General features: G+C 64.4%; 54 protein-coding genes and 2 tRNA genes (1 of these 56 only partly in view). 35 read left to right on the top strand and 21 right to left on the bottom strand.

What is annotated here, in order from left to right; all coding sequences use genetic code 11:
* On the top strand, positions 1-893 hold the 3' portion of the coding sequence (locus BLW40_RS09845) for a helix-turn-helix domain-containing protein (RefSeq protein WP_074768065.1). It extends 91 nt beyond the left edge of the window; only the last 893 of its 984 coding nucleotides appear in the window; its start codon lies off the left edge, out of view; the stop codon is at positions 891-893.
* On the opposite strand, the gene argE is transcribed toward BLW40_RS09845, so the two are convergent.
* A complete protein-coding gene (gene argE, locus BLW40_RS09840; protein WP_083386724.1) occupies positions 890-2,080 on the bottom strand; it encodes an acetylornithine deacetylase in 1,191 nt (396 codons plus the stop codon). The two genes, BLW40_RS09845 and argE, sit on opposite strands and share 4 nt — an antisense overlap.
* Positions 2,081-2,323: 243 nt before the next feature.
* On the opposite strand from argE, the gene BLW40_RS09835 reads away from it, so the two are divergent.
* Genes BLW40_RS09835 through BLW40_RS09825 form a run of 3 tightly spaced genes read left to right on the top strand, consistent with a single transcriptional unit; the run spans position 2,324 to position 5,587 of the window.
* Positions 2,324-3,040, top strand: a complete 717-nt coding sequence (locus BLW40_RS09835; RefSeq protein WP_139305555.1) for a DUF502 domain-containing protein — start codon at positions 2,324-2,326, stop codon at positions 3,038-3,040.
* Positions 3,041-3,080: 40 nt separating this feature from the next.
* On the top strand, positions 3,081-4,775 hold the full coding sequence (locus BLW40_RS09830; protein ID WP_074768063.1) for a glycoside hydrolase family 17 protein: 1,695 nt from the start codon (positions 3,081-3,083) through the stop codon (positions 4,773-4,775).
* Entirely contained in the window at positions 4,775-5,587 is an 813-nt protein-coding gene (locus BLW40_RS09825; protein WP_074768061.1) for an FkbM family methyltransferase, read from the top strand. The genes BLW40_RS09830 and BLW40_RS09825 overlap by 1 nt, the downstream gene beginning before the upstream one ends.
* A gap of 96 nt (positions 5,588-5,683) precedes the next feature.
* On the opposite strand, the gene hemB is transcribed toward BLW40_RS09825, so the two are convergent.
* The 3 genes from hemB to BLW40_RS09810 all read right to left on the bottom strand — a co-directional run bounded on the left by hemB (position 5,684) and on the right by BLW40_RS09810 (position 9,091).
* Complete coding sequence (gene hemB / locus BLW40_RS09820; protein WP_074768059.1) at positions 5,684-6,697, bottom strand: porphobilinogen synthase; 1,014 nt, start codon at positions 6,695-6,697, stop codon at positions 5,684-5,686.
* A 4-nt stretch (positions 6,698-6,701) separates the two neighbouring features.
* Positions 6,702-7,997, bottom strand: a complete 1,296-nt coding sequence (locus tag BLW40_RS09815) for an O-acetylhomoserine aminocarboxypropyltransferase/cysteine synthase family protein (protein WP_074768057.1) — start codon at positions 7,995-7,997, stop codon at positions 6,702-6,704.
* A gap of 104 nt (positions 7,998-8,101) precedes the next feature.
* Positions 8,102-9,091, bottom strand: a complete 990-nt coding sequence (locus BLW40_RS09810; RefSeq protein ID WP_074768055.1) for a dihydroorotate dehydrogenase-like protein — start codon at positions 9,089-9,091, stop codon at positions 8,102-8,104.
* Between the two features lie 307 nt (positions 9,092-9,398).
* On the opposite strand from BLW40_RS09810, the gene cutA reads away from it, so the two are divergent.
* Positions 9,399-9,728 carry a divalent-cation tolerance protein CutA gene (cutA, locus tag BLW40_RS09805; protein WP_074768053.1) on the top strand — a complete coding sequence of 110 codons (330 nt, stop codon included), beginning with the start codon at positions 9,399-9,401 and terminating at the stop codon, positions 9,726-9,728.
* Between the two features lie 19 nt (positions 9,729-9,747).
* On the opposite strand, the gene BLW40_RS09800 is transcribed toward cutA, so the two are convergent.
* Positions 9,748-10,377: a response regulator gene (locus BLW40_RS09800; protein ID WP_074768051.1), complete on the bottom strand. Its 630-nt coding sequence runs from the start codon at positions 10,375-10,377 to the stop codon at positions 9,748-9,750.
* A gap of 161 nt (positions 10,378-10,538) precedes the next feature.
* On the opposite strand from BLW40_RS09800, the gene BLW40_RS09795 reads away from it, so the two are divergent.
* Complete coding sequence (locus tag BLW40_RS09795) at positions 10,539-10,952, top strand: NifB/NifX family molybdenum-iron cluster-binding protein (RefSeq protein ID WP_074768049.1); 414 nt, start codon at positions 10,539-10,541, stop codon at positions 10,950-10,952.
* A gap of 6 nt (positions 10,953-10,958) precedes the next feature.
* Here BLW40_RS09795 and BLW40_RS09790 read toward each other — a convergent pair whose 3' ends face one another.
* Entirely contained in the window at positions 10,959-13,166 is a 2,208-nt protein-coding gene (locus BLW40_RS09790; protein WP_074768047.1) for an ABC transporter substrate-binding protein, read from the bottom strand.
* Positions 13,167-13,414: 248 nt separating this feature from the next.
* Here BLW40_RS09790 and BLW40_RS09785 point away from each other — a divergent pair, with 248 nt between their 5' ends.
* From BLW40_RS09785 to BLW40_RS09770, 4 genes are all read left to right on the top strand, one after another.
* Positions 13,415-14,206: an exodeoxyribonuclease III gene (locus BLW40_RS09785; protein ID WP_074768045.1), complete on the top strand. Its 792-nt coding sequence runs from the start codon at positions 13,415-13,417 to the stop codon at positions 14,204-14,206.
* A gap of 91 nt (positions 14,207-14,297) precedes the next feature.
* Positions 14,298-14,594: a methyl-accepting chemotaxis protein gene (locus BLW40_RS18065; RefSeq protein WP_002727593.1), complete on the top strand. Its 297-nt coding sequence runs from the start codon at positions 14,298-14,300 to the stop codon at positions 14,592-14,594.
* The gene (locus BLW40_RS09775) at positions 14,595-16,259 is read left to right on the top strand and encodes a trypsin-like peptidase domain-containing protein (RefSeq protein WP_074768043.1); all 1,665 of its coding nucleotides are present in this window, start codon (positions 14,595-14,597) and stop codon (positions 16,257-16,259) included.
* Positions 16,260-16,456: 197 nt separating this feature from the next.
* A complete protein-coding gene (locus BLW40_RS09770; RefSeq protein ID WP_074768292.1) occupies positions 16,457-18,190 on the top strand; it encodes a flagellar hook-basal body complex protein in 1,734 nt (577 codons plus the stop codon).
* An 8-nt stretch (positions 18,191-18,198) separates the two neighbouring features.
* On the opposite strand, the gene BLW40_RS09765 is transcribed toward BLW40_RS09770, so the two are convergent.
* Both BLW40_RS09765 and BLW40_RS09760 read right to left on the bottom strand, forming a co-directional pair.
* Positions 18,199-21,351 (bottom strand): efflux RND transporter permease subunit, encoded by a 3,153-nt coding sequence (locus BLW40_RS09765; RefSeq protein WP_074768041.1) that lies wholly within the window; start codon positions 21,349-21,351, stop codon positions 18,199-18,201.
* A complete protein-coding gene (locus BLW40_RS09760) occupies positions 21,351-22,535 on the bottom strand; it encodes an efflux RND transporter periplasmic adaptor subunit (RefSeq protein WP_074768039.1) in 1,185 nt (394 codons plus the stop codon). Before BLW40_RS09760 ends, BLW40_RS09765 begins: the two co-directional genes overlap by 1 nt.
* A 214-nt stretch (positions 22,536-22,749) precedes the next feature.
* Between BLW40_RS09760 and BLW40_RS09755 the strand changes: the two genes are divergently transcribed.
* The 3 genes from BLW40_RS09755 to BLW40_RS09745 all read left to right on the top strand — a co-directional run bounded on the left by BLW40_RS09755 (position 22,750) and on the right by BLW40_RS09745 (position 24,157).
* Entirely contained in the window at positions 22,750-23,058 is a 309-nt protein-coding gene (locus BLW40_RS09755) for an ETC complex I subunit (RefSeq protein WP_074768037.1), read from the top strand.
* Between the two features lie 11 nt (positions 23,059-23,069).
* Positions 23,070-23,146, top strand: a tRNA-Arg gene (locus BLW40_RS09750).
* Between the two features lie 153 nt (positions 23,147-23,299).
* Positions 23,300-24,157, top strand: coding sequence for an EamA family transporter (locus tag BLW40_RS09745; RefSeq protein WP_074768035.1), 858 nt, complete (start codon positions 23,300-23,302; stop codon positions 24,155-24,157).
* 2 nt (positions 24,158-24,159) lie between these two features.
* Here BLW40_RS09745 and BLW40_RS09740 read toward each other — a convergent pair whose 3' ends face one another.
* The 5 genes from BLW40_RS09740 to efp form a co-directional block, all read right to left on the bottom strand.
* Positions 24,160-25,203: a peptidoglycan -binding protein gene (locus tag BLW40_RS09740; protein ID WP_074768033.1), complete on the bottom strand. Its 1,044-nt coding sequence runs from the start codon at positions 25,201-25,203 to the stop codon at positions 24,160-24,162.
* A 6-nt stretch (positions 25,204-25,209) separates the two neighbouring features.
* Positions 25,210-26,334: a flagellar motor protein MotA gene (locus BLW40_RS09735; protein ID WP_083386722.1), complete on the bottom strand. Its 1,125-nt coding sequence runs from the start codon at positions 26,332-26,334 to the stop codon at positions 25,210-25,212.
* Positions 26,335-26,472: 138 nt separating this feature from the next.
* Complete coding sequence (locus tag BLW40_RS09730) at positions 26,473-27,627, bottom strand: OmpA family protein (protein ID WP_074768029.1); 1,155 nt, start codon at positions 27,625-27,627, stop codon at positions 26,473-26,475.
* A gap of 104 nt (positions 27,628-27,731) precedes the next feature.
* On the bottom strand, positions 27,732-28,529 hold the full coding sequence (locus tag BLW40_RS09725) for an inositol monophosphatase family protein (protein WP_074768027.1): 798 nt from the start codon (positions 28,527-28,529) through the stop codon (positions 27,732-27,734).
* Positions 28,530-28,696: 167 nt separating this feature from the next.
* Positions 28,697-29,263, bottom strand: coding sequence for an elongation factor P (gene efp, locus BLW40_RS09720; RefSeq protein ID WP_021132048.1), 567 nt, complete (start codon positions 29,261-29,263; stop codon positions 28,697-28,699).
* Positions 29,264-29,552: 289 nt separating this feature from the next.
* Between efp and BLW40_RS09715 the strand changes: the two genes are divergently transcribed.
* From BLW40_RS09715 to BLW40_RS09700, 4 genes are read left to right on the top strand one after another with little or no spacing between them, the layout of a single operon-like run.
* A complete protein-coding gene (locus BLW40_RS09715; protein ID WP_074768025.1) occupies positions 29,553-30,917 on the top strand; it encodes an isochorismate synthase in 1,365 nt (454 codons plus the stop codon).
* 4 nt (positions 30,918-30,921) lie between these two features.
* The gene (gene menD / locus BLW40_RS09710) at positions 30,922-32,592 is read left to right on the top strand and encodes a 2-succinyl-5-enolpyruvyl-6-hydroxy-3-cyclohexene-1-carboxylic-acid synthase (RefSeq protein WP_074768023.1); all 1,671 of its coding nucleotides are present in this window, start codon (positions 30,922-30,924) and stop codon (positions 32,590-32,592) included.
* The gene (gene menB, locus BLW40_RS09705) at positions 32,589-33,413 is read left to right on the top strand and encodes a 1,4-dihydroxy-2-naphthoyl-CoA synthase (RefSeq protein ID WP_074768021.1); all 825 of its coding nucleotides are present in this window, start codon (positions 32,589-32,591) and stop codon (positions 33,411-33,413) included. The genes menD and menB overlap by 4 nt, the downstream gene beginning before the upstream one ends.
* On the top strand, positions 33,410-34,423 hold the full coding sequence (locus BLW40_RS09700; protein ID WP_074768019.1) for a mandelate racemase/muconate lactonizing enzyme family protein: 1,014 nt from the start codon (positions 33,410-33,412) through the stop codon (positions 34,421-34,423). The genes menB and BLW40_RS09700 overlap by 4 nt, the downstream gene beginning before the upstream one ends.
* Here BLW40_RS09700 and BLW40_RS09695 read toward each other — a convergent pair.
* Positions 34,413-35,774: a class I adenylate-forming enzyme family protein gene (locus BLW40_RS09695; RefSeq protein ID WP_074768017.1), complete on the bottom strand. Its 1,362-nt coding sequence runs from the start codon at positions 35,772-35,774 to the stop codon at positions 34,413-34,415. The genes BLW40_RS09700 and BLW40_RS09695 overlap by 11 nt on opposite strands.
* Positions 35,771-36,496 carry a class I SAM-dependent methyltransferase gene (locus tag BLW40_RS09690; protein WP_083386734.1) on the bottom strand — a complete coding sequence of 242 codons (726 nt, stop codon included), beginning with the start codon at positions 36,494-36,496 and terminating at the stop codon, positions 35,771-35,773. Before BLW40_RS09690 ends, BLW40_RS09695 begins: the two co-directional genes overlap by 4 nt.
* A 139-nt stretch (positions 36,497-36,635) precedes the next feature.
* Here BLW40_RS09690 and BLW40_RS09685 point away from each other — a divergent pair, with 139 nt between their 5' ends.
* Positions 36,636-37,274, top strand: coding sequence for a LysE family translocator (locus tag BLW40_RS09685; RefSeq protein WP_074768015.1), 639 nt, complete (start codon positions 36,636-36,638; stop codon positions 37,272-37,274).
* A 65-nt stretch (positions 37,275-37,339) separates the two neighbouring features.
* On the opposite strand, the gene BLW40_RS09680 is transcribed toward BLW40_RS09685, so the two are convergent.
* Positions 37,340-37,415 (bottom strand) — tRNA-Thr (locus tag BLW40_RS09680).
* 137 nt (positions 37,416-37,552) lie between these two features.
* On the opposite strand from BLW40_RS09680, the gene erpA reads away from it, so the two are divergent.
* Positions 37,553-37,906, top strand: a complete 354-nt coding sequence (gene erpA / locus BLW40_RS09675) for an iron-sulfur cluster insertion protein ErpA (protein ID WP_074768013.1) — start codon at positions 37,553-37,555, stop codon at positions 37,904-37,906.
* Positions 37,907-37,927: 21 nt separating this feature from the next.
* On the top strand, positions 37,928-38,299 hold the full coding sequence (locus tag BLW40_RS09670) for a response regulator transcription factor (protein ID WP_074768011.1): 372 nt from the start codon (positions 37,928-37,930) through the stop codon (positions 38,297-38,299).
* A gap of 12 nt (positions 38,300-38,311) precedes the next feature.
* On the opposite strand, the gene BLW40_RS09665 is transcribed toward BLW40_RS09670, so the two are convergent.
* Positions 38,312-39,193: a hypothetical protein gene (locus BLW40_RS09665; protein WP_074768009.1), complete on the bottom strand. Its 882-nt coding sequence runs from the start codon at positions 39,191-39,193 to the stop codon at positions 38,312-38,314.
* 192 nt (positions 39,194-39,385) lie between these two features.
* Between BLW40_RS09665 and BLW40_RS09660 the strand changes: the two genes are divergently transcribed.
* The 7 genes from BLW40_RS09660 to BLW40_RS09630 all read left to right on the top strand — a co-directional run bounded on the left by BLW40_RS09660 (position 39,386) and on the right by BLW40_RS09630 (position 46,210).
* Complete coding sequence (locus BLW40_RS09660; RefSeq protein ID WP_074768007.1) at positions 39,386-40,300, top strand: ABC transporter permease subunit; 915 nt, start codon at positions 39,386-39,388, stop codon at positions 40,298-40,300.
* A 4-nt stretch (positions 40,301-40,304) separates the two neighbouring features.
* Positions 40,305-41,561: a high-affinity branched-chain amino acid ABC transporter permease LivM gene (gene livM, locus BLW40_RS09655; RefSeq protein ID WP_074768005.1), complete on the top strand. Its 1,257-nt coding sequence runs from the start codon at positions 40,305-40,307 to the stop codon at positions 41,559-41,561.
* Positions 41,558-42,388, top strand: a complete 831-nt coding sequence (locus tag BLW40_RS09650) for an ABC transporter ATP-binding protein (RefSeq protein ID WP_074768003.1) — start codon at positions 41,558-41,560, stop codon at positions 42,386-42,388. Before livM ends, BLW40_RS09650 begins: the two co-directional genes overlap by 4 nt.
* A 3-nt stretch (positions 42,389-42,391) precedes the next feature.
* Positions 42,392-43,126, top strand: coding sequence for an ABC transporter ATP-binding protein (locus BLW40_RS09645; RefSeq protein WP_074768001.1), 735 nt, complete (start codon positions 42,392-42,394; stop codon positions 43,124-43,126).
* Positions 43,123-45,222, top strand: a complete 2,100-nt coding sequence (locus BLW40_RS09640) for an ATP-binding protein (protein WP_074767999.1) — start codon at positions 43,123-43,125, stop codon at positions 45,220-45,222. The genes BLW40_RS09645 and BLW40_RS09640 overlap by 4 nt, the downstream gene beginning before the upstream one ends.
* Before the next feature lie 40 nt (positions 45,223-45,262).
* A complete protein-coding gene (rpoZ, locus tag BLW40_RS09635; protein WP_074767997.1) occupies positions 45,263-45,661 on the top strand; it encodes a DNA-directed RNA polymerase subunit omega in 399 nt (132 codons plus the stop codon).
* Between the two features lie 69 nt (positions 45,662-45,730).
* Positions 45,731-46,210 (top strand): flavin reductase family protein, encoded by a 480-nt coding sequence (locus BLW40_RS09630; RefSeq protein WP_074767995.1) that lies wholly within the window; start codon positions 45,731-45,733, stop codon positions 46,208-46,210.
* A 29-nt stretch (positions 46,211-46,239) separates the two neighbouring features.
* On the opposite strand, the gene BLW40_RS09625 is transcribed toward BLW40_RS09630, so the two are convergent.
* Positions 46,240-48,612 carry a penicillin acylase family protein gene (locus BLW40_RS09625; protein WP_074768288.1) on the bottom strand — a complete coding sequence of 791 codons (2,373 nt, stop codon included), beginning with the start codon at positions 48,610-48,612 and terminating at the stop codon, positions 46,240-46,242.
* Positions 48,613-48,783: 171 nt separating this feature from the next.
* Between BLW40_RS09625 and mce the strand changes: the two genes are divergently transcribed.
* Together mce and BLW40_RS09615 are read left to right on the top strand one after the other, a co-directional pair.
* On the top strand, positions 48,784-49,188 hold the full coding sequence (gene mce, locus BLW40_RS09620; protein WP_074767993.1) for a methylmalonyl-CoA epimerase: 405 nt from the start codon (positions 48,784-48,786) through the stop codon (positions 49,186-49,188).
* Positions 49,189-49,212: 24 nt separating this feature from the next.
* Positions 49,213-49,761 carry a DNA-3-methyladenine glycosylase I gene (locus BLW40_RS09615; protein WP_074767991.1) on the top strand — a complete coding sequence of 183 codons (549 nt, stop codon included), beginning with the start codon at positions 49,213-49,215 and terminating at the stop codon, positions 49,759-49,761.
* A 12-nt stretch (positions 49,762-49,773) separates the two neighbouring features.
* Here the strand turns inward: BLW40_RS09615 and BLW40_RS09610 are convergent, their stop codons facing one another.
* The 3 genes from BLW40_RS09610 to mazG are packed head-to-tail and all read right to left on the bottom strand — an operon-like array spanning position 49,774 to position 52,056.
* A complete protein-coding gene (locus BLW40_RS09610) occupies positions 49,774-50,556 on the bottom strand; it encodes an SDR family NAD(P)-dependent oxidoreductase (protein ID WP_074767990.1) in 783 nt (260 codons plus the stop codon).
* 26 nt (positions 50,557-50,582) lie between these two features.
* Positions 50,583-51,233 (bottom strand): hypothetical protein, encoded by a 651-nt coding sequence (locus BLW40_RS09605; protein WP_244511122.1) that lies wholly within the window; start codon positions 51,231-51,233, stop codon positions 50,583-50,585.
* Positions 51,223-52,056, bottom strand: a complete 834-nt coding sequence (gene mazG / locus BLW40_RS09600; protein ID WP_074767987.1) for a nucleoside triphosphate pyrophosphohydrolase — start codon at positions 52,054-52,056, stop codon at positions 51,223-51,225. The genes BLW40_RS09605 and mazG overlap by 11 nt, the downstream gene beginning before the upstream one ends.
* Positions 52,057-52,187: 131 nt before the next feature.
* Between mazG and BLW40_RS09595 the strand changes: the two genes are divergently transcribed.
* The 6 genes from BLW40_RS09595 to BLW40_RS09570 all read left to right on the top strand — a co-directional run.
* Positions 52,188-52,550 (top strand): thiol-disulfide oxidoreductase DCC family protein, encoded by a 363-nt coding sequence (locus tag BLW40_RS09595; protein ID WP_083386720.1) that lies wholly within the window; start codon positions 52,188-52,190, stop codon positions 52,548-52,550.
* Positions 52,551-52,646: 96 nt separating this feature from the next.
* Positions 52,647-54,065, top strand: a complete 1,419-nt coding sequence (locus BLW40_RS09590) for a circularly permuted type 2 ATP-grasp protein (protein ID WP_074767983.1) — start codon at positions 52,647-52,649, stop codon at positions 54,063-54,065.
* Positions 54,059-54,988 carry an alpha-E domain-containing protein gene (locus tag BLW40_RS09585; protein ID WP_074767981.1) on the top strand — a complete coding sequence of 310 codons (930 nt, stop codon included), beginning with the start codon at positions 54,059-54,061 and terminating at the stop codon, positions 54,986-54,988. The genes BLW40_RS09590 and BLW40_RS09585 overlap by 7 nt, the downstream gene beginning before the upstream one ends.
* A 20-nt stretch (positions 54,989-55,008) precedes the next feature.
* Entirely contained in the window at positions 55,009-55,467 is a 459-nt protein-coding gene (locus BLW40_RS09580; RefSeq protein WP_074767979.1) for a c-type cytochrome, read from the top strand.
* A 27-nt stretch (positions 55,468-55,494) separates the two neighbouring features.
* On the top strand, positions 55,495-55,908 hold the full coding sequence (locus BLW40_RS09575; RefSeq protein WP_244511121.1) for a hypothetical protein: 414 nt from the start codon (positions 55,495-55,497) through the stop codon (positions 55,906-55,908).
* 71 nt (positions 55,909-55,979) lie between these two features.
* Positions 55,980-56,193, top strand: a 214-nt coding sequence (locus BLW40_RS09570) for a DUF4372 domain-containing protein (protein ID WP_139305554.1), incomplete at its 3' end; no start/stop codon positions are given.

The following is a 56,193-nucleotide window of genomic DNA, read 5'->3' as shown; positions in this document are numbered from 1 at the left end:
CGGACGAGTCCGCTCAGGACACCGCGTTTGCGGCGGCCCAATCGCTGTGCCAAGCTGTTTGGGGCGGCTATCAGGCCGGATTCGCGGCGCTGGCCAGCAAAATAGAAACTACAGCTCCCGGCTCGGTCGAGTCCGCCGTGCGGTCGTTGCGTCTGCGCGACGAAGCCGCCGATCCCGGGGGGATGATCCGCGCCGCCCGTCTGCGCCGCCAGCGGAGCGGCAGCCGCGAGGCCGAGCGGGCGGCTTTGATCGCCCGTTATGGCAGTGAAGCGGCGGCTCTGGCTCCCACCGCCGCCGAAACGACGTTGATCGAAGCCGGTCGGACCTTGGCCGAGCCCGGTGCCGAGGAGGATTGCCACGCCCCCTTGAGCGGCTGGCATCTGCCCTGGCACGAACCGCCCGAGGCTCTGCGCGTCCTGGTCGCCGCTGCCCTGCCGCTGCCGTCTACGATTGCCGCTGCTCGCGACGAATGCCGGGCCTGGGAGCAGCGCAAGACCGAACTCGACCTGATCGGCGACGGTCCCGGCAGTGCCGGGCTTCCCACCGCCTGCGCCGCCCGCCATTGGCTGGTCGAGCGGATGTGGCGCGGCGATCTGCCTGCCACCGGTCCGGCCGACCTGATCGCGCGTCTCGAATATTGGGTCGAGCGGGGCGGCGATGACGGCAGCGGCTATCGGATTCTGCTCGACGACCTGACGGAGGCGGGAACAACGCCTCTGCTGCGTGATCCCGACAGCGGGAGCCATGCCCGCATCCTCCGCCTCAAGGCTGAACACCCCTCCTGGTCGCTGGCCCGGATCGGACAGGAATTGGGGATCAGCCGCCAAGCCGTCCACAAGCATTTGAAGCGAGGAGAGCGAACCCGCTCCGCCGCCCGTAATCCGAACGGCTAGAACCGGCCGGATTGCGGAGCGGTGACGTAATCGAGCAGGCGGCCGAGGAAGGATTCGCAGTGGGCGAGCTGGTCGAGGCTGACGAATTCGTCGGCCTTGTGGGCTTGTTCGATATTGCCCGGGCCGCAGACCACGGCAGGGATGCCGCTTTTCTGGAACAGACCGGCCTCGGTGGTATAGGCGAGATAGCCGGTATCGTTGCCGCCCGACAGCGACAAAGCCAAGCGCACCGCCGGATCGTCCGGGTCCATGTCGAGACCGGCGGTGGTGTTGTTTTCATTGAGGATGATCCCGGCATGGTCGGATACGGCCAGCATTTCGGGAATCAGATCCTGGGTCCAACTGCGGATTTCCGCCATCAGCAATTCGGGGTCGTGGCGGGGCAGGTTGCGGATTTCGAATTCGAAGCTGCATTCACCGGGGACGATGTTGAGCGCGGTGCCGCCTTTGATCGTTCCGGTATGGACGGTGGTGTAGGGAGGGCTATAGCCCGACTCGAACGGTCCGGTCTCGCGCAGGCGGCGCTGCATCGCCCGCAGCCGCGCCACGATCTCGGCGGCGATCTCGACCGCGTTGACGCCCTGATCGTTGAGGGCGGAATGACATTCGTGGCCGAGAATCTGACAGCGAACGCTCTTCTTGCCCTTGTGGCCGCTGACCAGGGTCATTTGGGTCGGTTCGCCGACGATGCACAGACGCGGACGCACCTCCAGCCCGGTAAGGTCGTCGATCAGCCGCCGCACTCCGATGCAGCCGACTTCCTCGTCGTAGGACAGGGCGAAATGAATCGGCATCGTCAGCGGGGCTGCGGCGAAATCGGGGGCGAAGGCGAGGGCGGCGGCGAGAAACCCCTTCATGTCGGCGGTGCCGCGACCGTACAGACGCCCGTCGCGGGCATCGAGCCGGAACGGATCGCTGCTCCAATCCTGGCCATCGACCGGGACGACGTCGCTATGGCCGGACAGAACAATGCCGGGCCGGTCGGCCGGGCCAAGTGTCGCAAACAGATTGGCCTTGGTCGCGCCGTCGTTCCAGGTCAGCCGGGTCGTGGCCCCCAGTCCGCTCAACAATTCCGCCGCCATCTCGATCAGGGCAAGGTTGCTGTTGCGGCTGGTGGTGTCGAACGCGACCAGACGGTCCAACATCGCAACGATGTCGGAGCGGGGAGCCGGGGGCAGGGCGGACAAGGCGGACCTTTCAGAGTAGACGGAAGGGGGGAGGGCCTCGGTCATCATAGAGCCGCCGCAATTTCTCGCCTATAGTTCTGCGGGCGCGCAAGGCTTATTCTGGCGGGGACGGGGGGGCCGTCCTTCGGTCGGAAAAGCGGATGGTCAGGGGGAATGGTACGTGAGAGTCAAGACGTCTGGCAAAGCCACGGCGGGTGGTCCCGGGATCGGGGCCGTGCCCCGCCTTCGGCGTGATTTCAAACGATGAGCCCTCAGCCCGATCCGGCGGTCTCCCGCCCAGACGAATCCTCCGCCGGACTGGTGGCCCGTCTGCGTGCCAACTTCCTGGCCGGGTTGCTGGTGGCCGCGCCGATCTCGCTCACCGTTTATATCGTCTGGGCGGTGATCAGCTTTATCGACACTCAGGTTTCATCGCTGTTCCCACCATCGTGGGGGCTGTCGCACTACCTGCCCGGGTTCGGGGTTCTGCTGGCGCTGGTCGGACTGACCGCGGTGGGGGCGCTGACCGCCAACATCGCCGGTCGGCTGGTGCTGGCGGTGTCGGAGTCCCTGCTGGGCCGGATGCCGGTGATCCGCAGCATCTATGCGGCGATCAAGCAGGTGGTGCATACCGTCCTGGCCCAGAAGGCCGAAGCCTTCCGCGAGGTCGTGCTGCTCGAATATCCCCGTCCGGGCCTGTGGACCCTGGCCTTCATCACCGGCACGACCAATGGCGAGGTGCGGGCTTGTTTCGACGAGGAAATGGTCAACGTCTTTGTTCCGACCACCCCCAATCCGACCTCGGGCTTTCTGCTGTTCGTGCCGCGCCGGTCGGTGCGGCTGCTGTCGATCAGTGTCGAGGACGCCCTGAAGATGGTCGTCTCGACCGGCATCCTGACCCCCGATGACGTGGTGGCGGGCGCCGGGACGACGCCTCCCCCCCTTGCCGCCGCAATTGACGGCGGCGGCGGCGGCGCTTAGAGAAAGACGGCCCGTCCACTCCCCCCCAACCGGGAATACCATGAATCGTATCCTTGCTGTCGTTGTCGTCGCCGTGCTGGCAGGCCTTCAGGTCGCCGGTTGGTGGTGGTTCAATCGTCCGGTTCCGGTCGAACTGTCGTTCGCCGAACCGTTTCCCTCGGTCTCGTTCGCGCCGTTTCGGCGCGGCCAAAGCCCGCTGACCCAGGATTATCCGCCGCCGGAACAGGTCGCCGAGGATCTGCGCAGTCTGGCCGGAGTGACCAAGGGCGTTCGCACCTACACCAGCCTCGAAGGGATGGAGGTGGTGCCGAAGCTGGCCGAGGAATTGGGGATGGAGGTGATCCATTCCGCCTGGCTGGGCGAGAAACCGATCGTCAACCGCCGCGAGGTCGAGGCGCTGATCGCCGCCGCCAACAAATATCCCAACAGCATCAAGCGGGTGATCGTCGGTAACGAGGTTCTGCTGCGCCAGGATCTGCCGGTCGAGGATCTGATCAACCACATCCGGACCGTCAAGTCGCGGGTGTCGCAGCCGGTCTCCTATGCCGACGTCTGGGCGTTCTGGCTGAAATACCCGCAATTGGCGAACGAGGTCGATTTCATTACGATCCACATCCTGCCCTATTGGGAGGATGAGCCGATCGGGGTCGAGGGCAGCGCCCGCCATATCGTCGATATCTATCGCCGCATGGCCGAAACCTTCCCCGGCAAGCCGATTCTGATCGGCGAGGCGGGGTGGCCGACGCGCGGCCGCTCGCGCGGTCCGGCGGTGGCCAGCATGGAGAACGGAGCCCGCTTCGTTCGCACCCTGGCTCAGGTGTCGAAGGAAAACGGCTTCGATTACAACGTCGTCGAGGCGTTTGATCAACCGTGGAAAGCGCGGATGGAAGGGACCGTCGGGGCCAATTGGGGCGTCGTCGATTCCGATCGCCGGGTCAAGTTCGCGATGTCCGGTCCGGTCGAGCCCAGTCCGTTCTGGCCGCGTCATGCCGCCGCCGCCGCTGCTTTGGGCACGATTGCCGCTCTGGGCTTCCTGCTGCGCGGCTCGGCCCGCTATCGTTTCGGAGCCGGTTTGACCGTTGCCGTTCTGGCTCAGATCATGGCCGGGCTGGTGGTGTGGCAGGCTGTCAACGCCCAGGCCGTCGCTTTTGATCTGACCGACGAAGTTTGGGCCTGGGTGCGAACCGGTTTGCAGGCCGCTCTGGCATTGTTGCTGGTCCGGGCGGCGGCGGTGGGCTTCGCCGAGGGGGCCGCTCCGGTCGCCGACCGCCGTGCCGAGCGTCTGGTGCCCTTTTACGCGATTGCCGCGATCGTCGCTTCGACGCTGTTGCTGGTCCATGGCCGCTATCGCGACATTCCCAACCTGGAATTCCTGGTGCCGTGCCTGGGCGTCACCGCCTATGGTCTGGCCCGGATGGCGGTGTTGCGGCTGGATTGGCGCAACGCTTTTGCCGTTGGGCGTCTGTTCGGCGGCGCCAGCGAAGGCGGCTTCGTTCCAGCGCGGGCGATGACGATCGGGCTGGCGCTGGCGGCGTTCGCCTCGCTGCTGTCCGAGGCGGTGGCGTTGGCGCGGGGCGACGATTTCGTCGTTTCGCATCCGGCCTTCAGCGATCAGCTTCCGCTGCTGCTGCGGGGGATGTGGATCAATCAGGAAATGGTGACCTGGGCGGCGATGGTGCTGCTGATGGCGCTGCCTTATCTCGCCGACTGGCGTTTGAACCGTAAGGTGGGGTGATGGACGCGCCGACCGGATTGGTTCTGCCGCCCTGGATCGGGGCCGCCTCCTGTCGGCATGGCCCGATGCTGTATCCGGCCAGGGACGTCTATGTCGGACGCTCCTTGGCCGTTTACGGCGAGTATTCTCCCGCCGAGGCGGTTCTGTTTCGCCAACTCGTCCAGCCGGGCGACGTCGTCGTCGAGGCCGGAGCCAATATCGGCGCCCTGACGATCCCGCTCGGGCGGATGGTCGGGCCAAGCGGGCGGGTGCTTGCCTTCGAACCCCAGCGCGGGATTTTCAATCTCCTGACCGCCAATGTGGTTCTCAACGGGCTGGACCAGATTTGGGCCGAACGGGTGGCGCTGGGGGCGGAGAGTGGCGAAATCGCTGTTCCCGCGTTGTCGCTGAGCCGTCAGGCCAATTTCGGCGGGGTGTCCCTCGGTGCCGCCGAGGGCGAGCCCTGTCCGGTGCGGACGCTGGATTCCTATGGCCTGACCGCGCTGAAGCTGCTGAAGATTGATGTCGAGGGTAGCGAGGCCGGGGTGATCGCCGGGGCCGAGCGGACGATCCAGACCCTGCGCCCGATTCTCTATGTCGAGAACGACCGACGGGAAAAGTCGGCGGCGCTGATCGCCGCGATCATCGCGCTCGATTATCGGCTGTGGTGGCATACGCCCCGGCTGTTCGTTTCGGACAATTACCGTCAGGTCGCCGAGAACGTCTTTGGCAATATCAGCTCGGTCAACATGCTGTGCCTGCCTCGGGAATCGACGATCACTGTCACCGGCCAGACCGAGATCACCTCGCCCGAGACCCCCTTGCCGTTTTGACGGTCGCCCTTGCGAGCCGCCGATCAATGATTGTCCGAAACGAAAATCCCCCCGACATCGCCGGGATGTCGGGGGGATCAATCGTTTGAACGGCGGTTAGTGCGACGATTTGGCCAGCAACCGAGCCACTTCCGGCGCGGTGTAGGTCAGGATCGCATCGGCACCGGCCCGCTTGAACCCGATCAGGCTTTCGACGATCACCTTGTCCCAATCGAGCCAGCCGTTGAGCGCGGCGGCCTTCAACATCGCGTACTCGCCCGACACCTGATAGGCGAGGGTGGGGACGCCGAACGTCTCCTTCACCCGGCGGATGATGTCGAGATAGGGCATGCCCGGCTTGACCATCACCATGTCGGCGCCTTCGGACAGATCGGTGGCGACTTCGCGCAACGCCTCGTCGGAATTGGCCGGGTCCATCTGATAGGTCTTCTTGTCGCCCTTCAGGGTCGATCCGGTGCCGACGGCGTCGCGGAACGGACCATAGAACGACGAGGCATATTTGGCGGCATAGGAGATGATCCGGACGTCAATCAGATCCCGCTCGTCCAGCACTTCGCGGATTGCCCCGATGCGGCCGTCCATCATGTCGGAGGGGGCCAGCGCGTCGCAGCCGGCCTCGGCCTGGACCAGCGACATCTTGCACAGGGCTTCGACAGTGTCATCGTTGACGACGTAATCATCGACGACCAATCCGTCCTGGCCGTTGCTGTTGAAGGGGTCGAGGGCGACGTCGCAGATCACGCCCAGCTTAGGCGTGGCGGCCTTGATGGCGCGGACGGCGCGACAGACGATGTTGTTGGGGTTGTAGGCCTCGGCGGCGTCGGGGGTCTTCAGCGACGCCTCGACCGAGGGGAACAGCGCGATCGCGGGGATGCCGAGGTCGGCGACGCGGCGGCATTCCTCGACCAGCAGGTCGATCGAAAACCGCGCGACGCCGGGCATCGACGCCACCTCCTGCCTCACGCCCGTTCCTTCGACCGCGAAAACCGGCCAGATCAGATCATCGACCGAGAGCTTGTTCTCGGAGATCAGCCGACGGGACCAATCGTCCCGGCGGTTACGGCGCATGCGAGTAAAGGGAAACTCGGCGTGGGGAAGGATGGTGGACACGATGTTAGATGGCCTCCAATGCCTGCTTCAGGTCGGCGAGGATATCGTCGATATGTTCAATGCCGACAGACAATCTCACATAGCCCGGAGTGACACCAGTTGCCAATTGTTCATCGTCCGACAGTTGGGAATGGGTGGTGCTCGCCGGATGAATAGCCAGCGACCGGGCGTCGCCGATGTTGGCGACGTGGTAAAACAGCTTCAGTTCGTCGATGAACTTGCGTCCGGCTAGAACGCCGTCCTTCAGTTCGAAGCCGAGCAGACCGCCATAGAAGCCGCCCTTCAGGATCGCGTCGGCGCGGCGGCGGGCTTCACCGGTCTGGAGGCTGGGGTGGATCACCCGGCTGACCTTGGGATGCGAGGCCAGATATTGGGCGACGGCGGTGGCGTTGCGGCTGTGCTCGCGGATCCGCAGCGGCAGCGTCTCCAACCCCTGGATGGTCTGGAAGGCGTTGAACGGGCTGGCGGCGGCACCGACGTCGCGCAACAGGATGACGCGAGCGCGCAGGATATAGGCGATCGGGCCGAGCGGCTTGACCGCCTGGGTCCACACCGCGCCGTGATAGCTGGGATCGGGCTGGTTCAGCAGCGGGAAGCGCTCGGCGTGCTTTTCCCAGTCGAAGCGACCGCTATCGACGATCGCGCCGCCGATCGAGGTACCGTGGCCGCCGATATATTTCGTCGTCGAATAGACCACGATGTGCGCGCCGTGATCGAGCGGACGGGCGATGACCGGCGCGGCGGTGTTATCGACGATCAGGGGAACGCCGATCTTGTCGGCCAGCGCGGCCACCTCGGGGATCGGGAAGACTTGCAGCTTCGGATTGGGCAGGGTTTCGGCGTACCAAGCCCGGGTCTTGGCATCGGTGGCGCGGGCGAACGCCTCGGGGTCGCTCGGATCAACGAAGCGAGCCTCGATCCCGAACTGCTTGAACGTATTGGCGAACAGATTCCAGGTGCCGCCATACAGATCGGTCGAGGTGACGAAATTGTCCCCGGCCTGGGCGACGTTCAGAATCGAGAAGGTGCTGGCCGCCTGCCCGGACGACACCGCCAGGGCGGCGACGCCGCCGTCCAACGCGGCCAGACGCTGTTCCAGCACGTCGGTGGTCGGATTCATGATCCGGGTATAGATATTCCCCAGTTCCTTCAGCCCAAACAGGTTAGCGGCATGGTCGGCGCTGTTGAACTGGTAGGACGTGGTCTGATGAATCGGGACCGCGACAGAACCGGTGGTGGGGTCGGCGCGATAGCCGGTATGAAGAACGATGGTTTCCGGGTTTTTGCTGGTGACGCTCATCGACCTCTGCTCCTTATCCGCACGGGATTGAGAGGGAATTTCACACCCTTGGCCGTAGCTGTCAAGGCTACTAATCCATAAATCCCGTAGATAATTGATTCGCGTCAGGCGGAGTGGAGACCTCCGCGCAGGATGCGAATGTAGTTTACCCGATCATAGGCGGTGACGTCGCCGACCGCGCCGCGGCTGAGGCGGCCCCGGATTTCGGCGACGGAAGTCGCTTCGCGGGCGGTGAGGTCGGCGACCAGTCCGTCCTTCAGCACCTTCAGATATTCGACGCCATGACGCATCAGGGCCGAGGTGGTCATCACCACATCGGCACCGGCAAACAGATATTTGATCACTTCGGCTGCGGTCTGAACCCCGGAACTGGCGGCGATTGAGCCCTTCAGCTTGCCCGACAGCGCGGCGATCCACAGCAGCGGCAGCCGGATTTCGCCCCGGTTGCTGAGCTTGAGATCGCGCAGCAGGGTCAGTTCGTCGAGGTCGATATCGGGCTGGTAAAAGCGGTTGAACAGAACGACGCCGTCGGCTCCGGCCTGATCGAGGGTCTGGATCATGTGGCCGGGCGAGCTGAAATAGGGGCTGAGCTTCATCGCCACCGGAATCGATACCGCTTTCTTGACCGCGCTCAAGATTTCGAGATAGCGGGCTTCGACCTCGGCTCCGCTGGAAACCAGATCGGTCGGCAGATAATAGACATTCAGTTCCAGCGCATGGGCTCCGGCCTGCTCGGTCTGGCGGGCATAGTCGATCCATCCGGCAGGCGTGGTGCCGTTCAGGCTGGCGATCACCGGAATATCGACGGCGGCGCGGGCGCGGCGGATCAGGTCGAGGTAATTCTTCGGCCCGACATTCTCGCTCAGGCCTGCCGGGAAATAGGTGAAGGCCTCGGAATTGCCTTCGGCTCCCAGACGTTCCATCTCGTCGATTTCGTTTTCGATATCTTCCTGAAAGATCGAGGGCAGCACCACGGCCCCGGCCCCGAAATCCTCCATCTTGCGGATGTTGCCGACGTCCAAAGCAAGCGGGGAGGCCGAAACCACCAGAGGACAGGTCAGGGTGAGGCCGAGATAGCGGGTGGACAGGTCCATGGGATGCTCCTTCTGCTCACCGGGTATAGTCCCGGCCCTCAACGGTCAGGCTATCGTCAGTTGGGGCTTCTGTCCACCCGTCGCCACCGATCCTTGTTGACACATTTGTGCGTTCCTCCCGTCAACCGCGACCGCAGTTGACGCCGATGTTTTTCATCACGCCGGGGTATCGAAATCCGTTTACCTGATTATTATATGTGTGACATGGGCGTCCCGTCCGATCTCCTCTTCCGGGAAACGCCGATACCGACTTTATACGGGGCAGGCCGAAGACCTGCCCCGTCTTTTTCCGTGAGGGCTGCCGCAAATGAGCGTCTGTCTGCTGTATGTTACCGCTGCCAGCCGTGACGAAGCCCTGGCTTTGGGCCGCGCGTTGGTCGAGGCGCGTCTGGCCGCCTGCGCCAACGTGTTGGACGGTATGACGTCCATCTATCGCTGGCAGGGCGAACTGCGCGAGGATGCCGAGGCGGTGCTGATCTTAAAAACCCGTTCCGAGCTGGCCGAGGCGGCGACGGCCCGCCTGTGCGAGCTGCATTCCTACGAATGCCCCTGCGTCGTCCGTCTGCCGATCGAGGGCGGCAATCCGGACTTCCTGGCCTGGATCGCCGCCGAAACCGGGCCTGTCAACCAGGGGTGACAGGTCGCCCCGGCGACCGCTACTCGATCATCCCGCGCCGGATCGCATAGGCGGCGAGTTCGGCCGAATTGTGCAGGTCGAGCTTTTGCATGATCTTGGTGCGGTGGGTTTCGACCGTCTTGACCGCGATGCCGAGATCGTTGGCGATCTCGCGATTTTTTAGTCCCCGCGCGATCAGGCGCAGCACTTCGCGTTCGCGCCCGGTCAGATTGATCCCGCCCGGTTCCGTTCCGGCTAGATGTTCGCGGACCAGATCCTCGGACAGGCCAGGACCAAGATAGGGGCGACCGGCGGCAACGGCGCTGATCGCTTCCATCAAGTCGCCGTGGCTCATCTTCTTAAGGGCATAACCGTCCGCCCCCGCCGCCAGCGCCTCGGCTACTCGCTTTTCGCAATTGGCGGCGCTGAGAACGAGAACCTTGACCCGAGGCGTCAACCGCTTGATTTGACGGGTCGCCTCGACTCCGTCCATTTCGGGCATCGACAAATCCATCAGCACGACGTCGGGAGCCAGGCTGCGGGCCATATCGATGGCGATCCGACCGTTTTGGGCTTCGCCGACGATGGCGACGTCGTTGGAGGCAAGCAGGGCGACCAGACCCTGGCGGACCAATTGCTGATCCTCGGCGATGACAATACGAACCGTCACGGACGAACTCCTCCATCGGGACCAAAACCGTCAACCGGATAAAGATTAAGTGTATAGCGAATTTAAGAAAAATTGTTTGTTCGTTGAGGGTTTTCTCCGAATCCGGACGACGCGTCTATGACAAGCTTCACACAGCCCGGTCGATCCCGTAAAGTGTCGCGATGAAGATCGCCGTCGCTGTCGATTCCCGTTTTTCCCGGATTTCCGGTCATGCCGGACGTGCCCGCTCGTGGTTGGTGTGGGAATGCGCCGGTGGCGCGGTATCGGCTTTGCCGTCCCGGGTTGTGCTTGATCCCCGGATGGTGTTCCACCATCACGAGGACGGCCAACCGCATCCATTGGACGGGGTCGATGCTCTGCTCGCGATTTCGGCGGGCGAGGGCTTCGTGACCAAGATGATGCGTCGCGGCCTTGATGTCCGGCTGACCGCCGAGACCGACCCGGCCAAGGCGGTGAGCGATTATCTGGCCGACCGTCTGTCGCCGCCGCGCCCGCGTCCGATTGGCGAGTTGCTGTGCAAGGCGCTCGACATGTTCTCGCCGCCCCACCATGGCGGCGGCGCCAAGAAAGACTGATCCTCTCTATCGTTCCGGTGCGGCAACCAGGGTGAACAAGAAGGTTGCGCCGACCTCAGGCGCGGATTCGACCCAGATATCGCCGCCAAAGCGGTGGACGATCCGTTGGCACAGCGCCAGACCGATGCCGGTTCCCGACGATTTGTGATCGGGATGAAGGCGCTGGAAGATCTCGAAGATCTTGGAAAAATACTGTTTATCAATGCCGATCCCGTTGTCGCGAACGGCAAAGCACCACATTCCGCCGGGATAAGGGGCTGCCTCGATGCAGATTTCGGGCGGTCGGGCCGGGTGACGGTATTTGAGACTGTTGCCGATCAGATTTTGCATCAGGCTGACCATCTGGGCTTCGTCGGCCATCACCCGGGGCATGTCGCCGATCGTGATCGAGGCCCGGAGCACAGTGATCTCGGGCTGGAGCAGCGCCAGGGCATGGTCGATCGGGCGGCGGACATCGACCTCGACCAACGGCAGGGACGGACGTCCGACCCGGGTGTAATCGAGCAGATCGTTGATCAATTCCGACATGTGGCGGGTGTTGTCGACGATAAAGCCGATGAACTCGTCGGCATCGGCGTCAAGCTTGCCGCGATAGCGCCGCTCCAGTAATTGGGCATAGCTGACGACGTTGCGCAGCGGTGTCTGGAGATCGTGCGACGAGACATAGGCGAAGCGTTCAAGATCACTGTTGGAGCTGACCAGATCATCAATGGTTTGGCGCAGCTTTTCCTCGACCTCCTTGCGGGCCGATATGTCGCGGGCGACCACCAGCAATCGGTCGGCTCCGCCGATGCTGGCCTGACAGAGGCTGACCTCGACCCAAAATCCCCGGCCGGTCTTGGCGCGAACCCTCCATTCGAACAGATGGGGGCGGTCGCTGCGGGCTTTGCTCAGCCAGTGAACGAGATCGGTGCGGCCGTCCATGCTGCCGTTGAGGCCAAGATCGCCGAGCGTCAGGCCCAGCAATTCCTCGCGCGGGTAGCCGAACAGTTCGCTCATCCGCTGATTGACAGACAGGATCGCCCCGGTCTCGGGCTCTAGTAGAAAGATCGCGTCGTTGATGTTGTCGAAGATGGTGCGAAATTGCTCTTCGCTCGCGGCGAGTTCGCCGGTGCGACGGCGGACCAGAATCCGCAACCGGGCGACGAAACCCGCCAGCAGTACGGCGAGCAGCAATCCGGCCAATCCGACGATGCCTCCGGTCTTGACCCAGCGGGAGGACCGCTCGGTCTGCCCCGTCTCGATCTCGGAGAACAAGAAACGGTCCAGTGTCCAGTCCGGCCCCATCAGCCCCAGCATCGCATAGGTCTCGCCGATATGGGTCCAGCGGCCCCGGTTCATGTGTCCGATCTCGACCAGATCGGGCAGGATCAATTCGCGCATCGCCGCTGCTTCGGCCAGAAGCCGGGCGCGGGACTTGTCCGGTGCATAGCGGGTATGGATCAACGCGGCGATTTCTTCGGGATGCTTAAGGGCGTAGTCCCATCCGCGCAGGCTTGCCCGTTGGAACCCTCGCACCCGCTCGGGCTGAGCGGTGGCAAGGGCGAGGCTGGTAACCAGAATGTCACCATAGAAATCGATCCCGTAATGACGGGGAAGAAACAGTTCGGTCGCGATGGGATGGTGCTGAGACCCGGTGTCGGTGATGTAAGACGACATCGCATCGACGCGGCCTTCGAACAGATCGGCGAAATTGCCACTGTGCGGCAGCAGCAGAACCGGCTGCTTCGTCATTCCTTCGGCCGCGAACATCGCCAGGATTTCGGAATCGTCGGTTCCGTCGCGCCCCCCCAGCATGACTCGCCGCCCCCCCAGCGATTGGGGACTTTGAAAGCCGCTGTTGCGCCGGACCATCAGGGCCAGCGGCGAATGCTGGAACACCGCCGCCACCGCCACCACCGGCAGTCCGCGATTGCGTTCGATCAGGACGCTGGGCGATCCGATCGCGAAGTCAGCCTTGCCGCTCGCGACGTCCTGGGCCGCGTTCGCTCCCACCTCACCGATGCCGAGTTCGACCTGGAGCCCTTCGTCGGCGTAATACCCTTTTTCGATCGCGGCGTAATATCCCGCGAACTGGAACTGGTGCTGCCATTTCAGTTGAAGGCGGACCCGATGCAGCGGTTTGGAGGGGGGCTCGGCGAAGGAGGGCAGGGCGAACATCACCAGGACGGCGATCACGAGGGCAACGATACCCCTCCCCAGGGCGTTCATCATGATGACAAGCCATTGAATGGGCAGCCTGTATTGTCCATCTTCCCAAGCGGGCACAACCGGATGTTCGGGGAGATCGTGCGGAGGTCCTGGCCGTGTTGAAACCGCACCCTCGGGTCCTTTCCGTCCGGTGTGTCGGGCGTGCGGCGACCGAAATGTCACCAACTGGTCCAAATTGTGCCGAATATCGCCTTGATATGGTGCGAATACAATGAATTTATCGGTGAATCAGTTCACATGAGGGGCCGTGAATGACCGTCAGAATTGCTACCTGGAATGTAAACTCAATTCGCGTCCGGTTGTCGTCCCTGATCTATTGGTTGAATATCTCTCGGCCGGATGTGCTTCTTCTCCAGGAGACGAAATGCCAGGATGTTGATTTCCCTCACACGGAAATCGAGGCGGCGGGCTACCATGCCGTTTGTCATGGGCAGAAGACCTTCAACGGTGTCGCTATCCTCTCGCTCCGCCCGGCCGAAGCGGTGATGATGGGGTTGCCGGGCGACGACAGCGACCAGCAGGCCCGCTATCTCGAAGCGACCATCGACGGAGTGCGGGTGGCGTCGCTCTATCTGCCCAATGGCAATCCGGTGCCGGGAGATAAATACGCCTACAAACTGGCTTGGATGCGCCGCCTGACCGCCCGCGCCCGTGTTTTGCTGGATGGGGATCTGCCGGTGGTGCTGGGGGGCGATTACAATGTCTGTCCCGCCGATCTCGACGTCTGCGATCCGGCAGCGTGGCGGGCCGATGCCCTGTGCCGTCCGGAAACGCGGCGTTCGTTCCGCGAACTGGTCCATCTTGGTTATCTCGATTCCGTGCGCGCCCTCCATCCCGAGGGAGGGTGCTACACTTGGTGGGATTACCAAGCCGGGGCGTGGAACCGCGACCAGGGCTTGCGGATCGACCATATCCTGCTGTCACCACGGGCCGCCGATCGCTTGATCGCAGCCGGGATCGACCGGGGTCCGCGTGGCGGCGAGCGGGCCAGCGATCACACCCCGGTTTGGATCGACCTCTCGGGGGAGAAAAGAAGTCGATGAAGTGAAACCGTGGCTGTCCACGCGAATACCGAATTGCCCACCGGCCCTGCCGACCGTACACTGCAATGAAACCCTCCGTGCGGAGACCATCATGTCCGACCAGGATCGTATTATCGAACTCACCGCCGCTCTTGCCGATGTGGTGTCGCGTAAGGTCGAGGAGATCAAGAAGGTCACCGGCACAACCCGCATTCTTGCGTTGAACGCCCTGATCGAAGCTGCCCGTGCTGGTGAGGCTGGCAAGGGCTTCGCCGTCGTCGCCGGAGAGGTCAAGCACGTTTCGGAAAGCATTGACGGCATCACCCAGACGCTTGAAGCGGAAATGGGTGCGGCGGTCGAGGAACTGAGCCGTCTTGCCCACAATATGCGGGCCGAGTCGCAACGCTAGATGGTTACGCCGAGATCCGCCCGGAGCGGTCTTGCCCTTCTGGCCGCGTTGCTGCCTGCCGGAGTCGCCTTCGCCGGATGGGAAGAGGGACAGGCGGCGTGGGCGCGTCGTGACTTTGCCGCCGCCGCCGCCGAATACCGTCCCTTGGCCGAAGAAGGCAATGCCGCCGCCAAGGCCCGATTGGGGCAGATTCTGTTTTTCGGGCTGGGAGGCGTTGCCCGCGACGATGCCGAGGCCCTGCGCCTGCTGACCGCCGCCGCCGAGGCGGACGACCCGCTGGGGCAGCACGGTCTGGGCACCGCTTATCTGACCGGCCGGGGCGTCCCCAAGGACGTTGCCAAGGCGCTGGACTGGCTGGGCCGCGCCGCCGAGCGCGGTTTCCCCGACAGCCTGAATACCTTGGGCGAGGTCTATTTCAACGGCGCGGGTGTGCCCCGTGACGAGGCTCGCGGTGTCGAATATTTCCGCCGTGCCGCCGAAAAAGGCTATCCCCCCAGCCTGGAGAAGATGGCGGAACTGCGCTGGAACGGTCGCGCCATGCCGATCGACCGGGCGCAGGCCGTTCGCGACGCCCGCGCCGCCGCCGAGGCGGGGCGCACCGTGGCGCAATTCATTCTGGGTGTCGCCCTGCTGACCGGCGAAGGCAGCGGGACGAAGAATCTGGCCGAGGCGGCAACATGGTTCCGCCGCGCCGCCGAACGGGGGCATCCCCAGGCCGCCCATAACCTGGGGGCGATGTTATCGACCGGGAACGGGGTTCCCGCCAATCCGTCCGAGGGATATTTCTGGCTGGCGGTTGGGGCCGACCGTGCTCCCGCTCCCCTCAAAGTCGCCTATCTGCGCGACCGCGATAATGTGGGGTCGCGGCTGTCGCCTGCCGAGATGGCGCAGGTCCGCGCCCGACTGGTGAGTTGGAAGCCGAGCCAGGGCGGATCGGGCAGTCCCGCTCTGGCCGGAGCGGCTCCATCCCCCGTTCCCGCCTCTCCGCCGAATTCCGCCAGCACTGCGCCTCCGGGCGGGGGCGGCCGGGGGCGGATGGCGACCGGGACCGGCTTTATCGTCGGCCGCGACGGTACCGTGCTGACCAATGCCCATGTCGTCGAATCCTGCCGTTCGATTTCCGTTACGCCCGCCGACGGTCAGGCGATTGCGGCCAGTGTCGTGGCCAAGACCGCAGGTGACGATCTGGCGGCGCTGAAGACGGACTTGCGTCCGGAAGAGGTGGCTCGTTTCCGCGCCGACCGACCGTTACGCTCGGGCGACGAAGTGGTGGTGATCGGCTTCCCGCTGTCGTCGTTGTTGTCGCGCGAGGCCAACATCACCGCCGGGGTGATCAGCGCGATGGCTGGTTTGCGGGGCGATGCCCGCCATTATCAGATCACCGCCCCGGTGCAGAAGGGCAATTCCGGCGGCCCTCTGGCCGACATGAGCGGTACCGTCGTCGGCGTGGTGTCGTCGAAGTTGAATGCGATGAAGATCGCCGGGCAAACCGGCGATCTGCCCCAGAACATCAATTTTGCGATCAAGGCCGAAATCGCCCGCCGTTTCCTCGACGACAATGCGATCCGCTATGAAACCGCTGTGGCGGGGCCGGTCGGTTCTGCTGCCGATGTCGGCGAGCGGATCAAGCGGGTTACCGTCTTCATTCAGTGTCGGATCGATTGATCCGTCCCGGCATTTCCTGCCGGGCGGGAATTTCCTGCCGGGTCTTGGGCCGGGATTTTTTTCGCCTCTGTCATTTTTCTTCGCCTGAAACCGCCACCCGATCCGTATAAGTCACTTTTCCGCGCCCACTCCTGCTGTGGCCCAGCCCTTGCATCTATCCCATCGGAATAAAGTGTCCGCCGAGGATGGAGGCGTCGATGTTGTGGGGTGCGCTAACGAATGCCAGCAGCGCGATGCAGGCGATGGACGGGGCGATGGGAGGCATTTCCCAGAACATCGCCAATATCAACACGACCGGCTACAAGCGGATCCAGACCGACTTCAAAACGGTGATGTCCGAATCCCATAGTGCGCCGACCAACACCAAGAACAGTACGAATAAGAACACCGCGACGACCGGAACTGATATTTTCGGCGTCCGCGCGGTCAACCGCTATGCCGTCACCCAGCAGGGCATGATGGCCCCGACCAACAACTGGACCGATCTTGCCATCAACGGGCGGGGCTTTTTCATCGTTTCCCAGCCCGGTTCCGATGGAAAGCCGCAGGCCGCCCTGGATTCGACTGACAGCCGGAACATTCTCTATACCCGCGCGGGGAGCTTCACCACCGCCAGTGACGGTCCGGCCGGGTCGGAAAAGACCTATTTCAAGACGACCGGTGGCCAGTATCTGATGGGCTGGATGGCCGACGGCCAGGGGCGGATCGCCGGAGTCGAAACCACCGAAACCGCGCCAGTCGCGGGGGGGGCTGGGGTCACGAGCGGAGTTGAGAAGACACTGGTTCCGATCTATACCACTCCAGGTCAAACTATCAGCGGGGTCGCCACCACCCGCTTCCAGCCGGTTGTCAACATCCCGGCCGATGCGACGACGACATCGACGAACCAGAGCTTCACCCAGACCGGCTGGGTCAACGATCCTTCCGGTACGCCCTTGGCCCTGACCGCCAGTTGGCAGCGGATCAGCGGCAACAATTGGTCGCTCAGCTATTCCCTGCCCGCGTCGGCTAACGCCACGTTGACGCCCGCGACAATTGCGAGCGTGACGCTGACCACCGACACCAACGGCAAGATTGTCGCCACCCCGTCCAGCCAAGCCGTCGATATCGCGTTCGGCGGCGTTTCCGCCGGGTCGAAGACGATATACATGGGCAGTACCGTCCCGGCGGGAGAACAGGCCCTGGTCTCGCCGACCGTCAACGAGATACCCCTGGCGCTCACGGTCTACGATCAGAATTACCAAGCGCGGACCGTCCCGGTTTATTTCGAAAAGGAAGGCAACAACCAGTGGAACATGCGGATCCGCTCGGGGTCGGACTTCACCGTGACCGCGGTCGGCCCCAATGGAAATGGCGATTCCGTCCCGGTGACCTTTGACGGCTCGGGCAAGATCGTGACTCCGACCGAACTGACCTTCTCGGTCAACTGGCTGACGACGGGCAGCACGACGATAACGACGCCTGCGGGCAGCAATTCGATCACGATCGACACCTCGAAGATGACCCAATATGTCGGGACCAAGCCCGGCAAGATCGACATCAAGAGTCTGGATCAGGACGGCTATGAATCCGGCATTCTGGATTCCGCCTCGTTCAATTCGAAAGGGGAATTGATCGGCCATTTCAATAATGGTCGGACCCGGACCCTGGCGATGGTGCCGTTGGCGACCTTTACCGCCGCCGATCAGCTCAACCCGATCTCGGGCACCGTGTTCGAGCGAACCGCCAATGCCGGAACGATGTCGATTGACGAAATCGCCAAGCAGGGCAGCGGCAATCAGTTCGTCTCCTCGGCGGTCGAAGCCTCGAACGTCGATCTCAGCGATGAATTCACCCGGATGATCGTTACCCAGAAGGCGTATTCGATGAATGCGACCGTGTTCAAGACCGCCGACGAGATGACGACGGTGGCCCGCGACCTGTACAAATAAAGTCCCCCTTAGCCTTGGGGCAGTGTCGCGTTGCGGGCGGTAACCAGCTTGCGGATTACGACATAGAAGATCGGGGTGAAGATCAGTCCGAACCCGGTCACCCCCAGCATGCCGAAGAACACGGCGGTCCCTAAGCTCTGGCGCATTTCCGCCCCGGCTCCGGTAGCGATCACCAGCGGCAGCACCCCCAGGACAAAGGCCAGCGAGGTCATCAGGATCGGACGCAGTCGGGTTCGCCCGGCATGAATCGCGGCCTCGACCCGGTTCATCCCTTCGGTTTCGGCCTGACGGGCGAATTCGACGATTAGAATCGCGTTTTTTGCCGCTAGACCAATCAGGACGATAAAGCCGATCTGGGCCAGGATGTTGATCGACATCCCGCGCACGATCAGTCCCGACACGGCTGCCAGCAGGCACATCGGCACGATCATCACCACGGCGGCGGGCAGCGACCAGCTTTCATACTGGGCGGCCAGCAGCAGGAACACGAACAACACCGAGGCCGCGAACACCAGCAGGCCGTTATTGCCCGCCAGCAATTCCTGAAGCGCCAGTTCGGTCCATTCGAAGCCGAAGCCGGGGGGCAGGCGTTCATTGGCCAGTTTCTTCATCTGCTCCAGAGCATAGAAGCTCGAATAACCGGGCGCGGCGACGCCCTGAATCTCGGCCGCCGGGAACAGATTGTAACGCGGCACCCGATAGGGGCCGGTATCGGTGCGGAAGCTGGCGACGGCACCGAGCGGCACCATCCGCCCGTCGCTGTTGCGGACACGGATATCGGCGATATCGCGCAGGTCGCGCCGGAACGGGGCGTCGGCCTGGGCGGTGACGCGGAAGGTGCGGCCAAGGAAGTTGAATTCGTTGACGAAGGCCGAGCCGAGATAGACCTGGAGCGCGTCGGTGATGCGCTCGTTGGGCACTCCCATCATCTGCGCCCGCACCCGGTCGATATCGACCTGGACGTTGGGGGTGCGGGTGTTGAACAGGGTGAACATCCCGGACAAGCCAGGCACCTTCGCCGCAGCGGCCACCATGTCCTGGGCAACCGCTTCCAGCGCGCGGGGACCATGACCGCCCTTGTCCTGGAGCATCATCTTGAACCCGCCCGCAGTGCCGATACCGCGCACGGGAGGCGGTGGAATGGTGATGACGAAGGCGTCCTGGATCGAAACCAGCCGCTTGCGCAGATCGGCGGTGATGACATTGGCCGACAGGCCCTGCTTGACCCGCTCCTCGAACGGCTTCAGCGGGGTGAAGATCGTCGCCGCGTTCGAGGCGTTGGTGAAGGTGCCGCCGTCGAGACCGGCGATGACGATGGTATGCCCGATGCCGGGAGTCTCGGTCATGATCCGGGAGACGTCGGTGACCACCGCCTCGGTCCGGGCCAGCGAAGCGCCGGGGGGCAACTGGACCACGGTGATCAGATAGCCCTGATCCATCTCGGGGATGAAGCCCTTGGGAGTCTTGTAGAACTCGATTCCGGCGAGCACGATCAGCCCGCCATAGATCACCAGCATCACCGTGGTCAGCCGTAGCACGCGGCGGGTCAACTCGCCATAGCCCCCGGCCAGACGCTCGAAGCCATGGTTGAAGGCGGTGAAGAAGCGGGTGACCGGGCGCATCAGACCAGTGGCGCCATGATGGTCGAGCGGACCGTGGCCGCGGAACAGCAAGGCGCACAACGCGGGCGACAGGGTCAGCGACACCAGCAGCGAGACCACCGTCGAGGCGGCGATGGTGACGGCGAACTGGCGGAAGAACTGGCCGGAAATGCCGGGGATGAAGGCGGCGGGGATGAACACCGCGCACAGGACCAGAGCGATCGAGATCAGGGCTCCACCGACTTCGTCCATCGTCCGGTGCGCCGCCTCCAGCGAATCGAGGCCCTGGCGCATGTTGCGCTCGACGTTCTCGACCACGACGATCGCGTCATCGACGACGATGCCGACAGCCAGCACCAGACCGAACAGCGACAAGGTGTTGAGCGAATAGCCGAGCGATTCCAGGACGAAAAAAGTACCGATCAGCGAGACCGGGATCGCCGCGACCGGGATCAGCGAAGCCCGCCAGGTCTGGAGGAACAAGACCACCACCAGCACCACCAGCAGCACCGCCTCGAAGATCGTCTTGATCACTTCATCGACCGACTGATCAATGAAGGTGGTCGGGTTATAGGCGATGGTGTAGCTGACCCCAGGCGGAAAGCCGGGGGCCAGCGCCTCGACCTTGGCGATCACCCGCTTGGCGGTGGCCAGCGCGTTCGAGCCGGGGCGCTGGAAGATGCCGATCGGCACCGCGTTCTTGCCGTTGAGGAAGGCGTTGACGCTGTAATCGAGCGCGGCCAGTTCGATCCGGGCCACTTCTTTCAGCCGCACGGTGCGGCCGTCGGCGTCGGCCTTGACCACTACGTTCTCGAACTCGGCCGGATTGGCCAATCGTCCCTGGGTCTGCACCGACAATTGGAACGCGCCCTGTCCCGGCATCGGCGGCTTGTCGAGCACACCGGCGGCGACCTGGATGTTCTGGGCCTGGAGCGCCGACACCACCTCTCCAGCGGTCAGATCGCGGGCCGCCGCCTTTTCCGGGTCGATCCACACCCGCATCGAATAATCGCGGGCACCGAAGATGCGGGCGTCGCCAACACCGTCCAAACGGGCAATGGCGTCGATCATCTGCAAGGTGGCGAAGTTCGACAGATAGACCTGATCGCGGGATCCGTCGGGCGAGTTGAGATGAACCACCATCAGCATGTCGGGTGAGTTCTTCGTCACCGTGATGCCCAACCGCTTGACCTCGTCGGGCAGGCGGGGGGTGGCGATGGCGACCCGGTTCTGCACCAGCACCTGGGCGGTGTCGAGATTGGTGCCGAGCGCAAAGGTCACCGTCAGCTTCAAATTGCCATCGCCGGTGGCCTGGCTGTTGATGTACAGCATGTTCTCGACGCCGTTGATCTGCTGTTCCAGCGGCGTCGCCACCGTGTCGCTGACCGTCTGCGCCGAGGCACCGGGATAGGAGGCGTTGACGACGACCGTCGGCGGGGAAATCTCGGGATATTGCGCCACCGGCAGGGCAAAGAAGCTGATTCCGCCGATGATGGTGATCAGCAGCGACACCACGGTGGCGAAGATCGGCCGGTCGATGAAGAAATGGGACAGCCGCATCACGGAATCGTCCCAGGCTGAGCGGTGACCTTGGCCCCGGGACGAGCCCGCATCAGGCCGTTGACGACGATCTGGTCGTCGGGCGACAGCCCCTCGCGCACTACCCGCAGCCCGTCCGGCTGAACCGGGCCAAGCTTGACCGGCTTGGGAACGACCGTGCCGTCCTTGACCGCCATCACCAGATGGCGCGACTGGTCGGTGGTCACCGCGGCGTCGGGCACCAGCAGGGCGTCGTAAGGATCGGACATCGCCAGCCGCACCCGCCCGAACGCGCCCGGCACCAGCCGCTGGCCGGGATTGTCCAACACGGCCCGGACCCGGATCGTTCCGGTCCTGCGGTCGATCTGGTTATCGACGAAATCGATTTTCCCTTCGCGTGGCCAGCCGGTCTCGTCCATCAGCCGGATCGGCGCCGCAGCCCCGACCATGGGCGTCTGGCCGTCCTTGGCGCGGCGGGCTTGGGCCAGGAAGTCGGCTTCGCTCAGTTCGAACGAGAAATAGATCGGGTCGAGCGAGACCAGCGTCGCCAGCAGGGTGGGCGCCGATACGGTCGGGCCGCTGGTGATCAGATTGCCGGGGGTGACCAGCCGGGCTCCGATTCGTCCCGAGACCGGGGCAAGCACGCGGGTGAATTGGAGATTGAGTTCGGCGTCGCGCAGGGCGGCGCGGGCCGCCTCGACGGTGGCGCTGGCACCGCGCGATTCCTCGGTCCGCTGATCGAGCGTGCTTTCCGGCACGAAATCCTTGCGCCGCAATTCACCGGCCCGGACCAACTGGCGACCGGCGAATTCCTTGGTTCCCGCCGCCTGATCGAGCTTGGCGCGGGCCTGGGCCACCGCGATCTCGTAGGGGCGGGAATCGATCACGAACAGAACGTCGCCCTTTGACACCATCTGCCCGTCGGTGAAACGAACTTCGGTCAGGTAGCCGCCGACCCTGGCCCGGATCTCGACGGAATCGATGGCGCGGAACTGTCCGGTGATCTCGGCCCAGTCGATAATGGTGCGGGCCAAGGGGGCGGCCACCGTCACCACCGGCCCGGTGGGCGTCGTCGCCGTCGCGGTGGGCGAGGCGGAGCGGGGGCCGTACACCGAGAATAAACCGGCACCGACACCCAAAACGACCAGGATGGCGAGGAAGAGGGCAGGCTTGGGGATGGAAAAGGCTTTGGGACTGATCGGCATGGCCCGATCCTGATCGCAAGGGGGAAGGGGAAGGGGCACCGCAGCCGCCGGAGCGGAAATCAGAGGTCACATCACGGCAATAGACCGGTCGGTCTAGTATTACCGTCCGGGCCGGGGCGCGGTCAACCCGTGAAAGTCGCGACGGCGCGGGCTTTCGTGGCGGGCGCAGGTCTGCTAGGGTGCCGGCTCTGACGGGAAAAGGAGTTTGACCGCCATGCAGGTTCGCATCTATCGGCCGGGCAAGTCGGCGATGCAATCGGGTCCGGGGGGACTGGCTCGTTCCTGGGTGTTGGAGGCCGAGCCGACCGAGGCGAAACTGCCCGATTCCCTGATGGGATGGGCGGGGTCGGGCGATACCAATAGCCAGATTCGTCTGACCTTTGCCAGTCGGGACGAGGCGATCGCCTTCGCCCGGCGCAAAGGACTCGACTATCGGGTTGACAACGAGCCGCCTCGCAGGCAGAAACCCAAATCCTACGCCGACAATTTCCGCAGCGATAAGCGGGAGTTCGGTCGGTTCTGATTTCTGAAAGGGCGCCCGTAGCTCAGTTGGATAGAGCACCCGCCTTCTAAGCGGGATGTCGCAGGTTCGAATCCTGCCGGGCGCGCCATTTCAGATCTTATCCTTGGCCTGTCGGCCCCTTAATGACCGACGGTCATGCCCCCTTCCCGATATCGTCCCACCTCCACAGCGTGAATCCCGGTTCATTGTCTGGCCCGGGCTGTCTGCCGAGCGCAGGCCATGAACAACAGGATTCATCGGTATGAGCAGAGCACCCGCAGCCTGGTTCGACGTGCCGCTGACGGCGTTGGCACCGCTGGCCTGGGGGACGACCTATTGGGTCACCACCGAACTGTTGCCGCCCGACCGGCCGTTGACCGCCGCCTTGCTGCGGGTGCTGCCGGTCGGTTTGATCCTGCTCGCCTTCTTCCGCCGCCTGCCGACCGGCCGGTGGCTATGGCGGATGATGGTGTTGGGGGCACTCAATATCGGGGTGTTCCAGGCCCTGCTGTTCGTCGCGGCCTATCGGCTGCCGGGCGGCGTCGCCGCCACCTTGGGCGCGGTGCAGCCGCTGCTGGTGATGCTGCTGGCCTGGCCGGTGCTGGCGATGAAGCCGGGAGCGCGCGGGCTGATCGCTGGAGCCGCCGGTCTGGTCGGCGTCGCGTTGCTGGTCCTCACTCCGGCGGCGCGGCTGGACGAACTCGGCATCGCCGCCGCCCTGGCCGGAGCCGTCTGCATGGCGGTCGGCACCGTGCTAACCCGCAAATGGGCTCCGCCGGTTCCGTTGATGCTGTTCACCGCCTGGCAATTGGTGGCGGGCGGTGTGTTGCTGCTGCCGCTTGCGTTGCTGGCCGAACCGGCCTTGCCGCCCTTGTCGGCCGCCAACATCGCGGGCTATCTCTATCTCGGGATCGTCGGGGCGGCGCTGTCTTATGCCCTGTGGTTTCGCGGCGTCGAGCGGCTTCACCCCGGCGCGCTATCGACGCTGGGCCTGCTTAGCCCGGTTTCGGCAACGGTGCTGGGCTGGCTGGCGCTGGGGCAGGCGCTGGGGCCGGTTCAGATCGTCGGGGCCATCGTGGTGCTGGCGGCGGTGACGCTGGGGCAGAGGCGGCCGAAATAAGCCTATCTCTGGTCGAAGCGGATTTCGATCCGGCGGTTGCGGGCATAGGCGGCGTCGGTGTCGGCGGGGTCGAGCGGCTGGAATTCACCGAAGCCCGCCGCCGCCAAGCGATCGTTGGGGACGCCGTTGGCGGCAAGGGTGCGCAGAACCGAAATCGCGCGCGCGGTCGATAATTCCCAGTTCGAAGGGAAGCGGCCCGAGGTGATCGGGCGGCGGTCGGTGTGGCCGTCGATCCGCAATACCCAATTGACCTCCTTCGGGATCTCTTTGGAAATGTCCTTCAGCGTCGCGGCAAGGCGGCGGACCTGTTCCAGCCCTTCGGGGCCAAGCTCGGCCGAGCCGGTCTGGAACAGCAATTCGGACTGGAAGACGAAGCGGTCGCCTTCGATCCGGATGCCGGGGCGGTCGCCCAGCACCTTACGCAGGCGGCCGAAGAAATCGGAGCGGAAGCGCTGCAATTCCTCGACCTTGCTGGCCAGGGCGACGTTCAGCCGCTTGCCGAGGTCGGAAATCTGGACCTTCTGTTCCTTGTCGCGGGTTTCCGAGGCTTCGAGTGCGGCAATGACCCGGGCCAGTTCCTGCTTGGTCGCTTCAAGCTGGCGATTGAGCAGGGCCAGTTGCGCCTGGGCCTCGGTCGATAATTTCCGTTCGGCCCCCAACTGGGTTTCCCGTTCGGCGATCTTGCCCTCAAGCTCATCCTTCTGCGCGATCAGGCTGGCGACGTCCTGGGACAGGCCCGAGGCCCAATTCTCGATCCGCAGGCGTTCCGCCTTGCTGGCGGCCAGTTCTTCGGTTAGGCGGCTGACATCGGCCTTCAGACTGGCATTGGCAACGGTCTGAAGGTTGAGCTTCTCGGCCAGATCGGACAGTTCAAGCCCCAGCCGGTCCAGTGCCTTTTGTCGTCCCGACAGCGCCTGACCCAGGAAAAATTGGGCCAGGACAAAGATCATCAGGACAAAGACGATCACCATCACCAGCGTCGACAGGCCATCGACGAAACCGGGCCAGATATCAATGGTGCGGCGGGGGCGGCGGGCGAGCGGCATGGTCGGTCAGCGTTCGAGCGGTTCGTCGGCGATCGCGGCGATGGTGCGGGCGAGCAGACGGATTTCGGCGCGGAACTCGGCGATCAGATCCTGGCGGCTGGTGACGGTTTCCTCGACCAGCCGCTTCAACGAGCCGTCGATGGCGCGGATGTGGTTGCGGCTGGGATCGTCGATTCCTCCGCTTGCGGCATTTTCGGCCAACCGGGCCAGCACGGCGCGGGTCTCGATCTGTCCCTCGCCTAATTTCAGCAACAGCGATTGCTCGGCCCGCATGTGGTCGGTCAGGGTCGAAAGCTTGTCAGACAATTGGTTGATCGCGGTGTTGACGCCGCCGCGATTGTCCTCGCCGCGATTGATCACCCGCTGCAATTGGTCGAGGCTGTCGGCGGTCTGTTCCAACAGAGCCTGGATATAAGCGGGAACCGAGGCCTGGGTCTCGTCGCCGCCGGAGAGCCCGGTTCCGCCGCTACCGCCGATCCGGGTCTGGCCGGCCAGCCATTCCTCCAACTCGTTATAAAAGCCGTTCTGCGCCTGTCCGGCGCTGAGGTCAAGAAAGCCCAGCGCCAGCGATCCGGCCAGACCGAACAGCGAGGTTGAAAAGGCGGTGCCCATGCCGTTCAGGGGCTGGGCCAGACCGGCCTTCAGGCGCTCGAACGCCTCGGACGGATCGCCGGTGCCGCTGACCGACAGCGAGCCGATCACCTCGCCGATCGAGCCGACGGTGCGCGACAGGCCCCAGAAGGTGCCGAGCAGGCCGAGAAAGATCATCAACCCGACCAGATAGCGCGACAGGTCGCGCTGTTCGTCGAGCCGGGCCGCGATCGAATCCAGCACCGAGCGTAACGCCATGGCCGACAGGTTCATCCGGTCGCGCCGTTCGCCCAGCATCCGCGCCATCGGCCCCAACAGCCGCAGCTTTTCGCCCGACATCACCGGTTGGCCGCGTCGCCAGCTTTCCAGCCAGTCCAGTTCGGGAGAAAGCTGCATCACCTGGCGGACGTTCAAGATGATTCCGGCCAGGAACACACCGACCAGCAGGCCGTTCAAGGCCGGGTTATGGGCAAAGGCCAGGATCAGCCCATCTTGCAGCATCACCGCGACGGCGGCGACCGCCACCAGAAAGGCGGCCATGCGGAAAAGATATCGATTCGGTCGGGTCATTGTTTCATCGCCATCACGCTGGAACCTTTGAAACAAGGCAAGGTCGCGCCGGAATGTGGCGGTTCCGGGGCAGAGGCGTCGTGACGAGCCTCCGCGCCGCCATCGGTGTTACCGTCGCGCCAGAACGGCATCGACGCGGTCGGGGGCACCGTCCTCGACCTTGTTGCCAAGGGCGCGGACCTCGATCCGGGTCGAACGGACACCCATTTCCATCAGATATTTGCGGACCTCAAGGGCGCGCGACAGCGACAGGCGCCGGGCCTTGCTGGCGTTGGCCTCGTCGCCTGCGGCATAAGCGAGCAATTGCAGCGACAGGGTTTCGTCGCGTTCCATCCGATGCGCCATCCGCTCAAGGTCGGACTGGCTGTTTTCCGACAGGCGGGAACTGTCCATCGCGAAGGGGATGGTCAGGCTGTCGCCCTTACGCAACGGCGCCGCCGCAGCCATCGGCGGCGGCGGCGCAGAGGGCACCGCAGCAAGGACAGTCGGGGGCGGCGGCAGTTCCGCCTTTGGCGCATCGACGGTCTTGACCGGTTCGGGCTTGACCGCCTCGATCACCTTGGGCGGTTCGACCTTGACCGGTTCCGGCTTGGCCTCGGCGACGATCTTGGCGGGTTCGGGCGGCTTGGGTGCCTCGACGACCTTGGGCAACTCGACCTTGGGCGGTTCCGGCTTGACCTCGGCGACGATCTTGGCCGGTTCGGGCGGCTTAACCACCTCGACCGCTTTCGGCAACTCGACCTTGGGCGGCTCGGGCTTGGCCTCGGCAACGATTTTGGCGGGCTCAGGCGGCTTGGGGGCCTCGACGACCTTGGGCAATTCGACCTTGGGGGGGGCGGCGCTTCGGGTCGGAGCGATTGGTGCCATCGGCGGCGTCACCACGGCGGTAGCGGCAAGCGGAGCCGGACGGGCTTGGCTTGCCTGCTGTACCGGTTTGGACGAGGGGGCTTCCTTGGCCTTGGCCAGCGGTTTGGCCTTGGACACCGAGGATTGGGCCGGTCGCCGGGCGGGCGGGGCGGGGCGGGCGACGGGGCGGGGCACCGGCTTCGCCACCGGAGCCGGACTGGCATAGGTGGCGTGAACCTCGCGGTTCATCAGGCCGGGCAGGCTTGGTTCCGGCCCCAGGCGGTCCAGCACGTCCCAATTGACATCGACGCTGGACTGGCTGTCGCCGACCACGATCTGAGCCGACGTGGGGACGGAGGCGAACGAGATCGCAAACGCCCCAACCGCCAGCATCAACAGCCTGCCACCCCTGCTCATCTGGCCACACTCCCGGCTAACCACAGAAAAAATCCATGGGCGAGACTAGCCGATGCAGACTCCGACCACAACTATCCCTTTGCCGGGAAGGATAAAGGCGAAGATCAGGCGTGGGCGGACTTGATCAGACGCAGAAGCGGCTGATGAAGATGATCGTTGCCCGCGACGATCTCGCCGGTCTCCAGCAGCTTGTTGCCACCTTCGTAATCGGTGACATAGCCGCCCGCTTCGCGCACCAGCACAATTCCGGCGGCGATGTCCCACGGCTTGATACCGGCTTCCCAATAGCCGTCGCAACGCCCGGCGGCGACATAAGCGAGGTCGAGCGCGGCCGAGCCAAAGCGACGGATTCCGGCGACATTCTTCATCATGACGCCCAGTTCGCGCAGGAACGGTTCGTGCCCGTCGCGGCCATGGAAGGGAATGCCGGTGGCCAGCACCGAATCCTCAAGCTTGCGCCTTGCGGACACGCGCAGACGGCGCTCGTTGAGGAAGGCGCCCGCGCCCTTCTCGGCGTGGAACATCTCGTCGCCGAGCGGCTGATAGACAACACCGGCGATCAGTTCGCCCTCGCGCTCCAGCGCGATCGAGATGCAGAAATTGGGAATTCCGTGCAGGAAATTGGTGGTGCCGTCGATCGGATCGACGATCCAGCGGTTGCTCTTGTCGTCGCCCGCGATCTCGCCGCCTTCTTCCATCAGGAAGCCATAAGCGGGCCGCGCCTTCTTCAGTTCCTGCCGCAGGGTCTTTTCGACCTTGAGATCGGCGGACGAGACGAAATCGGACGGCCCCTTGCGCGACACCTGGAGATTTTCGATCTCGCCATAATCGCGTACCAGCGACCGGGCCGCTTTGCGCGCGGCCCCCATCATGACGTTGAGCAGGGCGGAACGGACCATCACGGCGAGGGTTTTCCTTACTAAAATAGAGTTTCCGGGGTGGACGAAAAGCGTCCCGCGAGACCATGGGCCGCCCGAGCCAACCTCGAACGGCCCGTCAGGCCCAAGACCCGGCTCCGGGCCTGACGAAGGAGTATACCGATTCCGCAGTCGGAATCATCGTCGGGCGTTTAGCCCTTGAAGCGCTCGACATAAGAACAATCGACGGTCGCGACCCAGATCTTCTCGCCAGCGGCCAGGAAGGGCGGCACCAGGATCTTCAAGCCGTTCTCGAGCTTGGCCGGCTTATAGGACGACGACGCGGTCTGTCCCTTGACGACGGGATCGGCCTCGACCACCTGCATCACCACCTTTTCCGGCAGCGACACCGACACCGGCGAGCCTTCGACGAAATCGACGGTGACCGCCATGCCGTCTTGCAGGAAAGCGGCGCTTTCGCCCAAGATGTCGGTGGGAACGGTGAATTGCTCGAAGGTTTCCTGCTCCATGAAGGTCAACGACTGATCGTCGCCGAACAGGAAGGTGCAGTCCTTTTCCTCGACGCTGCACTTCTCGACGGTGTCGGCGGTGCGCCAGCGTTCGTTGGTCTTGGTCCCGGTGCGGATGTCACGCATTTCGACGGCGATGAACGCGCCACCCTTTCCCGGCTGAATGATCTGAATCTTCAGTACCGAGAACTGGCGTCCGTTATGTTCGAGGATATTGCCGGGGCGAATCAAATTGGCGTTGATCTTCATGGTCGATCCAGGAGCTTTTAGGAAAAATCAGGCGCGGACCCTAACAGCTTGGCCCGGCGAAGGCAACCGCGAGCGCCGGACCGGGGGTCTCCCGTCTCGATTCGCCAAGCGGAGTTGACCAAGTCGGGGGGCATTGCTATCTCTTGTCGGGTGATCCTGGGCGGTCTACCCGCGCCCGTCCTCTCACTCTCGCCGCTGGCGGCGACCTCTCGCGAGGGACTCCGTCACGATGGCCCGCTTCATCCAAGAGACCACATGCCCGAGATGATTGTCAGTGGGGTCGGCCAAGATGCCGGTGCCTTCCCAGCGCGATGACGCGCGTCCCGTTCCGAACCGTTTGCTGGCCGCGCTGTCGCGTCGGCTCGAGCGCCTTGACGTGCCCAAATCCGGGCTGTTCAGCGCGACGCTGGCGGTTCCGGAACTGGACGGAATCCCGACGCCCCCCCCGCTGCCCGATCTGTGGTCGTGGCTGCGCCCCGGTGACGGGCTGGCCCTGATCGCGTCGGGGACCGCGCTCGAACTGGTCTGTTCCGGCCCCGAAACGCTTGACGAGGCCCGGCGCGGTCTCGATTGGGCCCATCTCGATCTGGACGGGTCGGGTGCGGAACCGGTCGCCTTTCTCGGCCATGGCTTCGGCGGCCCCGATCGCTCCGGCCTGCCGCCTGCTTTGTTGCGGGTGCCCCGTCTGCTGTTGCGTTGCGTTTCGGGCCGTTGCGATCTGATCTTCAGCCATGCCGGGGGCGCGTCCCCCGACCAGATCCGTCTGATGTGGCTGGACGAGGCGGCGCGCCTGCTCGATGCGCTCGACCGCCCGGTTCCGCCCTCGCCGCCGGTCGATCTGGTCCGCCTCGACGAGTTTCCCTCGCCCCATGCCTTTCGCGACCGCGTCAGCGCCGCCACCGACGCGATAGCCGCAGGGCGGGTCGAGAAGGTGGTGCTGTCGCGTCGGATCACCGTTGCCGCGCCGCGGCCGTTCCGGCCCGAGCGACTGGCCCGCGAATTGGCGTCCCGTCACCCCTCTTGCGCGATTTTCACGGTTGGTTTCGGCGGACGGACCCTGGTCGCGGCCAGCCCCGAGCGTCTGGTCGCCTGTAACGGTCGCCGGGTCGAAAGCTATGCCCTGGCCGGGACCGCGCCGTCCGATCCCGCCGATCCTTTTCTCGGCGGTCGTTTGTTGAGCGGGGCCAAGGATCGTCACGAACACCGGCTGGTCGTCGGCTGGATTTCAAGCGCCCTCAACGATCTCTGCGACGATCTTGATGTTCCCTCCGAACCAAGGCGGATGATTCTGGGCCAGCTTGAGCATTTGTGGACGCCGATCTCGGGAACCTTGAAGCCGGGCACCGGCCTGTTGCAGGCGGCGCTGGCGCTGCATCCGACCCCGGCGGTGGCGGGGTTACCGCTGGCTTCGGCCCGTATCCTGCTCGACGAATTAGGCGAAAGCCGCTCGGGCTGGTACACCGGCGCCTTCGGCTGGATCGACCGCGCGGGCGACGGCGAAATGGCGGTGGTGCTGCGTTGTGCCCTGCTGGACGGCAACCGGGCCGAGGTCGCGGCCGGAGCCGGGATCGTCGCCGCTTCCGATCCCGAAGCCGAGTTCACCGAGACCGAACTGAAGCTGCGGACGATGCTTGATGCGCTGCGGAGCGCCTGAGACGATGACGACCCAGGGCGACCTCAATGCGGCGTGGGCCACGGCGCTGATCGACGGACTGGCCCAGGCGGGAGTCGGCCGGGCGGTGATTTCGCCGGGCTCGCGCTCGACGCCGTTGGCCTTGGCCTGCCTGCGCCATCCCAATCTTGTTAGCCGGGTGCTGCTCGACGAGCGGGTCGCCGCCTTCTATGCCCTTGGGCTGGCCCGTGCCGAGGGGCGGCCGGTGATTCTGGTCTGCACCTCCGGTTCGGCGGTGGCGAACTGGTATCCGGCGGTGGCCGAGGCCGATGCCGCCCGGATGCCGCTGATCCTGCTGACCGCCGACCGCCCGCCCGAATTGCAGGATTGCGGGGCCAACCAGACCTTTGACCAGCGCGCGTTGTTCGCGCCTCAGCTTCGCGCCGCCCATACCCTGCCGCCCGCCGAGTCGGGGCGGTACTGGCTCGCCGCGTTGGCGGCGCGTGTTGTCAGTCAAACTCAGTGGCCGCTGGCCGGGCCGGTCCAGATCAACGTGCCGTTCCGCGAGCCTCTGCTCGAAACCGTGCCGCCACCGCCCGCCGCGTCATTGCCGCCACAGGTGCTGCTGCCGCGTCTGACCCTGGCCCCCGATGCGATTGCGACTCTGGCGCGACGGATCGAGGGACGGCGCGGGGTGATCCTGGCCGGGGCCGAACCGTTGCCACCCGAGCCGCTGGTGAAGTTGGCCGAAGCGCTTAACTGGCCGATCATTGCCGATCCGTTGAGCGGGCTGCGGTTTGGCCCCCATGATCGCGAGCGGGTGATCGCCCGCGCCGATCTGTTCCTGCGCGGATCGGTTCCGCCCGCCGACATCGTGCTGCGTTTCGGGGCCTTCCCGGTGTCGAAAGCGGTCGGGCAGTGGCAGGCTCGCGCCGCCGAGCGGATTGTCGTCAGTGCGGATTCGCGCTGGCCCGATCCCGGCCGCGATGCGGCGATGATGATCCATGCCGATCCCGCTCTGTTGGCCGAGTCTCTGGCGGAGAGTGTGACACGTCAGGCCGCGCCGGATTGGCTGCATTCCTGGCAGGCGGCGGAACGGCGCAGTGCCGCACTGGCCGAGCGATTCTCGGCACCCGAATCCGACCTGTTCCGGGCGGCGATTGAGACTTTGCCTGAAGGGGCGTTGCTGTTCGTCGGCAATTCGATGATGGTCCGCGACCTCGACGATTTCTCAGGAACGTCGGATAAGTCGTTGACGATCATGTGTAATCGCGGTCTCAGCGGCATTGATGGCAATGTGTCGACCTTTTTCGGCGCGGTCGCCTCGGGGCGCTTTCCCGCCGCGCTGGCCTTGGTTGGTGACCTGACCTTCCTCCACGATCTTGGCGGGCTGGCGGCGGGGCAGAGCCTGTCGGCAACGATCGGGCTGTTGGACAATGGCGGCGGCGGCATCTTCGATTATCTGCCCCAGCAGACTCTGCCTGAGTTCATTCCGGGCTGGCTGACGCCGCAGCGTGCCGATATCGCCGCTGCCACCGCCGTCTGGGGGCACATTTACCGGCCGACCGAGTCGGGACGCTTTGCCTCATCCCTGGCCTCATCCCTGGCCTGTCCGGGGGTTGACGTGCTTCATCTCGCTATCGACCGAGCCGGTTCCGCCGCGCGTCACCGCGCGGTCTGGGCCGCTTCATCTTCATCCGAGGAGACTTCCGCATGACTGAGTGGATTCCCGTCGAGGGTTTCGCCTTCACCGACATCCTGTACGACCGTACCGACGGGATCGCCCGGATCAGCTTCAACCGTCCCCACGTTCACAACGCCTTCCGGCCCGAAACGCTGGAAGAGGTGATGAAGGCGCTGCGTCATGCCCGCTTCGACGCCTCGATCGGGGTGGTGATCCTGACCGGCGTCGGCGATAAGGCGTTCTGTTCCGGGGGCGACCAGAGCGTGCGCGGCGACAATGGCGGCTATAAGGATCAGGAGGGGGTTCACCACCTCAACGCCCTCGATCTTCAGCGCGAAATCCGCTCCTGCCCAAAGCCGGTGGTGGCGATGGTGGCGGGATGGTCAATTGGCGGCGGTAACGTGCTGCAATTGCTGTGCGACCTGACCATCGCCGCCGACAATGCCCGCTTCGGCCAGACCGGGCCGAAGGTCGGCAGCTTTGACGCAGGCTTCGGGGCCGGGATTCTGGCCCGCACCATCGGTGTCAAGAAGGCCAAGGAAGTCTGGTTCATGTGCCGCCAGTACGATGCCCAGCAGGCGCTGGAGATGGGCTGGATCAACGCGGTGGTGCCGCTGGCTCAGTTGGAGGAGGAGACGGTCGCCTGGTGCCGCCGGATGCTCGAACTGTCGCCGACCGCGCTGCGTATCCTGAAGACCGCGTTCAACGCCGATAGTGACGGCATGTCGGGGATTCAGGAACTGGCGGGCAACGCCACCGCTCTGTTCTACATGACCGAGGAAGGGCAGGAGGGGCGCAACGCCTTCCTGGAAAAGCGCGCGCCCGATTTCGACCGGTTCCAACGGCGGCCGTGAGCCGGATCGTCGGCTTCGGACTCGAGCCTTATGCTCTGCCGCTGAAGACACCTTGGCGGACGGCGGCCGGAACGGTTTGCCTTCGCCACGGCTGGCTGGTCCGGGTCGAGGACGAAGACAGCGGGGTCGGATGGGGCGACCAGCCCGCGTTTCTGCCCGATCAGGCGACGGACGGGCTGGAGGAGGGGTTGAGGCAACAGGGGGGCGCCCTTCAGGGGCAAAGCCTGGACGAGGCTCTGGCGGTCCAGGACATTGCTTTCGGGATCGAGACCGCCCTGCTTGACCTTCTGGCCCGTAAACGCGGTCTGCCGCTACGCCGTCTGCTGTCGTCTCAGGCAGCGGATCGGGTCAAGGTCAACGCCGTCGCCTCATTGGACGGCATCGTTGCGATGGCGGAACAGGGGTTCGGGATCGTCAAGGTCAAGGTCGGCCTTGCCCCCTGGCCCGACGAGGCGGCGGCCCTGCGCCGCCTTGACCTGCCCGAGGGGGTAACGCTGCGGCTGGATGCCAACCGGGCTTGGAGCCGGGCCGAAGCGGAGGGGTTCCTGGCCGCGATGGCCGATCTGCCGATCGAATCGCTGGAGGAGCCGTTGTGCGAGGCCGAGATCGACGGGCTGGCCTCGTTGCAATCCACCACCCCAATCGCGCTGGCGATTGACGAGAGCCTCGACCAGATCGGGCTGGACTCGCTGCTGGCAGCGCCACCGGTTCGCCGTCTGGTGCTGAAACCGGCTCTGCTGGGCGGGCTGCGCCGGACTCTGTCCGTGGCGGCGGCGGCGCGTGCCGTCGGCTACGAGATTGTCGTAACGACTTATCTTGAGTCGGCAATCGGGGTCGCGGCGGTGGCCCATCTCGCCGCCGCGCTTGATCCCGAGGCGCGGATCGCCCACGGATTGGCGACGTCCGCTCTGTTCGTCAGCGATCTCGCCGAACCCTTTCCGATTGCCTTGGGGGTCTTGACCTTCCCACCAGGATCGGGACTTGGATTAAGCTTTAAAATCAGGTCTTAAGCGCGATGTTCTGAAGTTTCGCTCGATCGGTCTTGCCATTCGGATTGAGCGGCAGCGCATCCACAATCACCGCCCGGCGCGGCCGCAGATGAGACGGCAGATGCGTCCGGCACCAATCCAGGAAGGCATCGGGGACAATCTCTCCGACTACAATAGCGACGATCAGATCGCCCCACACCGGGTCGGGGCAGCCAGTGACGGCGAGTGCCCGCACCCCGGGGCAGCGCCCGGCCAGCGTCTCGATTTCGGCGGGGTGGACGTTCTCGCCGCCACTGATCAGCATATCGTCGGTCCGGCCCAGGATCACCAGACGGCCGTGCCCGTCGAGGCGGCCGAGATCGTTGGTTTCAAACCAGCCTTCGGGCGTCAGTCCGCGTCCCCGCTGTAAATCCGGGTTCAGATAGCCCGCCATCACCATCGGTCCCCGCACCCGAACTCGGCCCTCGGGCGAAAAGCCGATCTCGACCCCGGGCAGCGGGGTTCCGGCCAGTCCCGGATTCCAGTCGGCGGCATCGCGGCAGGTGGCGACCTGCGATCCCGCCTCGCTCATCCCGTAGCTCGGCAGCAGCGGCCAACCGGCCTCCAGGGCCCGTTCCGCCAAGGCGGCGGGCAGCCCGGCCCCACCGATCAGGGCACAGCGGAGGCGGGGAGCGGGGCGGCAGCCGTAATCGAGCAACAGACCCAGCATCGCCGGAACCAACGAAATATGGCTGACCCGGCCGGAGGCGAGGTCGGCCGATACTGTTTCGACATCGAAACGGGAATGCAGCCGCACCGTCGCCCCGGATTCGAGGCAGCGCAGCAGGACCGACAACCCGCCGATATGGACCATTGGCAGGCAGCCCAGCCAGACATCGCCGGGTTCGAGCGGGATCATCCGGCGCGAAGCCCGCACCGCCGCCGCCAGATTGGCCCCGGTCAGCATCGTTCCTTTTGGCGTTCCGGTGCTGCCGCTGGTGGCGACGATCAACTGGACCTGATCGGGGGCTAATCCCGGTCGGGCTGGCGCATCGGCAATCGGGGCGGGCAGGGTGACAAGCGGTTCGGCTCCCCCGGCGGCGGCCAGCAACCCGTTCTGGCGCTCCTCGGTCAGGGCTGGATTGACCGGCAGCAGTGCCCGACCGGCACGGGGAGCGGCCAAAGCCAGCAGGGCCAGCGCCTCCGCATCGGCGGTCCGCGCCGCCAGCGGTTGGCCTGGGGGGGCGGATCGTGCCGCCAGCGCGGCGGCCAAGGCATCGGCGTGACGGTCAAGCGCGGCAAAGCTCCAGACTCGTCCGCCGACACTGTCGAGAGCCGGGGCGTCCGGGCGCTGGCTGGCTTGACGCCGCGCCCAGTCGGACGGTGCGTTCACCGCGCTTTGGTGGCGATGTGCAGACAGGCGATGCCGAAGCTGAGATCGCGATAGCGTACGTCGGCGAAACCGGCGGCGCGGAACATCGCGGCGAATTCCTCCTGATCGGGGAAGCGGCGAATCGATTCGACCAGATAGGCATAGGCTTCGGGGGCTTGGGCGACCAGAGCACCCAGGCGCGGGATCACCTGAAACGAAAACAGATCATAGAACGGGCGGATCAGCCGGTGCGGACGCGAGAATTCCAGGCAATAAGCAATGCCGCCCGGCTTCAGGACCCGATGGATGTCGGCCAAAGCGAGGTCGAGCCTCGTCACATTGCGGATACCAAAGGAAATCGTCAGCGTATCGACGCTGTTGTCGGCCAGCGGAATCGCTTCGGCTTCCCCGGCCAGCCAGACCAGTCCCTCTTTGCCGGGGCGACGGCGGCCCGCGTTCATCATCTCGGTGCTGGGATCGCAGACGATCACCGTCCGGTCAGCTCCGTTCATCGCTCGGGCAACGTCGCCAGTGCCTCCGGCAAGATCGACGATCACCTGACCGGGGCGGGCCCCAACGGCCCGGACCAGCAACGCCTTCCATTGCCGATGAATCCCCATCGACATCAAATCGTTCATCAGGTCGTAGCGGGGAGCCACGGCACGGAACACCCGGCGGATGCGGTCGCGGCGTTCCGTCGGCGACACCTGACGAAAGCCAAAGCTATTGTCGATCTCGGTCATGCTGCGCTTGATCCTAAAGGCCAGGGTCATCTGCCTGCCAAACAGGGTCGGCAAAGCGTCTGCGATCTGATTTAACATTCGACCGGACGAACGGCAATCCTTGACCCGGTGCGCCGCAACAGGGAGAAGGGGAACTGCTTTGAGTCTCGATCTGGTGCAGGCAGGCTCCTTTCTGGCGGCTGCCGTCGTGGTAACCTTGGCCCCCGGTCCCGACAATTTGATGATTCTCAGTCTGGGGCTGGCGCGCGGCCGCCGCGCCGGTCTTGCCTTTGGCTTGGGCTGTGCCCTGGGGTGTCTAAGCCATACCGCGCTGGCGGCGCTGGGGGTTAGTGCCTTGATCGCGGCGTCGCCCGTCGCCTTTCTCGCCCTTCAGATCGTTGGCGGGATCTACTTGATCTGGTTGGGACTCGGGGCGTGGCGTAGCCGGACCCCGCCAGCGCCAACGATTGTATCGTCGTCGGGACCAAAGCCCCCGGTCTGGCCCTTGTTCCGACGCGGTCTGGTCGCCAATGCGATCAATCCCAAGGTCGTGCTGTTTTTCCTCGCCTTCCTGCCGCAATTCGTGGTGGTAGGACGCGCGGACAGCGAGGCGATGCAGATGGCGACTTTGGGCGGGCTGTTCACCCTTCAGGCCGTGGTGCTGTTCGGTCTGATCGGCTGGTTTTCCGGCATGATCGGGCAAGGGTTGGGACGGATCCCGGGCGCGGCCCGCCGGTTGGACCAGGTGGCCGGGATCATCTTCATCGGCCTCGGTCTTCGCCTGATCCTGGTGCGCTGATCCGCCGTTCGGTTCCGGCATAGAAAAAGGGCCTGATGGCGGTGCCGCCAGGCCCTTGAAATCTTTGGTGCCGGTTGCAGGAATCGAACCCGCGGCCCCCTCATTACAAGTGAGGTGCTCTACCATCTGAGCTAAACCGGCATCGCGTTGAGAAAGCTACCGTTGGAACCGGTCTTTCGCAAGGGGCGAAAGATGTCCCGCAGCCCCCCTCTTTCCCACCCGGCTTGTTTGGTGCTAGGGTACCTTCGACTTGTTCTGATTTCCCCCCGAGGTGCCGCATGACCGAAGCCCTTTCCCCCACCAATTCCCGTATCGGCGTAACCGAAAGCGCCGCCGCGCGGGTGCGGACCCTGATCGAGACCGAGGGTAAGCCGGGACTGAAGCTGCGTCTGTCGGTTTCGGGCGGCGGCTGTTCCGGCTTTCAGTACGGCATCACGCTGGACGATGCTGTCAACGACGACGATAAAGTGTTCGATGAACACGGTATTTCCGTCGTCGTCGATGAGACCTCGCTGGATTTGCTGAATGGTGCCGTGGTCGATTTCGTCGATGATCTGATCGGCTCGTCCTTCCAGATCACCAACCCCAACGCAACCGCCACCTGCGGCTGCGGCAATTCCTTCACGGTCTGATCTGGACCAAAGCAGAGTTTCATGAGCCGTATTCTGATCGTCGAAGACACCCAGTTGATGCGCGAATCGCTGGTCGATGTGCTGAGCGCCGCCGGGCACGAGATCGTGACTGCCGACAACGGACTGATCGCGGTCGAGTACGTTGCCGCCGGGCGTCAGTTCGATATCATCGTTACCGATATCATCATGCCGGAAATGGATGGGATTCAGACCATCCTCGAGCTTCAGACGATGCTGCCCGAGGCCCGGATCATCGCCATTTCCGGCGGCAGCGCCCGGTTGGACAAGTCCCAGGGGCTGGAAACCGCCAGCCGTCTCGGCGCGGTCGCGGTGCTGGAAAAGCCGTTCGAGGTTGATGCCTTGCTCGGCGCGATCGAGGCTGCCGTCGCCTGACCGTTCCGTTGGTCAGGGCTTTGCCTCTGGCCGGGCGATGGCGTGGAGAAGGGCGGCCCAGGTCGCCTGCTTCGTTTCGAGCGAGGCGTCGGGCGGCGGCATCGCGATGCCGATCCGCAGAGCGCCGATGTTTTCATCGGGCGTCGGGGCGATTTCGGCCGGGCGGAAGGCTTCGGCAAAGCCCAGCGCGTCGGCATTTCCGCCACGAGCAAAAATCCAGTCGCACAGATGGCGCGACCACATGACGAAGGCGTCGCGTTCGGCCTCGTCGGCGAATTCCAGCACATGACGGGCAAAAGACAGGGTCAGCGCGGCATAGGCCCGTCCGTCGGCGCGGCGAAAGCGGGCGGCGAAGCGCTCGAGGATTTCCTGTCGGCCGAGATGACGTTCGGCTTCGGCGGCGACCGCTTGGGTTCCCTCGGCATCGACGATCCGGGCGACCATCCGGCCGTTTTCATCGGGCAGCACCCCGAGCAGCGAATGGCCGATATGGGCTGACAATTGGGTCAGGAAAGACAGGATCGCCCGGGTCGGTGTCGACTGGCGCAACACGACATAGACGTATAAGGCAGGCAGGGCAGCGGCGCGAGGCGTGCCCTCCCCCACCAGATCGGTGACGGCGTGGTCGGGAATATCCTCTTCGACCGCGTACAGCGCGCCGTTGGGAAAGCCGATAAAGGCTCCGTCGATCAAGCCGACCGACGGGTCGATATAGGCATATTCGACCAGCCGGAACGGCGCGATCTCGCGCCAGATCGCGGTTGCCGCCGGATTGGCCGGTTCGCGGGTTTCCCCGTCCGCCGCTTGTTCGGCCAGCAGACGCAGAAAGGCTGCGACGGCCTCAGTGGTGTCGATACGGATGCGGATGACGTCGTCGGTCGGTTGCAGCGCCATGAAGCTCCCCTTGCGTCCTGGGCATCGCCCCAGAGTGTCACAGCGAGCCCGATCCGTCCCAATCAAAAGCGATCCCGGCTGACGACACGCCCGCGGGCCGGTCCGGTGACGGTGTTCGCGGTTGACAGATGCGGCCCGGTGAGTAGCTTTGACCGAGCAGGCCTGTTCCGGGCCGCAAGAGCTGGGGTGCGGATGGAATATTTCTTCCAGCAGGTGATTAATGGCCTGACGCTTGGTGCGATCTACGGTTTGATCGCTCTTGGATATACGATGGTCTATGGCATCATCGGGATGATTAATTTTGCTCACGGTGAAATCTATATGCTGGGGGCGTTTATTTCTCTTGTCGCCTTTTTGGTTTTTTCAAGTATTAGTGGCGGATCGGTGGCATTGGCCCTGCTGGCCGCCCTGCTGGTGACGATGGTGTTCACCGCCCTGTGGGGTTGGGTGGTCGAACGGATGGCCTATCGCCCATTGCGAGGCGCTCCCCGTCTGGCCCCGCTGATTTCGGCGATCGGTGTCTCGATCCTGTTGCAGAATTTTGTCCAGATCGCTCAGGGTGCCCGGGTCAAGCCGCTGCCGCCGGTGATCCAGGGCGGCGTCACCCTGGATTTGGGGGCGGCCTTTTCGCTCAGCATCAGTTGGTTGCAGATCGTGATCTTCGTGTTGACCCTGACCTTGATGGCCGGGTTCACCTGGATGATCGCCCGCACTTCGCTCGGCCGGGCTCAGCGCGCCACCGAGCAGGATATGAAGATGGCGGCGTTGCTGGGGGTCAATGTCGATCGGGTGGTGTCGGCCACCTTCGTCATCGGGGCCGCCCTGGCCGGTGTCGCCGGAATGATGGTGACGCTCTATTACGGCGTGATTGATTTCTATATCGGCTTTCTGGCCGGGATCAAGGCGTTCACCGCCGCCGTTCTGGGCGGCATCGGCTCGTTGCCGGGGGCGATGCTGGGCGGGCTGCTGATCGGTCTGACCGAATCGCTGTGGTCGGCCTATTTCTCGATCCAATACAAGGATGTCGCCACCTTCGCGATCCTGGTCGGCGTGCTGCTGTTCCGACCGTCCGGCCTGTTGGGCCGACCCGACGTCGAGAAGGTCTAAGGACATGGCGGCCGCCTTGTCTCCCCCCCTGATCCGCTCCGCCGCTCTCGCCGCCGTGGTGGCGGCCTTGCTGGCCTTGCCCCTGATGGGGGTGCGACTGGTCGATTCCTCCAGCGGTCTGTCATTGGCCGGGCGTCCCGATCTGGTCGCCTGGGCGGCCGGAGGGGTGTTCTGCGGACGGTTGCTGATTGATCTGTTCCGGCGCTGGATCGCCGATTTCTCGATCCGGTTGCCTCTGCCACCGCCGCCACCCGACTGGACCCGCTTCGCGGTCGGCTGGGGGCTGGCGCTGTTCGCGCTGGTGTTGCCGTTTCTTCCCTTTGCCGACCGCAATCTGGTCGATAAAGCGACGATGGTGCTGATCTACATCATGTTGGGCTGGGGATTGAACATCGTGGTCGGGCTGGCCGGGCTGCTCGATCTCGGCTTCGTCGCCTTCTATGCCGTCGGAGCCTATTCCTACGCCCTGCTGTCGCTGACCTTCGGCCTGTCCTTCTGGGTCTGCCTGCCGCTGGCCGGGCTGTTCGCCGCCGTCTTCGGTATCGCCCTCGGCTTTCCCGTGCTGCGGCTGCGCGGCGATTATCTCGCCATCGTCACCCTGGGCTTTGGCGAGATCATCCGGATCGTGCTGCAAAACTGGCAGGATCTGACCGGCGGTCCGATCGGAATTTCCGGAATCGAGCGGCCCAGCCTGTTCGGGCTGTCGTTCAAGGCGGTCCCGCCCGAGGGACAGACCAGTTTTGCCGAGTTTTTCGGCCTTGATTATTCGGCCGATCACCGGGTGATCTTCCTCTATTTTCTGATCTTGATCCTGGCGCTGGCGACCAACCTGTTCACCTTGCGCATTCGTCGACTTCCGGTCGGCCGGGCCTGGGAAGCGCTGCGCGAGGACGAGATCGCCTGCCGCTCGCTTGGGATCAATCCGACCACGATCAAGCTGTCGGCTTTTGCCCTGGGGGCGATGTTCGCCGGGTTCGCCGGATCGTTCTTCGCCACCCGTCAGGGCTTCATCAGTCCGGAAAGCTTCACCTTCATCGAATCCGCGATGATCCTGGCGATCGTCGTGCTGGGGGGGATGGGCAGCCAGATCGGGATCGTGCTGGCCGCGCTGTTGCTGGTCGGTCTGCCGGAATGGTTCCGCGATCTGCAAATGTACCGGATGCTCGCCTTTGGCGCGGCGATGGTGCTGATTATGCTGTGGAAGCCGAGCGGTCTTTTGTCCTCGCGCGCGCCGACGATCCGGCTGGGGGGACGGGCATGAGGCCGCCGCCGCTGCTGGAGGTTGACGGGTTGACGATGCGCTTTGGCGGTCTGTCAGCGGTCAGCGATCTGTCGTTCTCGGCCGGGCAGGGGGAGATCACCGCGGTGATCGGCCCCAACGGTGCGGGCAAGACCACCCTGTTCAATTGCATTACCGGCTTTTATCGACCTCAGGTCGGGCGGCTGAGTCTGCACCATCCGGACGGAGCCGCGCTGCGGCTGGAGCGGATGGCCGACCATGTCATCGCCCGCAAGGCGCGGGTGGCGCGCACCTTTCAGAATATCCGGCTGTTTCCCAAGATGAGCGTGTTGGAGAATCTGATCGTTGCCCAGCACCGGGTGCTGATGGCGGCCTCGGTCTTTTCCCTGGCCGGTCTGCTGGGGCTTGGCCGCTATCGCCGGGCCGAGCGGGCGGCGATCGATCTGGCCCGCCACTGGCTGGATCGAACCGGGCTGACCGCCTTTGCCGACGTCGAGGCCGGGTCGTTGCCCTATGGTCATCAGCGTCGTTTGGAGATCGCGCGGGCGATGTGCACCCGTCCGCTGTTGCTGTGCCTCGACGAACCGGCGGCGGGGCTCAATCCTCGCGAATCCGGTGATTTGAACCATTTGCTGCAAGGCATCCGCGACGAGGAAAAGATCGGCCTGCTGCTGATCGAACACGACATGAGTGTGGTGATGGGGATTTCCGACCGGGTGGTGGTGTTGGACCATGGCAGCCTGATCGCCGAGGGGAGCCCGGCCGAGGTGCGGGGCAATCCGGCGGTGATCCGGGCCTATCTCGGCGAACCGGACGAGCCCGCCGCCGTGCTGGGCGGGGAGGGCTAGCCGATGCTGCGGGTCGAAGGACTATATTCGGGCTATGGTCGGATCGAGGCCCTGCATGGGATCGATATCGACGTCAGGGAGGGCGAGATCGTCGCCTTGATCGGGGCCAACGGGGCGGGCAAGACCACCCTGTTGATGACGATCTGCGGCAATCCGCGTGCCAGCGCCGGGCGGGTGACCCTCGCGGGTGAAGATATCACCGGCCTACCAACCCATCTGATCGCCCGGCGCGGGCTGGCGCACTCGCCCGAGGGGCGGCGGATCTTTCCCCGGATGAGCGTGTTGGAAAACCTGCGGATGGGGGCGTCGATTGCCGATCCGCGTCACTTCAAGGACGATCTCGACCGGGTGCTGGGTCTGTTTCCCCGCCTGGGCGAACGGTTGGACCAGCGCGGCGGCACCCTGTCGGGGGGCGAGCAGCAGATGCTGGCGATCGGGCGGGCGCTGATGAGCCGTCCCCGTCTGCTGCTGCTCGACGAGCCGTCGCTGGGACTGGCACCGCTGGTGGTGCGCCAGATTTTCGAGATCATCGCCACAATCAATCGCGAGCAGGGGGTGACGGTTCTGCTGGTCGAGCAGAACGCCTTTCACGCTCTGTCGTTGGCCCACCGCGCCCATGTGATGGTGACCGGGCGGATCGCCCTGTCCGGTTCCGGTGCCGAACTGTTGAACAATCCTGAAATCAGGGCTCATTACCTTGATGGCGGGGCGGGAGGAGGCGCGGTTTCGACTTCATGAAGCTCCGAATTGCCATCGGTGTCGCCCTGCTTGTCGGGATCGCTCTGGCCGTTTGGGTCGCGAAGCCCGCGCAGGGACTGGCCGGAGCCTCTCCGGCGGGGGCTGTCAATGTGTCGCGTCCCGCCGCCCCCGTTCTATCGGCGGCGCTTCCCCGGTTGCGGGTTCTGGTTGACGATTCCTATCCTCCTTATGCCTTTCGCGACGAACAGGGAGAGATTCAGGGGATCATTCCCGATCTGTGGGCGCAATGGTCGTCCCGCACCGGCATTCCGGTGACGCTGCTGGGGATGGATTGGGGCGAGGCGCAGCGGCGGTTCAATGCGGGCGAAGCCGACGTGCTCGACATGGCGTTCTGGACTGCGGCGCGCGACGAAATCTATGATTTTTCGCAGCCTTACGCCACCATCGACGTTTCAATCGTCTTCGATTCCAGCCTGTCGGGGATCACCGACGCAGCGACGTTGCGGGGCTTTTCGGTTGGGGTCAAGGACGGCGATTCCTGTATCGATTTCCTGGCAATGCGCGGGATCGACAGCATTCGCCGCTATCCCAGCTACGAAGCGATGATCGACGCCGGGGCCGAGGGCGAGATCAAGGTCTCCTGCATCGATCGCCCACCCGCAATGTACTACCTGATCAAGAAAGGGCTGGAGGGACGCTTCCGCGCGTCGCAGCCGCTCTATTCCGGCCGGTTCCATTGGGTGGTGCTGAAAGGGCGTCAGGACATCCGCACTATCGTCGCGGCCGGGTTCGAGCGCATTTCCCCCGATGACCGCAAGGCGATCGAGGACCATTGGCTGGGGCGGTCGTTGAGCGCCCAAATCGATGATGAGCTTGTGCGCAACATCCTGATTGGTGGCGGACTGATTCTGCTGGTCGCATTGTTGCAACTGGTCTGGTTGGGGATGTTGCGCCGCCAGGTTGGGGTTAAGACCCGCGCGTTGACCTCGGCCCTCAACGAACTGACGATCAGCGAGGCTCGTTTCCGCACCATCTTCGACGCGATCAACGATTCGATCCTGATCTTCGATATCGAGACCGGCGCGGTCCGGATGGTCAATCGGAAGATGCGCGAGACCTTTGGCTATACGCCCGAGGCGGTCGCATCCCTGACCGTCGGGGCGTTGGTCGAAGGGAACCCGCCGTTCGACGGCGAAACCGCGCTGGCCATCGTCCGTCGCGCCGTCGAGGATTCTCAGGTTCTCGAATGGCTGGCCCGCCATCGCGATGGAACCCTGTTCTGGGTCGAGGTCGATCTGCGCCGGGTCTTGATCGACGATGGCGGCCCCAGCGTGTTGGCGATGATGCGCGACATCACCGAGCGTAAGGAAAGCGCCGATGCCCTGGCCCGCACCATCGACGCCCTGACCCGGTCGAACACCGATCTGGAACGGTTCGCCTATGCCGCGTCGCACGATCTGCGCGAACCGTTAAACACCCTGGTCCGCTATGCCCAGCTTCTGGACGTTCGCTATGGCTCGCGCGATTCCGACATCTCCGAATTCGTCGGCTATATCGTCAGCGCCGCCAAACAGATGATGCGCTTGGTCGAGGGATTGCTGGAATTCTCGCGGGTCGATTCGGTCGGTCGCGGTTTCGATACGGTTGAGTCCGGCCGGGCGCTGTCGGTGGCGCTCGGCTACCTGTCGAATGCGATCGTCGAAAGCGGGGCGATCATCCGCACCGGGCCGATGCCGGTCGTCGCCGCCGACGAGGTGCAACTGACCCAATTGTTCCAGAATCTGATCGGCAACGCGCTTAAATATCGCGACCGCAACCGGGTTCCGGTGATCGCGGTGTCGAGCCGCCGCTCGGGCGAGATGTGGGAGTTTCTGGTTGAGGATAACGGCATCGGGATCGACGCGGCCTATCTCGATCAAATCTTCGTGATCTTCAAACGGCTGCATACCCACAGCGCGATTCCCGGCGTCGGGATCGGTCTGGCGTTGTGCAAGCGGATCGTCGAGCGCCATGGTGGGAGCCTGTGGGTCGAATCGGCCCTTGGGGTCGGAACCTCGTTTCACTTCACCCTGAGCCCTCCGCCGGGCACTCCGATTGAGGGCGGGCTTGCTTTTGACGGCCAAGGGTCTATATAACCTTTCTTCCCTTTCGGGCAGTTAATGGCGGACTTAGACGATGGCTCGTGTCACGGTTGAAGATTGTGTTCTCAAGGTTCCCAACCGCTTCGAGCTGGTTCTGATGGCCGGGCAGCGCGCCCGTGACATCTCCGGCGGTGCGCGGCTGACCCTTGACCGCGACAATGACAAGAACCCGGTGGTGGCTCTGCGCGAGATCGCCGAGGACACCGTCGTGCTCGACGTCCTGCAAAATTCCCTGATCCAGGGCTTGCAGAAGCATGTCGAGAACGACGAGCCGGAAGAGGACGAGATGGAAGGCTTTGCCGCCGACAGCGACCTCGCCTTCGAGACCGTCGCCAACGAAGACGAGATGCTGGAAGACGGCATGTCGATCAACGAGGACGGAACCGATCCCGATCCCGAACTGGTCGGTATCGAGACCCCCGACGAAGAGTAGCGTTTCCGGATCGGGAACGAGGGGCCGGTCTGCCCCGGCCGACCGGTCGTAGCCAGGGAGGCCCGCGACATGTCCCTCGACCCCCGTTCCTTTCGCAAGGCGCTCGGCAGCTTTGCCTCTGGCGTGACGGTCATCACCGCGATCGATCCTCGGGTCGATCTGCCGGTTGGAGTGACCGTCAGCGCTTTTTCCTCCCTCTCGCTCGATCCGCCCCTGGTGCTGTTCTGCCTGGGTCAGACCGGTTCGTGCGTGAGCGCGATCGAGGCGGCGGGCCGCTTTGCCGTCAACATCCTGGCCGACGATCAGCGCGATCTTTCCGCCCGCTTCGCTGGTCCGGTCGAGGATCGCTGGCGCGATCTGGCCTGGGAGGCTTTGCCCGGTGGGGCACCCGCTTTGCCGGGGGCGCTGACCGTGCTGGGCTGCACAGTGACTCGCACCGTTCCGGGCGGCGATCATCTGATCTTTATCGGTGAAGTCGAAACGATCCGCTCCCGCGAGGGGGCGCGTCCGCTGATCTATCACGGCGGCGCCTATCTCGATCTTCCTTAAAACGGCTCATCGCGGAGCCTTTTTTTACTTCACTCCGGATTGACCGGGCGCGGAGCCAGGGTCAGCACCCATGCGCCGTCGTGTTCCAGCCGGAACGGGCGGTTGTCGCGCCAATCCTTGACCTGATCACCATAATGCGACGACATCGGATGCCCCGACTGGCCGGGCACGATCTGATACGTGCTGGTGTCGAGGGCGGCCAGATCGAACACCGCCCGCAGGGTCGGCCCATGGACATGGGGATAGCTTTTGTCGAGGAGGCGATAGCTGCCGCGTGACAGCGTGGCGTTGTCGCCATCGGTCGGGGTTTCCAGGGTCGCCCACCGCCGCAACAGCGGCATCTGTCCCAGCACCGGATGGGCAAAGCGGGCCCGGTGGGCGTCTCCCCAGCGCCAGCGCGCCATGTCGCGGCCCCAATCGGCTTTCAGATCGGCCAGAGATTGATCGAGGCTGCGTTCGATCAGCTCCTCGCAGCTCTCGGCGGCGGGGGTGGAGACGTCATCGCACCAGTGACGCCGCTTGGTCAGGGCGTCGATCAGCACCTGGGGCGAGGGCGGCGATTGCGGGTCATAGAGATCGCCCAGTTCGTCGGCGAAGACGGCGTGGGTCAGGGTCGCGACCCAGGCGGCAAGGATCAAGGGTTCGGGGCGGTCGCGCGAGACATCGCCGGTCCAGTCGGCGATCAGCCGCACCGCAACCCGTCCCCGCTCCGAGGCCGGGTCGATTCCGGTCAGCATATCCTTGAGTTCGACCGCCTGGAGCGAGACGAAATCGCCCTGGATCGCGACCATTTCGGCAGGCGTTATCGCCTTGCGCGGTTCCAGCATCTCGCGCAGCCGTTCCGCCCGATAGGTTTCGGGCCACAGCGCGGCGATCAGGTAAGGGTATTTGTCCGGGCTGGGACGATTGTTGGCGTTGATCAGGAGGCCGGAACGGGGGTTGACCGTCTGGGGCAGTTTGGCCGGGGGAATCCACCCGGTCCAATCGCCAGCTCCGGTCCAGCCCCGCGCCGGTGTCAGTCCATTGCCGGAGCGGCGGATCGGAATCCGCCCGACCGTGGTCAACGCGATGGTGCCGCCAACATCGGCATAGCCGACATTCAGCGCCGGAGCCTGAACCTCGCGCAGGGCCGCCGCGAATCCCGGCCAATCCCGCGCCAGACTCATCCGCATCAGGCTCTGAACCCCGGTGTCGCTGTCGCTGAGCGCCGTCGCGGCAAAGGCGACCACCTCGCCCGGTCCGGCCAGATCGCTCGCGATCAGGTCCGAGATCACCGGACCATGCCGGGTTTCCCGCACCCGGATCGGGACGTCGGAGCCGTCCTTGACCCGGATCACCTCGTCGCGGACGCTAAAGGGACGGCTCCCCTCGGGGGTCCGGTAGGCGGTATCGCCGTCGGTCTTCTCGATGAACAGATCGACGGTGTCGGCCTCGGCCGAGGTGAAGCCCCAGGCGATCTTGTCGTTATGGCCGATGACAGGAAACGGCAGGCCGGGCGCGGTCGCGCCCGCCAGCGACAGGCCCGGCACGTCGATTGCGGCCAGATACCAGGGGGATGGTACGGAGAAGGGCAGATGGGGATCGTTGGCGAGGATCGGCTTGCCGCTGGCACTGCGGCTTCCCGACACGATCCAGATGTTCGAGGCCGGAGCGGGCCTCGCCGCCGCCGGAATCGCTGCGATCAGAGCGCTCCAACCCGCGTCGGACAGGCCCGGCACGGACTCGGACGATCCGGCCGGAAACAGGTCGGGAATCCGTCTGGGGTCGATCCGCCGCGCCAGTCTGGCCCGTAAGATGTCATCGGGCCAGTTTCCCGCCAGTTGCAGCGCCATCAGCTTGTGCCAAAGCAATGAATCAACCGGGCTCCACGGCTCGGGACGCACTCCCAACATGGTGAATTCAAGCGGCAGACGGGTCTCCGGCGACGTCAACCACGCATTGACGCCGTTGGCATAGGCGGTCAGGGCGGCCCGCGTCGGCTCGTCGAGGCGGGGCAAAGAGCGTTCGGCGAGCCGACGCAGCCCCAGCGTCCGCATGAAGCGGTCGCTGACCAGCCCGGTCGGCCCAATCGCTTCGGACAGGCGGCCAGAGCCGAGACGGCGCATAGAGTCCATCTGCCACATCCGGTCCTGGGCATGGACCCAACCCAGGGCGAACCATGAATCCTGGCGGTTGGCGGCGCGGATATGGGGAACGCCCTTGGCGTCGCGGGCAATGGTGACGGGGGCGGTGAGGCCGGTCAGCTCGATCCGGCCGGTTTGACGGGGCAGCGGGCTCATCAGCATCAGCCAGAGAGCGGCACCCCCGAGCAGGGCGGTCAGAACCAAGGCGTTGACGGCGATGACCCCCCGTCGCCGCCGAGACGAAAGGCGGTTTCTGGCTGCGGCGGTTTCCTCCGTCACGATCGCTCCCCCCACCCTCGTTGCGGCGGATGTCGCTGCCGACCTTAAAGTGGTACCGCCAACCGGCAGAGCCTGTAAAGCGAAAGCGCGGCTTCGCCTTTGGCCGTTGCGGTTCGCCGTGCTATAGGGAGGCGGTCAGAAACGCCCGGATCGAACAGGATCGAGACCACGATGATCGGAAAACTGAACCACGTTGCTATTGCCGTTCCGGACCTTGCCGCCGCGACCGCTCTTTACCGCGATACGCTGGGCGCGGTCGTTTCCGAACCGGTGCCGCAGCCCGCGCACGGCGTCGTCGTGGTGTTCGTCACCCTGCCCAACACCAAGGTCGAATTGGTTCACCCGCTGGGCGATGCCTCGCCGATCGCCGGGTTCCTGGCCAAGAATCCGAATGGTGGCATCCATCATATCTGTTACGAGGTCGCCGACATCCTGGCCGCCCGCGATCAGTTGAAGGCGAGCGGGGCTCGGGTTCTGGGCGATGGCGAGCCCAAGATCGGCGCTCATGACAAGCCGGTGCTGTTCCTGCATCCGAAGGATTTCTGTGGCACTCTGGTCGAACTCGAGCAGGCTTAGACGGAATCGGCCGGGAGGCAGGCGATGAACTGGTATTGCGATATCGCCCCCGGCCACCCGTTCCACGGCCCTTATCACGACAACGAATACGGCGTTCCGATCCGGGACGACCGGGCGTTGTTCGAGCGGCTGTGCCTGGAGATTTTCCAGGCCGGTCTGTCCTGGCTGATCGTGTTGAAAAAGCGCCCGGCCCTGGTGGCGGCGTTCGACGGATTCGACCCCGACCGCGTCGCCAGCTATGGCGCGGCGGAGATCGAGCGTCTGATGTCCGACGCCGCGATCATCCGCAACCGCCGCAAGATCGAGACGGTGATCGGCAATGCCCGCAAGCTGCTGGAGATTCGCGAGGCCGAGGGATCGTTCGCCGCCTGGATCGACCGCCACCATCCCCGCGACAAAGCAGCCTGGGTCAAGCTGTTCCGCCAGACCTTCGCCTTTACCGGTGGCGAGGTGGTGGGCGAGTTCCTGATGAGCATCGGCGTTCTTCCCGGCGCTCACCGCCCTGATTGTCCGGCCTTTGTCCGGATACTCGAGCTTGATCCGCCGTGGCGGAAAGTCGATCCAACAGTCTGAATTTAAAAGATATTACATCTCGTCCGGGCTGCGCCGGTGTACTGCCATGCCCGCTACGGCCTGACAGGACGGCATCATCTCGATCCGGCTGATATTGACGTGAGACGGGGCCGAGGCGGCCCAGAACACCGCTTCGGCGACATCTTCCGAGGTCAGCGGTGTGGTCCCCTCATAGACCTTGGCGGCCTTGTCGGGATCGCCATGGAAGCGGACGGTGGAGAATTCCGACCCGCCGCACAGGCCCGGCTCGATATTGGTGACGCGCAGCCGGGTCTTGACCAGATCGGCCAGCAGATTGGCGGAAAATTGCTTCACCGCCGCCTTGGTCGCTCCATAGACGTTGCCACCGGGATAGGGAAAATTCCCGGCGATCGAGCCGATATTGACGATATGGCCGCGATCGCGCTCGACCATGCCGGGCAGAATGGCGCGGGTGACCTGGACCAGCCCTTTCAGGTTGGTGTCGATCATCGTGTCCCAATCGTCGGGATCGGTGGCGTAGGCCGGTTCAAGCCCCAGGGCCAGCCCGGCATTGTTGGCAAGGACGTCGATCGCGGCGAAGTCGGGCGGCAGAGCGGCGACAAAGGCGGCAATCGCGGCCCGGTCGCGCACGTCGAGTGGAGCGGCATGAACCGGGGTTTCCAACTCGGCTTTCAAGGAATCCAGCCGTTCGACCCGACGCCCGCAGATCACCAGCCGCGCCCCGGCGGCGGCGAAGCGGCGGGCGATGGCCGTGCCGAATCCGGCAGTGGCTCCAGTCACCATCACGGTCCGGTTGGTCCAGTCGGCACTCATCACCAATCCTCGTTCTGGCTGCGGGGTCAGTTTTTCATTTCGGACGCGCGGGGCGGCAGCGGGCGACGCGGGTCGGGATCGCGCAACATCACCAGATGCGGCATCGGCGACAACGGGTTGTCGATCTTCCAGATATAGACCCGGTTGGTCCCGAACTGACGGACTTCGGTCGCGTTGTTTTCGACGACGTTGGCGTCGGTGGTGACGCGGAATTCGCCTTCCATCGTCAAGCCGAGTTCGGCCAGAATCTGGGCGTCCGAGGGCTTTAACCCGTTGGCGGCGACGATGATCGCCCCGTTTTCGAGCGAACGGAGCGCCAGCATGCGGGCGTCGCGGCGGATCAGGGCGGTCAATTGGACATTGCCCAGGCGTCCGGCCCGTTCATACTCGACGGAGAAGCGGCCGCGGCCGCGCGATTCGATCTTGCGAAAGGCAATGTCGCGGACCAGATCCTTGCGGATGTTCTCGATCCGCTCGGCCTCGTCCTTGGGATCGACCTTGCCCTTGCGGTAATCGTCGAGGATCGGGGCCCACATCAGGTCGCCCTTGTAGCTGAGAGCGAAATCGCCATAGCGCGACAGCCGCAGCTCGGCCCGAAACTTGTCGGGGATGTAGCACGACGACAGCAGGAACAGGGCGGCCAAAACCGCCAGCCGTTTGGTCCATTCAGCCGCCACGGCCACCTCCGCTGGGCTCCAACCGTTTTGCAGCCTGCCACAACGCTTCCATTTCGTCGAGCGATGCGACGGCGGGCGAGCGTCCTTCGTCGCGCAGGGCGCGTTCGATATGGCGGAAGCGGCGTTCGAACTTCTCGTTGGCCCGCGCCAGGGCGCGGTCGGGATCGACCGCCAGCTTGCGGGCAAGATTGACGCAGACGAACATCAGATCGCCGATTTCGTCCTCGACCCGGTCATGCGGTGCCCCGGCGCGGATTTCGACCGCGACCTCTTCGGCTTCTTCCGCCAGCTTGTCGAGGATCGCCCCCGGCTCGTCCCAGTCGAAGCCGACCCGGGCGGCACGGTTTTGCAGCTTCAGGGCGCGGGTCATTGGGGGCAGGGCCCGGGCAATGCCGTCGAGAACGCCGTCTCCGCCCGCTTCGGCCCGTTCGCGCGCCTTGATCTCTTCCCACGCTTCCAGATGGGCGGCCGCTTCGGTCGGTTGAGCGTCGGAGAACAAATGGGGGTGGCGACGGATCATCTTTTCGGCGGCGGCATCGGCCACCGTTTCGAAATCGAAATGTCCATCTTCTTCGGCGATGCGCGACTGGAACACCACCTGAAACAACAGGTCGCCCAATTCGTCCTTCACCGCACCGCTGTCGTTGCGGGCGATCGCGTCGGCGACCTCATAGGCTTCCTCGATGGTATAGGGCGCGATCGTCGCCCAGCTTTGGGCGCGATCCCACGAACATCCGCGCTCCGGGTCGCGCAACCGCGCCATCACCACCAGCAAGCGGTCGATCGACCGCGTCGGGGCGCAAGGCGCGCAATCTTCGTCCATGATAGGGGGGCTCCGCCAGGGTGGGACAAGATCGTAGCACCCTGGCGTCACGAGGCAAGGATCAGAGTGATCCATTGTCCGGTCCCGACCGTACAAGCTGTTGTAACCACGATTTGAAAGGGAGTCCGTCGATGACCGAATGTTCCCCCGTCAGTGTCTATTACGATGGCGATTGCCCGGTTTGTTCCCGCGAGATCGCGACCTATCGGCGACTGACCCCCGAGGATGCGGTGCGCTGGGTCGATGCATCGTCCTGCGACGAAAGCGAATTGGGCGAGGGATTGGACCGTGCCCAGGCGCTGGGTTTGTTCCATCTGCGAGACGAATCCGGGCGCGTTCTGTCCGGTCTCGACGCCTTCATCGCGCTGTGGGCGCGGGTGCCGGGGCTTGGCTTTGTCGCTCGTCTGGCCGCGTTGCCGCCGATGCGGCTGCTGCTCGGGTTCGGCTATCGCGCTTTCCTGCGGGTGCGTCCGATGTGGCGGACAAGCCAATAGCACTGAAACCAAGCCGGTTGGGTTGTTGCCTGTGAATTGAGCAGGGGCTACAGTCACCCAGGCTTGGTACAGGCGACACGGGAGGATCGGGGGAAGATGGCGTTCGACGAAATGAAGTCGGCCGACGGTGGGGTCAGACCTGCCTTCCGGACCTACGAGGACTGGCTGTTGTCGATGCCACCCGATCTGTTGCCGCGCAAGAACGAACAGGCCGACGCCCTGTTTCGTCGTCTTGGGATCACGTTCGCCGTCTATGGCGATCAGGAAGGAACCGAGCGGCTGATTCCGTTCGATCCAATCCCCCGTATCCTCACCGCGCGGGAATGGAAACGGCTGTCCGACGGGTGTTGCCAGCGGGTGCGGGCACTCAACGCCTTTCTCAACGATCTCTACCATGGTCAGGAGATCATCAAGGCCGGGGTGATCCCGGCCGAGCGGGTGTTCAGCAACGGCCTGTACCGCCCCGAGATGCAGGGGCTGACCGTCGCCCGCGACGTTTATATCCATATCGCCGGAATCGATGTCGTCCGCACCGGCGAAGATGAATTTTTCGTGCTGGAAGACAATCTGCGCTCGCCGTCCGGGGTTTCCTACATGCTGGAAAACCGGGCGATGATGATGCGGTTGTTCCCCGATCTGTTCACCCGCTACAACGTCGCGGCGGTCGATTCCTATCCCGACCAGTTGCTGCGCAATCTGCGCGCGGTGGCTCCGTCCGCCTGTACCGGCGAGCCGACCGTGGTGGTGATGACGCCGGGCTATTACAACAGCGCCTATTTCGAGCACGCGTTCCTGGCCGAGCAGATGGGCGTCGAACTGGTCGAGGGCCGCGACCTGTTCGTCGAGGATGGGCTGGTCTATATGCGGACCACCCAGGGGCCGAAGCGGGTCGATGTGATCTATCGCCGCATCGACGACGATTTCCTCGACCCGGCGGCGTTCAATCCGACCTCGACATTGGGTGTTCGCGGCTTAATGGCGGCCTACCGCTCCGGCGGCGTCACCCTGGCCAATGCGATCGGGACCGGCGTCGCTGACGACAAGGCGACCTATATCCACGTTCCCGACATGGTCCGGTTCTATCTCGGCGAGGAACCGATCCTCTCTAATGTTCCGACTTGGCGGCTGGAACGCGAGGACGAACGTAAATACGTGTTGGAGCGGCTGCCTGAACTGGTGGTCAAGGAAGTGCAGGGAGCGGGCGGCTACGGCATGCTGGTCGGCCCGACATCGACCAAGGCCGAGATCGAGGAGTTTCGCGCCCGCATCCTGGCCAATCCGGCCAATTACATCGCCCAGCCGACCCTGTCGCTCTCGACGGTCCCGACCCTGGTCGATAAGGGGATCGCGCCCCGCCACGTCGATCTGCGGCCCTATGTCCTGATGGGCGAGACCGCGACCCTGGTGCCCGGCGGGCTGACCCGGGTGGCGTTGCGCGAAGGGTCGCTGGTGGTCAATTCGTCGCAGGGCGGCGGAACCAAGGATACCTGGGTGCTGGAGATCGACCCATGCTGAGCCGCACCGCAGATCATCTCTACTGGATGAGCCGATACATGGAGCGGGCGGAGAACATCACCCGCTTCGTCGAAGTCGCCAACCGGCTGTCCTTGTCGGTGCCATCCACCCGTGACCGCGCGGCCTGTTGGCAGCCGGTGCTGACCATCGCCGGTGGTGAGGACGATTTCGCCGCCCGTCACGGCGAACGCTCGGCGGTGTCGGTGATCGAGTACGCCGTGCTCGATCCGACCAACCCGTCCTCGATCTATTCCTCGCTGCGAGCCGCGCGCGAGAATGCCCACGCTGTCCGCAGTGTGATTCCGGTCGAGACCTGGGAATCGCTGAACGGAACCTGGCTGGAAGCACGCGGACTGGACGGTCCCCGTCTGCGCGAACAGGGACTGATCGCCTTTTGCGAATGGGTGCGCGAGCGGTCGCACCAGTTCCGCGGCATTACCTACGGCACGATGCTGCGCGACGAAGCCGATTACTTTATCCGCCTCGGCACCTTCCTCGAGCGGGCCGACAATACCGCCCGTTTGCTCGGGGTGCGGGCCACTGGAGTCGCTCCCGGTCAGACCGATGTTGATGCCGACGATCAATTGCATTGGGCGGCGGTGTTACGCTCGGTCAGCGCCTTCCGCGCCTTCCGCACCGTTCACGGCGGCGACATCACCCCCTTGCGGGCGGTCGATCTGCTGGTGATGCGGGCGGCATTGCCGCGCTCGCTGCACTCTTGCCTCAATCAGGTACGTGACATTCTTGAACGCCTCAACCCGCAAGCGGAATGCACCCGTCTGGCCGGGGCCGCGCATGCCCACATCCATTACGGGCGGCTCGACCATCTGCTGTCGCGGGGGCTGGGGCCGTTCATCGACGATTTCATCGACGCCAACAACAGCCTCGCCGATCAGATTCACAAGGACTTCCTGCTGAGCTGAGGGACGGGAGAGAACAGGGGATGCGCCAGCGTCGTCTGCTGATCGCGGCTGTGGCGGTTGGGTTTGTCTTGGCCGGACTGGGCGGCGGGTGGGAATACCGCCGCTGGGCCGCCCAGGCGATCGACCCCGACGATGAAATCCAGGTGGCGCGGGGGGCAGAGCTTTATGCCGCCCAATGCGCCCGCTGTCACGGAGCCGGGTTGCAGGGCGAGCCCGACTGGCAGCGCCGCAAGCCCAATGGCGAGCTACCGGCTCCTCCGCATGACGCCAGCGGCCATAGCTGGCATCATCCCAACGAATATTTGTTTGCCGTGACCAAGCACGGGATGGCGCGTTTCGTTCCGCCCGATTACAAAAGCGCGATGCCGTCCTATGTCGGCATTCTCAGCGATGCCGAGATTCGTGCCGTGATCGCGTTCATCCAATCGACTTGGCCCCCGGAGATCCGGGGGCGTCAGGCGGCGATTTCGGCGCGGTGAGGCCGCCCAACGGGGAGGGATAGAAGCGTGACCGCCACGGTCCAGATCGGACAATACAGCTATCAATGCCGCCCTCGCTGGGGCTTCGGCACGCCGACGCATCCCCGGTTGACGGCGATTCTGGAACGCGGTCGGTCGGGCTATGCCCGCAGGTTGGACGCGCTGGCCGAATTGCGGCCTCTGTTCGCCGCGATCCCGCGTGAAGCCCCCGACGACTCGCCCAGCCCGCGCTGGTTCAATCCCTGGTTCACCTCGCTCGATGCGCTGGCGCTGTGCGGGATGCTGGTCCGCCACGATCCCCGTTTGCTGATCGAAATCGGCTCGGGCAATTCGACCAAATTCGCCCGCCACGTTATCGCGGCGCGGAACTTGCGGACCAAAATCGTCTCGATCGATCCCCAGCCACGGGCCACGGCTGTCCGGTTTAAATTTCTGGACTAAGTGCACGGCGTTGATTCTACTCGTGTTCAGACGTTGGCGCGTCTCCTGGACACGAAATTGGAGCCAACACCGTGCGACACAAGAATAGCGTTCTTCACGACCTTTTGAAGCATGTTCCGTGGGGTGAGTTCGACCGTCTGGTCAGCGAGCACAGGGCGGACAAGCATGTCCGTCGTCTTTCGACGAAGAGTCAGTTTGTCGCGCTTTTGTACGGCCAGCTTTCGGGAGCAACCAGCCTCCGCGAGATCGTCGGCGGCTTGGAGAGCCACGCGGCCCGTCTCTACC

The organism is Magnetospirillum fulvum (assembly GCF_900108475.1).
GTDB classification, from domain to species: domain Bacteria; phylum Pseudomonadota; class Alphaproteobacteria; order Rhodospirillales; family Magnetospirillaceae; genus Phaeospirillum; species Phaeospirillum fulvum_A.
The sequence above is the reverse complement of the archived record's forward strand: the minus strand, read 5'-3'. Positions and strand labels throughout refer to the sequence as shown.

Coding starts and splice junctions, on each gene's coding strand:
- BLW40_RS09835 (WP_139305555.1), top strand. CDS start 2,324: ATGAGCCCTCAGCCCGATCCGGCGGTCTCCCGCCCAGACGAATCCTCC.
- BLW40_RS09830 (WP_074768063.1), top strand. CDS start 3,081: ATGAATCGTATCCTTGCTGTCGTTGTCGTCGCCGTGCTGGCAGGCCTT.
- BLW40_RS09825 (WP_074768061.1), top strand. CDS start 4,775: ATGGACGCGCCGACCGGATTGGTTCTGCCGCCCTGGATCGGGGCCGCC.
- BLW40_RS09815 (WP_074768057.1), bottom strand. CDS start 7,997: ATGAGCGTCACCAGCAAAAACCCGGAAACCATCGTTCTTCATACCGGC.
- BLW40_RS09810 (WP_074768055.1), bottom strand. CDS start 9,091: ATGGACCTGTCCACCCGCTATCTCGGCCTCACCCTGACCTGTCCTCTG.
- cutA (WP_074768053.1), top strand. CDS start 9,399: ATGAGCGTCTGTCTGCTGTATGTTACCGCTGCCAGCCGTGACGAAGCC.
- BLW40_RS09795 (WP_074768049.1), top strand. CDS start 10,539: ATGAAGATCGCCGTCGCTGTCGATTCCCGTTTTTCCCGGATTTCCGGT.
- BLW40_RS09790 (WP_074768047.1), bottom strand. CDS start 13,166: ATGATGAACGCCCTGGGGAGGGGTATCGTTGCCCTCGTGATCGCCGTC.
- BLW40_RS09785 (WP_074768045.1), top strand. CDS start 13,415: ATGACCGTCAGAATTGCTACCTGGAATGTAAACTCAATTCGCGTCCGG.
- BLW40_RS18065 (WP_002727593.1), top strand. CDS start 14,298: ATGTCCGACCAGGATCGTATTATCGAACTCACCGCCGCTCTTGCCGAT.
- BLW40_RS09775 (WP_074768043.1), top strand. CDS start 14,595: ATGGTTACGCCGAGATCCGCCCGGAGCGGTCTTGCCCTTCTGGCCGCG.
- BLW40_RS09770 (WP_074768292.1), top strand. CDS start 16,457: ATGTTGTGGGGTGCGCTAACGAATGCCAGCAGCGCGATGCAGGCGATG.
- BLW40_RS09765 (WP_074768041.1), bottom strand. CDS start 21,351: ATGCGGCTGTCCCATTTCTTCATCGACCGGCCGATCTTCGCCACCGTG.
- BLW40_RS09760 (WP_074768039.1), bottom strand. CDS start 22,535: ATGCCGATCAGTCCCAAAGCCTTTTCCATCCCCAAGCCTGCCCTCTTC.
- BLW40_RS09755 (WP_074768037.1), top strand. CDS start 22,750: ATGCAGGTTCGCATCTATCGGCCGGGCAAGTCGGCGATGCAATCGGGT.
- BLW40_RS09745 (WP_074768035.1), top strand. CDS start 23,300: ATGAGCAGAGCACCCGCAGCCTGGTTCGACGTGCCGCTGACGGCGTTG.
- BLW40_RS09740 (WP_074768033.1), bottom strand. CDS start 25,203: ATGCCGCTCGCCCGCCGCCCCCGCCGCACCATTGATATCTGGCCCGGT.
- BLW40_RS09735 (WP_083386722.1), bottom strand. CDS start 26,334: ATGGCCGCCTTTCTGGTGGCGGTCGCCGCCGTCGCGGTGATGCTGCAA.
- BLW40_RS09730 (WP_074768029.1), bottom strand. CDS start 27,627: ATGAGCAGGGGTGGCAGGCTGTTGATGCTGGCGGTTGGGGCGTTTGCG.
- efp (WP_021132048.1), bottom strand. CDS start 29,263: ATGAAGATCAACGCCAATTTGATTCGCCCCGGCAATATCCTCGAACAT.
- BLW40_RS09715 (WP_074768025.1), top strand. CDS start 29,553: ATGCCGGTGCCTTCCCAGCGCGATGACGCGCGTCCCGTTCCGAACCGT.
- menD (WP_074768023.1), top strand. CDS start 30,922: ATGACGACCCAGGGCGACCTCAATGCGGCGTGGGCCACGGCGCTGATC.
- menB (WP_074768021.1), top strand. CDS start 32,589: ATGACTGAGTGGATTCCCGTCGAGGGTTTCGCCTTCACCGACATCCTG.
- BLW40_RS09690 (WP_083386734.1), bottom strand. CDS start 36,496: ATGACCGAGATCGACAATAGCTTTGGCTTTCGTCAGGTGTCGCCGACG.
- erpA (WP_074768013.1), top strand. CDS start 37,553: ATGACCGAAGCCCTTTCCCCCACCAATTCCCGTATCGGCGTAACCGAA.
- BLW40_RS09670 (WP_074768011.1), top strand. CDS start 37,928: ATGAGCCGTATTCTGATCGTCGAAGACACCCAGTTGATGCGCGAATCG.
- BLW40_RS09665 (WP_074768009.1), bottom strand. CDS start 39,193: ATGGCGCTGCAACCGACCGACGACGTCATCCGCATCCGTATCGACACC.
- BLW40_RS09660 (WP_074768007.1), top strand. CDS start 39,386: ATGGAATATTTCTTCCAGCAGGTGATTAATGGCCTGACGCTTGGTGCG.
- livM (WP_074768005.1), top strand. CDS start 40,305: ATGGCGGCCGCCTTGTCTCCCCCCCTGATCCGCTCCGCCGCTCTCGCC.
- BLW40_RS09650 (WP_074768003.1), top strand. CDS start 41,558: ATGAGGCCGCCGCCGCTGCTGGAGGTTGACGGGTTGACGATGCGCTTT.
- BLW40_RS09645 (WP_074768001.1), top strand. CDS start 42,392: ATGCTGCGGGTCGAAGGACTATATTCGGGCTATGGTCGGATCGAGGCC.
- BLW40_RS09640 (WP_074767999.1), top strand. CDS start 43,123: ATGAAGCTCCGAATTGCCATCGGTGTCGCCCTGCTTGTCGGGATCGCT.
- rpoZ (WP_074767997.1), top strand. CDS start 45,263: ATGGCTCGTGTCACGGTTGAAGATTGTGTTCTCAAGGTTCCCAACCGC.
- BLW40_RS09630 (WP_074767995.1), top strand. CDS start 45,731: ATGTCCCTCGACCCCCGTTCCTTTCGCAAGGCGCTCGGCAGCTTTGCC.
- mce (WP_074767993.1), top strand. CDS start 48,784: ATGATCGGAAAACTGAACCACGTTGCTATTGCCGTTCCGGACCTTGCC.
- BLW40_RS09615 (WP_074767991.1), top strand. CDS start 49,213: ATGAACTGGTATTGCGATATCGCCCCCGGCCACCCGTTCCACGGCCCT.
- BLW40_RS09610 (WP_074767990.1), bottom strand. CDS start 50,556: ATGAGTGCCGACTGGACCAACCGGACCGTGATGGTGACTGGAGCCACT.
- mazG (WP_074767987.1), bottom strand. CDS start 52,056: ATGGACGAAGATTGCGCGCCTTGCGCCCCGACGCGGTCGATCGACCGC.
- BLW40_RS09595 (WP_083386720.1), top strand. CDS start 52,188: ATGACCGAATGTTCCCCCGTCAGTGTCTATTACGATGGCGATTGCCCG.
- BLW40_RS09590 (WP_074767983.1), top strand. CDS start 52,647: ATGGCGTTCGACGAAATGAAGTCGGCCGACGGTGGGGTCAGACCTGCC.
- BLW40_RS09585 (WP_074767981.1), top strand. CDS start 54,059: ATGCTGAGCCGCACCGCAGATCATCTCTACTGGATGAGCCGATACATG.
- BLW40_RS09580 (WP_074767979.1), top strand. CDS start 55,009: ATGCGCCAGCGTCGTCTGCTGATCGCGGCTGTGGCGGTTGGGTTTGTC.